This window comes from Parabacteroides sp. KHUB-03, assembly GCF_056640975.1.
Genome location: NZ_CM153257.1, coordinates 2,342,913 through 2,400,583, shown reverse-complemented (window position 1 = coordinate 2,400,583; position 57,671 = coordinate 2,342,913). Strand labels below are relative to the sequence as shown.

Genomic DNA, 57,671 nt, shown 5'->3' with positions numbered 1-57,671 from the left:
AATGTTCCCGAGGGATATCTGAATCGTGCTTCACATTATGCATATAACCGTGCTGTGCTGGCTTCCGGCCCGGCTGAAGAATCAAAACTCCTTGCTTTGGCTTTGGAAGATATTAACACTTCCGGAAAGTATAGTAAAAGCAAAGGTGATATGTGGTTTAACAAGGCCAAGCTAATTTACGGCGTGTCTGCCGATTCTACTTTAAATGATAAAAACTGGACTGTGGATGCTGCTTTGGAATCTCTTCAACAAGCTATAAAGGAAGACGATCAGCCTGTTTATCACCAATTGTTGGGTGATATTTATTTTGCACGCAAGAATTATGAAGATGCATATGCAAATTATATGATAACCAATAACAGTAACGTGGCTTCTTCTGCTTCTTATTATATGGCAGCAAAAGCAAGGGAGAACATGCCAGGTGCTAATTTGGGCGAATTAATTATGTTGTTGGATAGTGCTATTGCCAAAAATAGGCCTACGGCTTCTGCGGAAACAGCGGAGTATGTGCTCGAACGTGTGGAATTGCGAATGAAATTAATGCAATATAAAGAGGCTGTAGACGATTACGATTTATATTATCGTCTTATGGGAGGGCGTGTATCCGATGCTTTCTTCTATTATCGCGAACAAGCCAAATTCCGTTTAGGCGATCTGGCCGGTGCTTTGAAAGATATCCGGGAAGCTATAAAGATGAGTCCGCAAGATCCGAATTATTATGCAGAAGAAGCTTCTATATATATCCGTATGCAAACTTGCGATCAGGCATTAGCCAGCATAGAAAAGGCGTTAAGCATTGCACCTGACTTTGCTGCCTGTTATCGTCTGAAAGGAGTATGTTTCATTAGACAGGAAAAGAAAGCCGAGGCATGCGCTGCATTTCAAAAGGCGAAAGAGCTGGGCGACCCCGTTGCTGATAAATTAATTCAGGAACATTGTAAATAACAGAAGACTTACAGGTGGCAGAAATATGAAAGATGCTATGTCTTAATACTAACTGCCACCTGCCGGTTCTTAATTTATAAACGCTTTAAAGTAGTTTATTTTATCATTAAGGATGAGGCTTTCGGGAAAATCTGTTTCCATTAGCAATTCGTTAATATGATCGTAGCATGCAATGTCAAAACTGATGTGCGCATCACTTCCTAATATCACCGGTATATCATACTTCTTGCATAGTTTCAATATCTCAATATTGTTTTTGCGTGCCGATGGCTTATTTCTTATCGGATTCAATGAACTATTGTTAATCTCCAAAAGCGTACGACTTTCTTTAGCGGCTAATACAATTGGTTCGAAGTTCAACAACGCAGTGCCGTCTCCCGGATGACTGATTATATTGATGGCCGGATTGCGAATAGCTCCAATCATAGCTGAAGTGTTTTCGTCTATTGTTCCCGGGGTATAGCAAAGAGAGTGTATACCGGCAATCTTAATGTCAAGCATCGGAAAATAGCTTTCCGGTAAATCTACCGAACCTTTGTAATCAATAATATTTAGCTCCGCACCAAGTAATAATTCGACGCCGTACATTTGACGGGGAACAACATGCAAATTACGGAAATAAATCGGATCGCAAGTCCCTGGAATACCTGGCGAATGCTCTGTTATTCCGAGTACTTTTAATTTCTTTTCAGCAGCAGCCTGTGCCATTTCCTGTAAGGTGCTAAAAGCGTGCCCACTGGCTGTTGTATGTGTATGTACGTCTAACAAAATATCCATGTTCATTGTATTTACTCTATTGCAAAGATATGAATTAAACTAATTCCAAATATCTGGTGTTTGCTCGTATCTCTTTTGTGAATGTCAAGTCGTGCGATACAACCAATATAGTTCTTCTATACTCATTCATAACAGTGGTAATGCATAAACCGGAATACTGCTTTTTTATCCCTCTTAATTAAAAAGCAGACTACTCCGTTGCATAGATTGCAGATACCATCGAACAATATAATGTTGGGATACACAGCTATTATTGTTTATAATGCATTGGTTTTATATGAGTTGATATTTGGCGGGCTTTCTGTCTGCATATTTAGGATATCGGAAAGCTGGCATACCCAGCGCCATGATAGCGTGAATTTTTCCATCTATTCCCAGTCCTTTTGCCAAAGTATCTTTTTTTTCTTGCTTGATAGCTGTAAGAACAAAACCCATATATATTTGACTTACACCTAGAGCCTGTGCCATTAAAGATGCGTTTTGGTATGCCAGATTCGAATCCTCACTCCCAAACCGGTTAGATTTAGGCGTATGAATAAACAGCAGTGCTGTCGCTTTTCGGAGAATCGGATCATTGCCGGCTGCATGTTCCTGTTTTAGACGTTCAAATGTAGGTACATATTTATATACATCTTTCATAAATGGCTTCAGCAGGCACTTTATAACTGGATTTAGTAAAAATTTAGCCAAAGAGTTAAATACATTGATCGTGTAATCGCTTACCTGACGGAGCTTTGCCGGATCTGTAATTACCGTGAAAGATACTGTTTGTGCATTTGTGGCGGTAGGCGCACAATTGGCTGCTTCCACAATTTTGTCCAGCATCTCTTTGGGTACAGGCCGGGTAGTGATGGTACGGTTGGAACGGCGGGATTTTATCAGTTCCATCAACCGGTCCGGATCGGGCATATAACTGTAATCAATTGTGTGAACATTTTCCAACGGAAATTCACTGTGCAGAACAGAATTTGTGGGACAGACGTCCACACAATGACCACATACAATGCAACTGTCGATATATTGTAACTCAATCGCTTCTTTGTTTTTTTTCTGGATAAAGATGTTAGCAGGACATACCTGTACGCATTTCTTACACTTTATGCATGTATTCTGTTCAATACTTAGTGTCATGATTGTTTTTGATTTGATATGCAACAAATGTATCAATAAATTTCGGATAAGAAAATGCTGTATGAAAATGGAATTACGACTATTTTTATACTACTCCAAAAGATTATTAAAAAACGCTGCCTATTTATTAATGTCACGTATGTAAGCGGCAGGCACACCTGCTACCGATAGAATTCGGTTCTACATCCTTTGTTACCACTGCTCCTGCAGCTACAATAGCATATTACTACTCTACATACGAGATCACTCGTGCCCTAAAAACAAAAATCCCCATAACTCATCGAGTTACGGGGATATATTGTATATAGAAGTCTCTAATTACTTCTTCATTGCTTGCTCAATAGATACCGCGATAGCAACTGTAGCACCTACCATCGGGTTGTTACCCATACCCAGGAATCCCATCATTTCTACGTGAGCAGGAACAGATGAAGAACCAGCGAACTGAGCGTCACCGTGCATACGGCCCATTGTGTCGGTCATACCATAAGAAGCAGGACCAGCGGCCATGTTATCCGGGTGTAAAGTACGGCCTGTACCACCACCTGAAGCAACAGAGAAATACGGATGACCGTTTTCCATACATTCTTTCTTGTATGTGCCGGCTACCGGGTGCTGGAAGCGAGTTGGGTTAGTTGAGTTACCTGTGATAGATACGTCAACACCTTCTTTACGCATGATAGCAACACCTTCGCGAACATCGTCAGCACCGTAGCACTTTACTTTTGCACGCAGACCGGTTGAGTATGCTTTTTCTTCCACAACGTTTACCTCTCCAGTCATATAATCAAACTGAGTCTGAACGTAAGTGAAACCGTTTATACGAGAAATAATTTTAGCAGCATCTTTGCCCAGACCGTTCAGAATGACGCGCAACGGTTCTTTGCGAACTTTGTTTGCCATTTCAGCGATCTTGATAGCACCTTCGGCAGCAGCGAATGATTCGTGACCAGCCAGGAATGCGAAACATTTTGTTTCTTCGCGCAACAAGCGTGCAGCCAGGTTACCGTGTCCGATACCTACCTTACGGTCTTCGGCTACTGAACCGGCAATACAGAATGCCTGCAAACCGATACCGATAGCTTCGGCAGCATCAGCAGCATTTGTGCAACCTTTCTTGATAGCAATAGCAGCACCTACTACATATGCCCAACAAGCGTTTTCGAAACAGATTGGTTGAGTTTCCTTACACATTGTATAAGGATCGATACCTTTAGCGTCGCAGATAGCTTTTGCATCTTCGATACCGTTGATACCATATTCTTTTAAAACCGCGTTGATATTATCAATACGACGGTCATAACTTTCAAATAAAGCCATATTATTTTATTTTTTTAAATTCTTATTTACCAGGAATAAAGATACCAGAAAATTGAAAACAAGCACACCTCCGCAGCAGGCAACATAAAAAGCCAACCAGGGCTTTTCCGGCTTTATTACGAAATAAGCGATTGCCGTTCCCACAACTGTTATTGCAGTAAGTCCCAGCAGGACGCGTGTCAGTGTTTTCTTATTCATTACGAGGATCGATATATTTTACAGCTTCTTTGAAACGACCGTAAGAACCTTTCGCTTTTTCCAGTGCTTCGTTAGCATCGATACCCTTCTTAACCATATCCATGAATTTGCCCAGGTGGATAAATTCATAACCGATTACTTCATCGTCTGCATCTAATGCCATACGGGTGCAGTATCCTTCTGCCATTTCCAGGTAACGTACACCTTTTGCCAATGTGCCGAACATTGTTCCAACCTGACTACGAAGACCTTTTCCCAAATCTTCCAAACCTGCGCCGATTGGCAGACCACCTTCTGAGAATGCAGACTGAGTACGACCGTAAACGATCTGCAGGAATAATTCACGCATTGCTGTGTTGATAGCGTCACAAACAAGGTCTGTGTTCAATGCTTCCAGCAATGTTTTGCCCGGAAGAATTTCTGAAGCCATAGCAGCAGAGTGAGTCATACCTGAGCAGCCGATAGTTTCTACAAGGGCTTCCTGAATGATTCCGTCTTTAACGTTCAGAGTCAGCTTACATCCACCTTGTTTTGGTGCACACCAACCGATACCGTGAGTCAAACCAGAGATGTCTGTTATCTGAGTTGCTCTAACCCACTTTCCTTCTTCAGGAATCGGAGCACACTGGTGGTTAGCTCCCTTCTTTACAACACACATGTGTTGAACTTCATGTGAATAAATCATAATCGCTAATTTATTATATTAAAGTGATAATAAAAATTTATGCTAATTTAATACTAAGTACAGCTATTGGAAATCCGCGCAAAGATAAAATTTTTAATTTAGCCCTGCAACGGCAAGGTTCGTTATTTGTTCTGGTCGTTAAGATTAAGTAACGTATTATTCAGAATTATTAGCCAGCTTACGGGAGCTATCTTGAGCAGACATAGGCGTGTAAGATTATAGTTTGCTCAAAGTTAGGAGAAAAATAAGAAAGGTGCAAAATAAGGATTGTTTTTTATAATCATCCCGATCATTTTCAAAAATCATCTCGATGAATTATAAAAATGACCGGGATGATTTTGTAATAAGAAAACGGGCTATTCCATAAGCAAATTATTACTTGCAGAATAGCCCGTTGGCTGTTTATTTTAGAAAAAAGTTTTTCTTATTTGACTACTTCTTTAAGCTTGGCATTCAGTTCGTCGCCGTGCAGATTCTTAGCAATGATTGTACCGTCTTTGTCAACCAGTACTGTGTGTGGAATACTATTTACACCATAAAGAGCTGCACCAGCATTCTTCCAGCCCTGAAGGTCTGACAATTGAGGCCATGTGATATTCAGGTCTTTTACACCTTTTGCCCACGCATCAGCATTGCTGTCCAATGAAATACCAATAATTTCGAAACCTTTGTTTTTATATTGCTTGTAAGCATTAACCAGATTAGGCATTTCGCGACGGCATGGAGGGCACCAGGAAGCCCAGAAATCAATAAGAACTACATTCTTACCATTTCCTACGTATTCGGATAATTTATGCATTTGTCCTTTTGCATCAGCCATTTCAAAGTCGGTAAATTGTTTACCTACTGCCACATTCTTCAGAATGTTAAGATGATCTATCATTGCATTAATACCCGGAACAGTCTTGAATACGGAGTCTGCCTGCGCAATGATGTCATTCTGTTCATCTTCTGTTAAGTTGTAGCGGAAGTCATAGAACAATTTAGCAGCCGACTGTTTGTTGTTGTTGTCTGTGATATAAGATTTTACGAATGAAGTTACAGCAGCATCAATCTCATCCAATTTCTTTCCTGCAGCTTCGGCAACTTCTTTATCTTCCGATTTCATGTCTTTTATCAGCTTATCCCAGTCTTGACGGGTTGCCTTTATTTTATCCTGCAGTGTTGCCAATGCATCATTTTCGGGTGTCCCTTTTACAGAAGAAGAAGGGCCTAACGTTGCCTGAAGTTTACCGTTTTCCAAAATGAATGTGGCAGAGAAGGGGGCGTTTTCTCCTGTATTGGCACGAACAGGTTCTACTACATCTTCTGCAAAACGAAGCGTGCGAAGAGCCGGTGTTTCTTGTGTACCTTTTAAAGTGAAAGTACCGTTTTGTACCAAAGCACTGTCGAGTGGTGCTGCATCGTTAGAACCGTATGTATATAAATATACATATTTCCCATTCAGGTTGGAGTCTGAAACTGTACCGGTGATATCATATCCCGGTTTTTCACTACAAGCCATCAATAAAGCGGCGGAAGCAGCAAAGAAAAGATACTTTTTCATTTGTTTATCTGTTTAAGTGATATGTTATTAATATAACTTTCCAAAGATACAAAGAGTTTATAAATACTTATTGGCAATGCAGAATAATTAGATAAAAACGTATTCTCACTCTTTTAGTCGGATTCCGTTCTCTTCTATAGAGATAAGCCCTTGTTTGTATAAAGCTCCGATGGCTTGTTTGAATGCTTTTTTGCTACAACGGAACAAGGAATAGATAACATCAGGCTCGCTTTTGTCGTGTACCGGAATGTAACCGCCTTGTGCTTTCAATGATTCTAATATGGTACCGGTTATACCTTCTACCTTTTTATAACCTAGGGGAGTAAGGCTGACATCTATTTTTTCGTCCTCGCGAACATCTTTTATATATCCTTTTAAATGTTCTCCCTTTTCGAGCCGGCGAAATACTTCATTGTGATAAATTAACCCCCAATGCGAGTTGTTTATAATGACTTTGTATCCGATTTCGGTCTCTTCTGCAACCAACAAATCCACTTCTTGATTGTGTTCATACAAAGGAGGTGTATTGTTAAGGAATTTATCGATACGTGCGGAAGCCATGATACGTCCCGTAACATGGTCAAGACGTACATATACAAGATACCATTTACCTTCTCTCATTGGCATTTTTTGCTCTTTGAAAGGAACAAGCAAATCTTTCATAATACCCCAGTTGAGAAAAGCCCCGGTATTATTAACTGATTTTACTTCCATGTATTGAAATTCGCCAACCAAAGCTAAAGGTTTGGCTGTTGTTGCTATAATGCGCCCTTCGTTGTCATGATAGATAAACACTTCCACTTCGTCTCCCGGTTTTACATTCTTCGGAACATAACGTGCCGGAAGGAGAATTTCCAGATCGTTTCCGCCATCCAGATAGACTCCGAAATCCAAATCCTTAACTATTCTAAGGGTATTATATTTTCCAATTTCTACCATAAATCAATTTGTTTTGTGACAAACATACGCAATAATTCATGAAAAAGCCCTAAAACCGTTGATAATTTTAGCCCTGCATGCAGCAATATATCGGGTATTGCATCGTTATTAATGTAACTTTGAATTTAGGAACAATTATTGTTGTTTTCCGCTGGTTTAAAAGTCGTATATTTGCACCTTATTTGAATATTAGTAAAGTTTATGAGAGTGAAATTAGTATCAGTAGTAGGAGTCGTATTGCTAACTTTATTGTTAGGATCGTGTGGGACGCCAAAAGATGTCATTTATTTCCAAGGAGTAGATTCGTTGACACCGGAACAAAAAGAAGCTATGAACCAATCATATAATACAAGAATAGTTCCGGATGATTTATTAAATATCACTGTTACGGCATGGGATCCTTCTGTGGTAACACCGTTTAATCCTCCTACGTATGCTTATTCACAACAGGGAGATCAACCCGTTTTTGCATCTCAGTCTTTATATAATTATCTGGTAGATAAAGATGGTATGATTAATTTTCCTGTGTTGGGCATGTTGCATGTTGCCGGGATGACCAAGCAGGAGCTGAGCAAGATGTTGGAAGAAAAGATATCTAAATACGTAAAAGATCCATTGGTAAATATACAAATTTCAAACTTCAAAGTGACTTTGATGGGAGAAGTTAACCGACCGGGATCGTTAACTGCACGTAATGACCGTTTGTCTATATTGGATGCTATCGGCCAGTCTGGCGATTTAACGATTAATGCAAACAGAAAGAATATCTTGATAATAAGAGATGAAAACGGACAAAAGGAAATGGCGCGTTTGGATTTAACTGATCCTGCAATATTTGCTTCTCCTTATTATTACCTGCGTCAGAATGACGTTATATATGTTGAACCTAATAAGGCTAAAAAGAAAAACGCACGTTATAGTCAGGCTCAACAATATAATATAACTGTATTTTCTTCTGTGATCAGTGCTGTGTCAATCATAACATCAATGGTTATTACAATTATTAATACTTCAAAGAAATAAATCATGAGCAATAAAGTTATTGATAATGAAACCGTGGAATTGAAAAACATCATTGTTTACTATATACATCAGTGGAAATATTTTGTAGGGGCATTTATTGTGTCTATAATTCTGGCTATACTTTACTTATTATTATATCCAAGGACCTATGGAATGTATGCCAGTGTGCAGTTACAGGAAAATAAAGATTTAATAGGAGGAGGTATTTCTATGGGAGAAGCTTCCGGATTAATGAAATCTTTTGGATTAAGTTCTGGTAATAGCGGAGGGATAAATATAGATGATGAAATAATGACATTTTCATCAAACTCTCTCTTTAGTAAAATGATTTTGGAATTGGGTATTAATGTATCATATACCAAACCCTTTTCATGGCATAAATTGTATACAAATTCTCCATTGGTAGTTACAGCCGATTCTTTAACAATGATGTCGTTGAGTGATAGGGTGGCATTAAAGGTCTCTGTGGATGCCAAAGGAAATATAACGGTTAAATCTTCTAAAGGGAAAGAAATATTTTCTTCTTTGCCTGCAAAACTGGAGTTGCCTCAGGGAGAGTTTACCATAGATTTTAGAAATGGACCTAAGAATTCGTTTGATCTGGATATTCTGATACAACCTGTACGTTGGGTTGCCGAGGATATGATTAATGGCTTTTCAATAGAAGAGGTGTCTAAACTTTCAAATATGTTGGAATTTACCTGTGATGATCATGAAAAGCAAAGAGGAATAGATATTTTGAATACACTGGTTAGAATATATAATGAGCAATCTGATAGTTATAACAAGACAGAGTCAAAGAAAACAATTGCATTTTTAGACACTCGTATTGCCACTGTTGTTGAAGATCTGAATAAGACAGAAAGAGCTATTGAAGAATATAAGTTGAAGAATAAAATGACTGCGATAGAATATGATGTTCAAATGTATTCGGAGCAGATGAAAGAGCTTCAGTCTAAAATTATAGAGATGGAAGCACAGTCTCAGGTTGTTAATTTAATGGATGCTTATGTAAAGAATCCGGATAATAAATATAATCTGGTTCCTTTAATGCTATCTCAAGATGCAGAAGGGAGCCCGTTGGTTGCCTATAATGATGCTTTGCTGGAAAGGAATAAGATGTTACAGAACTCAAGCTCGGATAACCCGTTGATTTTGCAAATGAATGAGAAGTTGGACCGGTTGAGGGAGAATGTCTATTTAACTATAGCTAATGCCCGTAATGGAATGATTTCTACTTTGACGGATTTAAGAAATAAAGAACAGCAGTTGTTAGGTAGGATAGGCTCGGTACCTATGCAGGAACGTGTTTATGTTGATTTTAAAAGGCAGCAGGAAATAACACAGGCTGTATATCTTTTGCTATTGCAAAAAAGAGAAGAATTGGCTTTGTCAATAGGACTCGATCAAACGAAAGCGAAATTGATAGATACGGCGTTTGTTAAACAATATCCGGTTGGTCCGAGAAAATTGTATGCGGGATTGTTTATCATTGTATTTACATTGGCTATTCCTGTAGGAGTATTGTTCTTACGTGATCGTTTAAAAGAATTGATAGGTGCTTATAAACAATCGGTTTAATGTTTGTTACTCATTTAATTTGTTCATTTACAACGGGTGGGGCAGAAACAATGCTGGTGGATATTGTAAACCGGCAGGTTGCTGAAGGGCATCGTGTTACCTTAATTGTAATAAATGATTTGGTTGAAGAGCGTTTATTACGATCGTTGGATAAAAAGGTACAGGTTGTGCGAATAGGCAGAAAGCCAGGTAGCCGTAACCCATTCTTGTTTTTATATTTGAATATAATACTATTCAGGTTGCATGCAGATATCTTACATTGTCATGACTGTGTAATAGGAGGCATGTTACTTCCTGTTTTCAAAAAAAAATTGTGTTTGACAGTCCATACAGTTGGGGTCAGTGATAAGTATTTTTCTCGTTTCGAGAAAATTGTTGCAATTTCAGATTCTGTAAAACAAGATATAACGAAGCGTACTTTATTTTGTCCGGAAATAATATGGAATGGTATACATATTGACCGGATCAAAAAAAGAAAATCTTTGGAGGTATCTTCTCCTTTTCGATTAATAATGGTAAGTCGATTGGATCATTTAGTAAAAGGACAACATGTTTTATTGAAAGCTCTTGACTTATTGGTTAACAAGTATAAAAGACCGGTGTCTTTAGATTTTGTAGGTGAAGGTAAATCTGAAAAATATTTGCGATCTTTAGTTGAAAAATATAAATTGCAAGCTAATGTGAATTTTCTGGGTTTGAGAGACAGAAATTATATTTATACACATTTGCATGAATATGATTTGTTTGTTCAACCTTCTATTTACGAGGGGTTTGGCTTAACAGTTGTAGAAGCAATGATTGCAGGGATTCCTGTTTTAGTTTCCGGTGATGGGCCTACAGAAGTTGTTGGGCAGGGAAAATATGGATATTGTTTCGAAAAAGAAAATGCCGAAGAGTGTGCAAAAAAGATAGACTGTATTATACAGGATTATGCGGGTTTGGACAATTTCGTATATAAGGCTTCTGTATATGCCGGAAATCAGTATTCAATACAAGCAACAGTATGTGCTTATCAGAATTTGTATGAATCGATGACAAGTGATAAAGCAAAGTGAAACAGGTAATGAAACAAAATAAGAAAATAGGTTTAATATCTTATCATTCAGGTCATAATTATGGTACAATGCTACAAGCTTATGCTCTCCAGTTCTGTATTGAGAAAATGGGGTATGATGCGGTGGAATATATCAATTATGTGGATGGAAAACCTTTTAAAGAAGCTTCGTTTCGAGTTAAACTGAAAAAAATAAAAGATAAACTTAATTCGGGTATTAGACCGTTACTATATAATTTTCTTTATAAACAGCAATTTTCGACTATAAAAGACAAATTTGATTGCTTTTATTCAGGTTGCATAAAGACCTCTTCTGTTTTATATTCATCGTTGGCTGAATTGAAAGAAAATCCTCCTTTGTATGATATTTATATAGTAGGAAGCGATCAAACTTGGAATCCTACATTCCTAAAAGATAATGGTGCTTATTTTTTGACATTTGCAGCAGATGATGCTGATAAAAATTCGTATGCTTCAAGTCTGGGAGTTGCTTTGCTGACAGATGAAGTGAAAGGTATATATGCTAATTATTTGCAATCTTTTAATCATATTTCTTGTCGTGAAAGTTATGGCTGTGAAATACTTTCAGGAGTTTTAAACAGAAAGATTGAGCACGTGTTGGACCCTACTTTATTATTGACTCCGGATGATTGGCAAAATATAGAATCGCCAAGAATTATAGACGAACCTTATATTTTATGCTATTGTTTAGGATATAAGAAGAGTATTCGAAATTTTGCCCGGAAATTGGGCGAAACTCATAATATGAAAGTTTATTACATAGTTTCTAACTATTTGGATATACAAGAAGAAAATCATTTGTTTGGTATAGGCCCCTGTGATTTTATTTCTTTAATAAGACATGCTTCGTATATTTGCACAGATTCTTTTCACGGAACAATATTTTCGATTAATTATGGCCGTAATTTCTATAGTTTCTGTAAACGTGACGGAGATATAAATAAAGGAGACAATAGCCGGATCCCAACTTTATTAAAGGAGTTTTCTTTGGAAAGCAGGTTGAAGTTCGATGTGTTTGAAGAAGAACCTGATATAGATTATGAAAAAGTAAATGTTTATTTGAATAATGAAAGGCGTCAATCGATAGACTTTTTAAACCGGATTTTGAAATGAAAAGACTTCCGAATCAGACAGAATGTATAGGTTGTGGTATTTGTTTGGAGGTTTGTCCAACTAAGTGTTTGTCTTTTTTTGAAAACGCAGAAGGCTTTCGGCAAATAAAGTCTGAGGAAGATTTATGTATCAAATGTAATAAATGTGAACGTTATTGTCCGGTTTTACAAGATGGAAAATCAGACAATTATGATAAAGAAGAAATAAGCGTATATGCTTGCCAGCATATAGATAAAGAAATATTGAAAAACAGTTCTTCCGGAGGCTTTTTTTCTGCTTTGTGCGAGGCATTGTTCAATTTATACCAAGGAAAGGTTACTGTATATGGTGCTTCTTTGCAGAAAGATTTGACTGTGAAACATATAGGTGTTTCTTTTATGGAAGAATTATCTTTAATAAGAGGCTCTAAATATTTGCAAAGTGATATTACGTCAGTGCTGACTTCCATAAAAGAAAGACTACAAAACGGAGAATTTGTGTTGTTTTCCGGTACCCCTTGCCAGATAGCTGCTTTATATTCTTTCTTAAAAGATTCTTATCCGACATTATTTACATGCGAAGTGATATGCCATGGCATACCTTCAGATCTTCATTTTCGAAAGCAAAATGAAGATCTGGAAGCAAAAGTTGGAGCTAGTATATCCAGTATTAATTTCAGATCGAAATCTATTTGTTGGACAATTCCTACTACTCAATATTGCTTTTCAAATGGAAAAGTCCGCTATTACAGGGCATTGGAAAATAACTTTATGGGTTCTTTTTATAGTGGAATAAATTTACGGCCTTCTTGTTATGGGTGTAAATATGCGAAACTTCCTCGTTTAGCCGATATAACAATGGGTGATTTTTGGAAAATAGGGGAGTCGGCTTGTTTTTCTTTTATGGATAAAGAAAAAGGAATTTCATTGGCTTTATGTAATAATACCAAAGGAAAATTTTTATTTGAATCGGCAAAATATCTGTTAAAGTTTGAACCTCGTAAGATCGAAGAAGCGATTCGGGGTAATGTACATTTAATTCAGCCAGTAAAAAATAAGAGTATTCAACGCGAATGTCTTTTATCTGATATAAAATTATTGGAAATGGATAAAGTCGCAAAAAAATATAATAAAATTTCGTTTAGAAAACGTTTAAGTATGATTATGGGACGTCGTGGAATGAAAGCTTATTATTATTTGAAGAATATTAGACATATCAAATGAATGATAAAAAACTTTTGATAAGGAATTCTTTGAGTGGAGTTCTACAATTGTTTATAACAGCTGTATTGACTTTCCTCTGTGTGCCCGTTTTAATATCAAAATTGGGCTTGGAGGTATATGGCGTTTTTGCCGTTTTATCTGTTGTTTCTAATTTAGGGACATTGGCCGACCTGGGGATGGATAGAGCTTTGATCGTATATTTATCGAATCAGGGAAAAACACAAGAATCTAATTTTGATATTTTTGTTGCGTTGAGTATTAAGCTTACATTACTTTGCGTTTTAATAGCTGTTCTGTTAAGTATAGAGAGAACAGTTTTGCTAAGTGTTCTGAATATTCCGATTTATTATTATGATGAGGCGGTTGTTTTTTTCCGTTGCGTATTGTTTTCTAATGCGTTTATGATATTGGGAATGTCTTTTGCCTCTGTATTGGATTCTTTGCAAAAAGTATATATAAATAGTTTTACGCGGTTAATATATAGTATAATATATTGGTTGGGGTTGCTATTTGTAGCCATAAAAGGTTATGGCCTAACAGGAATCGGGGTAATATCAGTCATAGCTTCTTTATTGTGGTTTGTAATGACTGTAGGTGTCGCTTTTAAACTATGGGGAACTTACCGTATTAATGGTATAAGAAAACAATGGAAACGTATATTTTATAAACAGATAGTTTATAGTTCAAAGATATTTTCGGCAAGTGTGTTGAATTTGTTTTTTGAGCCTCTCTCTAAAATACTGATATCAAAATTTATAGGATTAAATGCTGTGGCTTTGTTTGATGTGGCGTTACGAATACGCGGGCAAATTGCCAGCTTATTTAGTAAGGCTATCTATCCTTTGGGTCCGTATATTGCAAATTCAAAAAACACCAGACACTTATACGAAGTGGTAGCAGATATGACTAAAAAAATACATTTGGTGGTTATTCCTTTTTCTTTGATTTTTATATTTATATCAAAAGTGTTGATATATCTGTGGATGGGTGATGACAACTTGGAGGATTTATCTTTGTTTGTAGCTGTTTTATGTGGCGGCTTTTTGTTGCTGGTACCTCCAACATATCCGATATATCAATATTTATATACAAAATCATTAGCAGGAAAAACCGTATGGATACAATGTACAAATGTGGTTGTGAATGTATTGGTCTTTTTCTGTTTATATAACACATGTGGTTTATATACAATACTTATATCAAATAGTATTGCTTATTTTTGCTCATATTTGTTATCTGATTTTTATTTGAGAAAATATATCTTATCAGAACTTCAAAGCGAATATTTTTTTTATATTAAAATGTTTCTGTTATTTGTTACTTTGTTGATTGCCGGAGGCTGTATCAGGATGCTACTTCCATTTTCTGTTGTAGATATAGTATTATATCCGGTCGTTTTATTGGTTATATATGTTGTTTTTGTGCGTATCTTCAAGTTGGTTGTACAGAAAGATATAGTCCGTTATTTTAGTACTTTCCCCTTGTTGGAAAAGTCATTGTTATTTATTTTTGGTATGAGGAAGGAAAGTCTATGAACAAAAAAAATGTTTTGATTATAACGCCGTCTCTGAATCCGGAAGATAATATTAGTGGAATATCTTCGGTTACACGTTTGTTGTTGGAGTACAATAAGGAAATTAATTATATACCTTTCCTGCAAGGAAAAAAAGATACGGAAAACAGGAATTTGGGATGGTTGCTGAAACAGATGATGACGCCGTTTCGTTTGTTGAAATGCTTGTCTGATAATTCAATTGATATTGTTCATTTTAACATTGGTTTTGAACCGTTTTCGTTATTCCGTGATATGATAATCTATTATTTGCTGATAGTAAAATCTTATCCTGTCATATTGCATATTCATGGAGGACGTTTTGTTAAAACAAAACCTGCTAATAAACTATTAAAATTGATTATTGATTATTTACTTAGACATGCTAACCAGATTCTTGTTCTGAGTGAATTAGAGAGAAAGTCTCTTTCTGATTTATATAATGTGCAGCAAGGTTGTATTGATATTTTGTCAAATGCGGTAATGCCTTCAACGATTTCTTTTTCAGATAAAGCATACGAGGCAAAATCTTCAATTTTATATCTTGGGCGAATCGATAAAAACAAAGGTTTACTTGAAATATTAGAATCTTTGACTGAACTAAATACTTTAGGTGAAGATTTTGAGTTTAATTTATGTGGAGTAGGCAGCGATCGGGATTGGTTTGTTGAAGAATGCCGGAAACGAATCGGAGATAAATTTATAGATAGAGGACTAGTTTATGGGAATGAAAAACTGGAAATCTTAAAACGTTCCCAAGTGTTTTTATTACCTTCTTATTTTGAAGGTTTGCCAATGGCTTTGTTAGAAAGTATGAATAACTTGGTAGTACCGGTTGTTACTCCTGTCGGCTCTATGCCAGATGTTGTAAAATCGGGAGAAAATGGATTTTTGGTTACTTCAACATCTGATATTACAGAGACTTTATTGAAGCTGATAAAAGACAGGACATTATTACGTAAACTGTCGGTTGCGGCAAAAGAAACAATAGATCAATCGTATTCATTAGATTCCTATTTAAAGAAGATGAACGATCTTTATATGAGATTAAAAAAATAATGCTAGGAGAGTATATCTGAATGAAAGAGCATGTTGATTTAAATATAATATCCAAAAGTCCGCATACAAGTGCTATTATAACAGGCTTGTTATTGTTGGAAAATGAAGGGGTAATCGATTTGTCTGTGAATTTATGCTACGACCGAGTATCTTTTTATCCTCATTCTCATATTGTAGAGATCAGAGTTTCTGATAAAGTGATAGCATTTGATTTACTGGATGGATATAATTGGGATATAAAAAAAGTGGAAGCTTATTTGGATAATGTGGATTTTTACTTTAAACGTAGTTTTTCTAAAGAAAAAAACCAGATGATTTCAGATAAAAATCGATATAAATTAAATCCGCTGGGATTTAATTATCATGTAACATATCGGAAGAATCCGATAGATTCTTCCGATAATTATTCCTTAAAAGATTGTTTAAAACGTTTATTGGGTGTAAAGCCTTCGACTTATTTTGTGCCTTCTGTCTTTGAGGCCTCTCCTGAATATAAAAAAGATAATCTGAAAGTTCTCTTTTTTACAAGGCTATGGGAAGTCAACGAAAAGCAAAGTGCTGAATTTAATAAGGAAATAGAGTATATTAATGATATGCGTATTCAAATAATCCGGGAGTTGAAGAAATTATATCCCCGTAATTTTACAGGAGGAATACAATTTTCCGATTTGGCGAAAAAATGCTGTAAAGATTTGATTATGCCCCGTAGGTATACTATTCGGAATAATTATTTGAAATTGATGAAATTGTCAGATATTTGCATTGGCTCTATGGGGCTTCATGAGTCTATCGGATGGAAAACCGGAGAATATGTAGCAGCCAGCAGGGCTATTGTAAATGAAAAGTTTCACTATGATGTTGTCGGTCCATTTGAAGACGGTAAAAATTATTTATCGTTTGATACGGTGGACGAATGCATTCAGCATGTTACTTATTTAATGGAACATCCGGAGGCTGTATATACAATGCAACAGGAAAATAAGAAGTACTATAATGAATATCTCAGGCCGGATAAGCTTGTGCTTAATGCACTAATTCAGGCTATCGGTAAATGTGAATAAATAATGGAGATTAAAGAATAAATATGATTCAGGATTTTGTAAATAAACATTTTTATAACTTCTTTGTCGCATCTCTTATTTTTTGCGTTTTATTATATAACGTAATTGGTTTTAAGAGTGCTGATGAACTGTTAGGCTTAGTACTTCTTGTTTTTTATATTTTCTTTGTTAGCCGGTGCAAGACTTGGCCGTTTAATAAAGCTTTCTTTATTACACTTGGATGTTTTGTCTTTTATACGGGATATTCTTTTTATATCAAAAGTAATACTGCTGCAGGTATTTTTACTGATTTAATTATTCAGATGAAGCCTTATCTGGCATTTTTTGCTGCTTATCAAATGATGCCGAAGTTTTCTGAGAAACAAAAGGAATTATTAAAACTATTTTGTCTGGCTGTCTGGATACTGTTAGTTCCGATAGGAATTTACAGTTTGGTAGATCCTCTTATTTTTAAAACAATAATGGAGCATCCAACAAACTATGCCGCATCTGCTGTTTGTCTGTCTTTGGTGTATCTGTTTTGTAGTAAATACACAATTAAAGATAAACTGGTGTTTGTATTAATGCTTTCTATCGGCTTATTTTCCGGACGTTCTAAGTTTTATGGCTTTTTTGTATTGGCTGCATGCTTCGTTTTTTATTTTAATGATGTAAGCAAAATAAAATTGAATTTTAAAACGATTACAATTTCTGTTTTGATTCTGGTTGGCGTATGCTGGGTTGCAAAGGAAAAGCTGGAACTTTATTTTATTCAGACATTAACAGGTGATGAAAAAGATTTGTTGGCCCGTTTTGTGTTATATTCTACATCAATCGATATTTTTACAGATTATTTCCCGTTTGGATCAGGACTGGCAAGCTTTGCTACCCATGCTTCGGGGTTGTATTATTCTGATATTTACACTAAGTATGGGATTGACGGGGTATGGGGATTGACCCAAGGCGGCTGGTACTTTGTTGCCGATACTTATTATCCCTCTCTGGCACAATTCGGAATAGTGGGTGTTTGTTTATTTATTCTGTTTTGGATTTATCTTTTTCGGAAAACATTTTCGTTTTTGTTCAAGACAACTAACATACAGTATTTTGTAATATTTATATTATCGGCTGGATTCTTATTTATAGAAAATGTTGCAGATGCTTCATTTACTAGTAACAGAGGTCTTTTTATTATGATGTTTCTGGGACTATTGTTGAGTGCTCAAAAAACTCAATGTCAAGAATTGCTAGCCGAACAAAAAGAAAAAGTTTAAAAGGTTATTGGCATGGAGAAGTTTTTTAATGTTTTGCTGGAGTTTGATAAAGATAAAGTACATCATATTATTAAGAATACGATAGAGGAGCATAAGAAAGGATATGTTTGTGCAATAGAAAGTAATAATCTTGCTGTAGCGAATAAAGATAAAGCTTTTAATAAAGTTGTAAATGGAGCGTTAGTAAACGTTTGCGACGGATCTAACATTGCGTGGTTATTGGGCAAAATACATAAGAGGGATTTTTGTTCGTACATTGGGAATGACCTATTTTGCTATTTTCTTAATCAGAGGCAATATAAACAATATTTTATAGGGAATACGGATGAAATACTCGCTAAATTGCGACAAGAACTTTCGTTGATAGATTCTGATATAGCAAATATGCCTTTTAAAAGCTTGCCGTTTCGGAGAGTTGAAGATTTTAACTATAGTGAAATAGCGGAAGACATAAATAAATATGCACCTGATATAATATGGGTATCCCTAGGAGCACCTAATCAAGAGTTTTTTATGGCTAACCTATCTCCCCGGATAAACAGAGGAGTGATGTTTGGCGTTGGTGCAGCATTTAATTTTATGGCAAAAACAGGGCCGGTAAAGCGTGCACCTCAGTGGATGAGGAATTTGCGGTTGGAATGGTTGTATAGAGCTTTTGAAGAACCTCAAAAGAATGTACCCCGTTATTGGAATTTTATCAAATTATTGCCACGGTTGGTTTATGGAGAATGTAAAGGTCGCTGACATATCTATTTTTTGCAGGTTCCGTTCATGCTTTTCTTCATTATTTCTTCCTTCAGACTACATCCTTTGCATCCGCAACAAGGGTTTTCCGGATTTCGTTTGGTGGTGAGAGATTTATAGAACTTCATACCAACGTATGCAATAGTTATTATCCCTATTAAAATAATTGCGATTTCTTGCCACATAATCTCCAGATTTCTTTTTATAATAACAAAAGAGAACATCTGCGGTTCTCATATTGAGTGTTAATTGAATAACCCCATGAAGAAATGCCCTGTTTGGTATACAGTAAATGATACGATCCAGGCCAGAACACATGTGTAGACAATTACAAATGCGCCCCATTTCCAGGAACGCGATTCGTTTACTATTGCAGATATTGTTGCTATACATGGAAAATATATCAGTACAAATAACATTAAGCTAATAGCCACTAAAGGTGTAAAAACTAATTTTCCTTCGGCATTGCGGTCTTGCTTTAGCCTTTCCGATAAGATTTGGCTGTCATCCGCTTCTCCGGTGTATAATACGCTTAATGTGCTAACGACAACTTCTTTTGCCGCCATACCGGTAAGCAGGCTGACACTTATCTTCCAATCAAATCCCAAGGGCTGAAGTGCCGGCTGAATAGCTTGGCCAATATGTCCTATATATGAATTCTGCTGGTGTTCTATCGCTTTTAGGCGTTCTAATTCAGCGATGGTCTTTTCTTTTTCTTGAGAATCCAGTTCTGCATTTTCAACTTCTGCTATCTGCCGGTTGATTGCATCCGTACTTTCCGTGTGACGCGGAAAATAACCTAAGAACCAAATAATAATAGATGCGAATAAAATGACTCCTCCCATCTTGTGCAGATATTGTTTTGCTTTTTCCCACATGTGGATCATGATCGATTTTCCTGTAGGCATGCGGTAGGGAGGAAGCTCCATAACAAAAGGCACATCTTCTTCATTAAAAAGGAAACGTTTGAATAAGCGTGCCATAACGACAGCCAACAGAATACCTGTTACATATAATGCCAATAATATGACACTTGCGTTATTAGGAAAAAATGCTCCTGTTAATAGTACATATACCGGCAGCCGTGCACTGCAACTCATCAGTGGGTTTACCAGCATGGTAATCATGCGGCTGTTGCGGCTTTCAATCGTACGCGATGCCATAATGGCCGGAACGTTACAGCCAAAACCCATGACAAGCGGTATGAACGACTTGCCGTGTAATCCCATCTTGTGCATGATTTTATCCATGATGAAGGCGGCACGTGCCATATAACCGGAATCTTCCATAAATGAAATAAACAGGTACAGAATAAGAATATTCGGGAGGAATACGATAACACCTCCCACACCACCAATGATACCATCTACCAAAAGGTCTTTCAGCGGTCCTTCTTCCATATAGTTGCGTACGAAGTTCCCGATAAGACCAACAAGCGATTCGATCCATTGCATCGGGTATTCGCCCAGGCGGAAAGTAGCTTCGAACATAATCCACATAAATAATATAAAGATGGGAAAGCCTAGCACCTTGTGGGTGACAAAGAGGTCTATAATCTGCGTACTGCTGGCTTCCTTTATCTTATTCTGCTCGAATGTTTCGCGCAAAGCTCCGGAGATAAAGCCGTAACGGGCATTTGTGAATGCCGTTTCGCAGTCTTCCTGTAATAGATTTTCTATTTGGGCTATGTTGCGGTCTCTGTCTTGTAATATGATTTCCGAACCGGGCAAGGCTTTTACAAATGCTTCTATCTCGTGATCGCCTTCAAGTAGTTTGATAGACAAATATCTTTTAGAAATACTTTTGGGCACATTCCCATTTGCTTTGAGTGCCTTTCTTACGTTTGTGATGCCTTTTTCCAGGACCTCGCCGTAGTTGATATGAATGTGTCGTAAGACAGGATCTTCTTCTTCATATACTTTGATAACCCGGTTGAAAAGATCTTCAATGCCAAAACCTGTCTTGCTGATGGTTGGTACAATAGGCGCTCCGATCATGCGCGATAGCGATTCATGGTCGAATTTGTTTCCTTTCCGCTCCAGGTCGTCATACATGTTGAGGGCGATTACCATACGCACATCCATGTCGATAAGCTGGCAGGTGAGGTATAAGTTGCGTTCCAGATTGGAGGCGTCTACGACATTAATCACCACATCGGGCTGCGCTTCATTCAGGTGGCTTCTTACATAAAGCTCTTCCGGTGTGTAGGCAGACAATGAATACGTACCCGGCAGGTCTACTATCCTGAACGTGTAACCGTTTTGCTGGAATGTCCCTTCTTTTGCATCGACGGTTACGCCGCTATAATTCCCCACATGTTCATGTGCTCCTGATGCGAAGTTGAATAAAGACGTTTTTCCGCAATTGGGGTTTCCAACCAGGGCTACGTTAATGGTTTTTCCTTTATGCAAAGCTATGGCACGCAAGTCTTCGCTCAAAGAAGTTATATAGGAGTTCGCCGGACGGGGGTCTGTTTCGTTGTTAATTTGCTTCGACTGGAATTCGGCCGTGCTTACTACTTCGATTAATGCCGCGTCATTTCTTCGTAGAGATACATCGTAGCCCATTACCCGATAATGGATAGGGTCTTTTAAAGGTGCGTTTTGAATAACATCTACCTCTTTCCCCCGGATGAATCCCATTTCGATGATGCGTTTGCGGAAGGCTCCGCGTCCCATCACCTTAACGATAATCCCTTTTTCGCCTGTACGAAGTTCTGATAGTCTCATAGTTTGCTATATCTTTTGCAAAGGTACGGCAAAACTCAATATGTTTTATACCTAGATGTAGGTATTTTTGGACACTGGCCCTTGCTCAGCTCCTTTGTTGACGGTGCATTCATTGAATACGTTTTTTTAAGCGTGATTAGATTAATTCCTGCAAAAAAAAAATCATTATTATGATTTTTTTAAGTCATAACTATGATCCAATAAAATTATAACTATGAAATTTTGAAGGTCTCATTTACTAAGACTGTTTTATAATCACGCATCATTTTTCGTAACTTTGCCGTATAATTATAGGAAATATATGTTGAACAGAGCTATCATAAGTCTTGGGTCAAATAAAGACAGGGAGATGAATATAAGGCGTGCAACAGAGTTGCTGTTGCAGTATTTTCCATCTATCTGTTTTTCTGAGGCGGTTTATACCGAACCGGTAGCCTGTCCGCTTTCGTCCTCTTTTCTGAACCGGATGGCATTGGTTGATACGCCGCTTTCTGCAGACGATCTAAAATTAGTGTTTAAGCAGATCGAAGTAACAATCGGACGCAAACCGGATGATAAAAAACAGGGAATTGTCCCGATCGATATCGATCTGCTCCAATGGAATGACAGGGTACTGAAACCGGAAGATATGCAGCGTGAGTATGTCATTTCACTTCTTGCTGCAATGTAGGATGATAAAGGGAGAGAGCAGAAAGCCCGGTTTGCCGCTGTTGCGTATGATGTGATTTATGTTTTTGAAAATGGCGGACAGGATAAAACTTTTTCGTTCCGTATTATAAAATCCTTTTTCAACTTTTAATTGATAATGGAACTGCGATAAAAGAGCCTGGTAGTTTACTATGGGCAGAATACGTTCTGTCCAGTTCCCGGTTTCCGGATCACAGGTATTATAGCGGTCGGTTAGGGTTGGTATCGTATTTCCGAGGATGGCTTTCTCTATATCCGGATAGACTAAGCCTCTGGTTCGGTTGCTCCATTGCGAAACTTCTTTTTCAGAAAATGCGGGGAACTTTTCTTTTATGTACTGGTATCGCTTGGTGTAATAGTTGGGCGATTCCAGGGTGCCTGTTTCACAACCCCTCATTGCCCGGTGCAGTTTCCACTTCACATAAGGGTTATAAGGGGTGGAGGCGGTGGTAAAAATCATCTGCATCGAACTGTTGATACTTATCAGGTCGGAGAAGAAGGTTTCGAGGTTGTAGATATGTTCTATCAAATCGGTTGCAATCAGCAAATGCGGTTTGGTGTGTTGTGTGGAACACCATTCGGACAGGGTATCGGAACTGCCACGTAATATAATATCGGGACCTGATCCGGTTATTTGTTTCAGCAGTTGTACGGTTACCACAGAATCAGGATTCAGATCAATGTAAATAACCTGCCCTATGCCAGCCTCTTTGGCCAGTATGCTCAGGAAGCCGCTACCTCCTCCATAGTCGATACAGGTAATATCCGAAGGATTCAGCCCTGTTGCAGTAATGCCTTTGAAAAGACACTCCGTATATATTTGCATGAAATATCCTATTGCCGGTTTCAGATTGCGGATATACCTCTTGTTGTAGTCGCTGATGGGCAATCTTTCGTAATCGATCTTTTGCAGGCGTGCTGCAAGAACAGAAGCAATATGTTTCAGGTTATTCTTCATAGATCATTTTATACAAACGTGCTCCCTGATATTTATTAGAAAACGAGGGGTCTAGTAATTCCTTTCTTTTTGTAATGGACTTTTCGTCTATAGGGACATTAATCAACTTAGTGCATTCGCGAATCATATCTTCCGGCGTGTCTGCTATATGGCAGAGTGAATCCAATCCGCTTCCGGCCAGCATTAAATGGTTCACTACCGTATGACGGCCGGCAAACAGGCTGTTGAGCAGTTTAAGTTTTAAGCCGGTATCCTGAAAAGTGATCAGCATATTGATCTGTGCTTCGCGGATCAGGAAGTTCATCCTTTCTTCAGTAGGATTGGCTTCTATCGTGACGTTGGAATAGAGCGAGGCGGCATCCCGTAACGAACGTGGCGGATTCATACCTGCCAGTATGCAGGGATAATCCAGTTTGCCGAATACATGGTGAATCAGGTACAAGGCCGCTTTTTCGTTTTCTACGACCGATAATTTACCATGATAAAGAATGAAACCGGACTTTCCCGGCTGGGTTGTTATCTGTTCGTTTGCGTGAAAACAAGGTATGAACTCAATGCGGTTTGCCGGGAATTCTTTTTTTAGATAATCTGTATCGGTTGTAGATACCGAGATAATTAAATCGGCATGTGATACCACTTTTTGATAATTTCTGAATCTCCACGCCTCGATCCGGAAAAAGCATTTCTTGATGAATTGGCGTTCCGACTTTGCCAGATGATAATAGTAGTCGTGTTCTATATTACACTCCCTGAATATTTTCTTTCTGTTTTTCAGTAGAGGGTTGTCCATATAGTAACAAGAATGCAGCCCTTCAAACAAGATCGGGTAGTTGTTTTTTAATAAGTTGGCGAGCAAAGACGGGTCTTTCCGGCTATATACGTTGTAAGGCAATAAAGTTATATTGGCTATGATACCGGTATGCCGTTTATAGTAGTACACTTTTTCGCAGACAGATTCCAGTTCTTTTGCTTGCGGCCGTTCATATTCGAAGCAATGCAGGATAATATTTACTCCGCATTCATGCAGAGCTTTCAACTTGTAATATACATCAATCACCCCACCGTAATTGGCCGGCCAGGGAATGTTGAAGGCAATTATGTTGAGATGCTTATCCATTTCATTTATCTTTTAATTTGCTTAAACAATTCCATAAACTGTTCAGCTTGTTTGCAACGGGAAAAAACCGATAGTGCTTCTCTGTTTATGAGAGAAGTCGTATAACCTTTCTTTTTCCATTCGTCATAATGGTATTGTAGAAATGCATATACTTCTTCAGATGTTTTTGCTGCAATACCGGCATGTACTTTGTTGATGGTTTCTTCCAGATAGCTTTCATCGCTACGGACGCATAAAACGGGTTTTTCTACGGCAAATGCTTCGAAAAGCTTTGTTGTCATAATGCCTTTTGGCCCTTTGGCCGATGCTTTGTTGGCTAATTGCAATAATACGGAGCTGTTGTTTAGTATGTCCGGAATTTCCGAAGCCGGAACGTAGCCATGATAATCCATGTATTGAATTACATCATGTTTTTTCGCTTCCTCTTCGATAATATTTTGAGAAGACTTATCAATATACCAGGAAACACGGAATGTTTCCGGACATATTGTATTTTCCCGGGATAATTTATTAATAGCTTCAAATAATAATTGGGGGTTGCGTATTGCTAAACTGAGTAAACGCCCGGTATAAGTGATACGAAACTGTGTTGTGTGTACTTGTTTGGGAAAGAATATCTCCGGATCATATCCATTATATATAAGCTTGACATTTTTGTTGAATTGCTTCATTCTCTCTACATGCCAGGGTGAAACTGTTGTGATATAATCCGCTGCATGGAGGGCTATGTTTCTTCTTTTTAACAGATGCCAGCGATAGAGACGGGTTATTTGTTTATCCAGCCAGTTAAATGTGTGAAAAGAGCGGGATATGTATTCGTTTGAGGCATACTGTTCTATGATGTCTCGCGTGTCTGCTATAAAAGGAATATTATACAGGCTTGCCACTTTTTGAGCAGCCGGCAGAGGAAATGTGCGGTATGCGCTGCATAATACTCCGTCATATTTATCTTTGCTGAGTAATTCGCGGGCTACTTTTATCATTTTGCATTCTTTATAATGGAAACAAACATCCATGATAAAAATAAATAACCATTCTAGTTGCTTAATTAATTTATTACTTGCATGATAATAACGGACATAAGTAACCTCCGTATTTCCTGCCAGAAATTCAAATGTATTATCCGGAATATATTCAGTTATTACAACCGGTTCCCAACCATTGCGTTTCATGTATTTGCATAAATAACCCATCCTGGGTGCAAAGGCCGGAGGAAACATATCACAGAATATTAATATTTTCATATTCTTTTTAATTCTTCTGTAAGCGTATGATAAAGTTCTTTTTGCCAGTTTACCGTCACTGGTTTTTTCTGATGGGTTGAAATGGTATCATTGTGCCAGAGCAATACCAGTTCTCCGTTAGCCTGCCGGACTTGTTCTATGATTTGCAGGCAATAGGCCAATGCCTCTTCATAGCTCATCCCCATATATTGCGGTTCACTCAAGCTGCAATCCATAATACTTAGCGGATGAAGCGTGAGCGAAGATATGCGCTTATTGATCGGATTGATCCATGATACCGGACGGCAGGTCCCTAAACGGAAACCGGCTACATCTGCATAGCCTATGGTAAAGTCGTCCGTTATTCCGGTTCTTTCCAACCAGTCCAGGTCTTCCGGTTCTCGTGCATTAAGAAAGTGATGCCTGTTGTAGAAAATAGCCTCACCTGTAGCTCTCTTTAATAGTTCTTGCTCCCGCCGGATAAGTGAAGGTTTTATGCCGGCTTCATAGCTGCTGTGTAAGCCTATTTGGGCTTCTTTGGCTTGACATAATTTAAATAATTCTTTTATATCCTTCGAGAAAAGACAATAGTTGGGCTTATCATATATTGTTTTTCCTCCGGCTTTGAAGAAGTAAACGGATTCACATTGTGTTTTTCCAACGCTGTCTTGTACGCTTGCATCCCTTTCCAGTAGCCAGGGGAAAGTATAATACGGATCGGATGTTAAAGGTGCATGTACGTATTTGCATGCTTTCAAAAATCCGTCACCTTTTATGGTTTCACGCATAAAGCTGTGTAATGTGCGGCAGAAAAATGGGACATCCACGTCATGCGTAAGCCATATTTTATTGATACAGGCTTCCGGTTCCGGCACTTTGATGTAGGTCTGGCGTAACCATTGACGGAGGAGCTTTCCGTATTCATCCACAATAGGACGATGAATAAAACCTGCTTTGCAGGGAATTGATTCCTTACCGGGAAAACGCCCGTGAGCATCCCGTATATTTCTTTTCCTTATTTCTTCATAACGCGTAAGAAGAAAATAGGCGCTGGCTACAATATCTGCATGAACAACCCATGTTTCGCCATACCATTCCGTTTTGGATGATCCGAAAAGTAAAGGAACTCCTTCTATTTCTTGTAACGGAAAGGATGGCATAGATGCCTGGGTTCCGTAAACGTCTTCATTGAAAAACGGCGAAGGAATAATTACAACCTTATAATGATGGAACTTATTGCGATCGGAGGTATAACCTACCAGGCTACCAAACGTTTCCGCTTGATTACCACCGATCATAAAGCTGATTATATATTCTATCTCCGGACTTTTAACCATGGCTTACCGTTTTATTATCCGTCCCAGCTTTAGCCAGGCTCTATATAATAAACTTAATTTTCCCTTGGTTATTGTGAAGAATGGCATTTGAATGGCACCAAATTCCCGGAAGAAACGTTCTACACCGGGTAGCATAGAACCTTCAAAGTCAAACCTTGTGCTGTATAATGATGTATAACGTATACATTCCCAGAGTATCAGACTGTGGGCGCCTGATTCCCGTAAGTCAGGATTACCTCCTCCGGCAATGTAGTAAGCCGAATTATTCTGCCATACAACAAAGGCTGCTGCATGCAGTTGACCGCTTTCATCGTATCCGCCCCAGATATCTCCTTGTTCTCTATCTCTGCAAACGGAAATTAAATCCATCAAGACTTCTTTATCTACCGGATTTGAGGTTTGCTGCCGTTGAAATGTCATATCCTGTACCTTCAGAAACTCTTCGGCCGGTATTCCTTTTTTGACGGTAATTTGGTGTTTATCCTTTGCTTTCTGGATATTCCTCCGGGTGTTTGCACTCATGTTATCCCATATCTTATCTAAATCGGCCAGATCAGATAGGAGATAGGTGTATCTTGTTGTTTGTTTATAACCATCCCAATAAAAAGGAAGCCAGTCAGTTATTTCATAATTAAAATTCTGAAGAAAATGAGGATAAGCCTTCAGTGCTTCTGTAAATGTTTTGCATAGAGTTTGGCGTCTCCCTAACTCGGTTGTGTATTTGGTATCTTCGGATGCCTTAGCAAACCAGGGCCCCATTGTTTGTGTATAGGGAGGCATGGAAATGATGCCACGATGAGGAATATAAAGGGGCAGTGCTGCCTGCATCCGCCCCTTTTGTTCTATTAATAAGACATCCCAGTTTGCTTCTCCACAGACAGCATCCAGCCACCAATCCCGTGAAAAGATGGGGATGTTTTTCTCTGTGGTACAGAGCAGACGGTATTTGTCTTTATTCGTCACCTGTTATTAGTTTTTATCCTTTAACGCATTAAATATCAAACCGGACAGTTCTTCCGCCAATTCTGGATTATCGGAAACGCATTGCTTGGCAGCATCGCGTCCTTGTCCCAACTTGGTGTCTCCGTAACTATACCATGCACCGCTTTTCTTAATGATGTTCAGTTCTGCGCCCAAATCAATGATTTCGCCAGAACGTGAGATTCCCTCACCGAACATGATGTCGAACTCTGCTTTGCGGAATGGAGGCGCAACTTTGTTTTTTACTACTTTTACACGAACCTGGTTACCTTTTACTTCATCACCGTCTTTTAATTTGCCAATGCTCCGGATATCCAGACGTACGGATGCGTAGAACTTTAATGCGTTACCACCTGTAGTTGTTTCCGGGTTACCAAACATAACGCCTATCTTATCACGCAACTGGTTAATGAAGATACATGTCGTATTTGTTTTGCTGATAGCTCCGGTTAGCTTACGCAAAGCCTGAGACATCAAACGTGCCTGCAATCCCATCTTGCTGTCACCCATATCGCCTTCCAGCTCTGCTTTAGGTGTAAGAGCGGCAACAGAGTCTATTACTACAATATCTACGGCAGACGAACGAATCAGTTGTTCGGCAATTTCCAATGCCTGCTCTCCATTGTCCGGTTGAGAAATCCAGAGATTTTCTACATCAACCCCTAATTTCTCAGCATAAAAACGATCGAAAGCATGTTCGGCATCAATAAACGCAGCAATACCGCCTGCTTTTTGTGCTTCGGCAATGGCGTGGATTGCTAAAGTGGTTTTACCAGAAGATTCCGGGCCATATATTTCAATAACACGTCCTTTCGGATAACCACCTACGCCCAGGGCTGCATCTAAAGCAATAGAACCGGTTGGTATTACTTCTACGTTTTCAATACTTTCTTCGCCTAACTTCATGATAGAACCTTTACCAAAGTTCTTTTCAATCTTATCCATTGCTGCACGAAGCGCTTTTAACTTGTCTGCATTAGGAGCCGCTTTTCCGGCAGCATTCTGTTTCTTCTCAAAATCAATCTGAGTTTCCTTTTCTTTGTCTTGTTCTTCTTTTGCCATCCCTTATTTAAGTTTAAGGATTTGATTTGCATGGTCTTTTGTTTGCACCTCCTTCGGTCCGATGATATTTGTCACCACTCCGTTTTCGTCGATAATGAAGGTAGTACGCAGTGTTCCCATGTATGAACGTCCGTACATTTTCTTTTCTGCCCATACACCGAACTGTTCTTGCAATGTGGTGTCGGTATCGGCTATCAGGCTGAAAGGCAAGTCCTGCTTTTCTATAAATCCCTGATGCGATTTTGCACTGTCTTTACTTACACCGATTACTTCGTATCCGGCAGCTTGTAAATCTTTATAACCGTCTCTCAGGCTGCATGCTTCGGCAGTGCAACCGGATGTGTTATCTTTCGGATAGAAATAGAGTGCCAGCTTCTTTCCTTTGAAATCGCTTAGTTTTAGTTCTTTTCCATTCTGATCTTTGCCCAGTATTTCGGGGGCTTTGTCTCCTATCTGTATAGCCATGTTTTATATTATTTTACGGTTAATATAATAACATCCTGAAAGTCCAGCGGGTTCGGTTCCACCCCCGACCAGTCTCCGTAATGGATTGCTTCGGCTTTCAGTCCGTTTTTGTCCAGCATTGCGGACAGATACGATTCGTCAAACGCTATATTCGCTTCTTTCACCTTTTTATCCATCAGGCTGTAACCTTTATGCCGGTGGCAGAAGTCAAATTTAGCCTTTCCTTCCTGCATCTGCTTTTCGATGGCCGGATTCAGCAGGAAGAAAGTTACCAGGCATTTTCCCTCCGGTTTCATTACCCTAGCTATCTGCCCTAAGTAATTGTCTACATCTTCCGGTATCATATGCGTGAATACAGAAGTCAGTACAATACAATCGAACAGCTTGTCCCTGTATGGAAAGACAAAGTGCTTCGCCTCATTGTCTGTTTGCAGGTTATATAAATCATTCTTCAGGTCGATATGCAGGAATCTGAAGTTAGGGAAACGGGATGAAATATGTTTATTACACCAATCTATTCCTTTTTTTACAATGTCAAATCCCTCGTATGACCCTTTTTTATTCAGATAGCCGGTAAGAGGTACGGCCAGGCGCCCTATGCCGCAACCAATATCGAGCACTTGTCCGTCCGGTTTCAATCCTGCGTATTTAATCAGCAGATCCATCAAATGGAGGCCTTGCTTTTTAAAGTCGCCCGATCCGATAAACACCATGCCTTTTGGGGGTATCATATCTTCCCGTTTACGCAAAATAGTATCGCATAAATCCACCGGATAGTAATAGATACGCCGTGCCGTCAGACGCATGGATGGTGTGAACGAATAATATAGTTTTCTTAGAACACTCATTCTTATAGTTCCAGATCAATATTGAATTGTTCGTGCCAAGGTAATCCTTGCTCATTCAGTTCCTTCATGAATGGATCCGGATTGAATTCTTCTACGTTCCATACGCCCGGCTTTTTCCACAGGCCTTGCATAAACAATTTGGCTCCGATCATAGCCGGTACGCCGGTAGTGTAGCTTACGCCTTGTGCGCCTGTTTCTTTGTAGGCGGCTTCGTGGCTGCAGTTATTATATACGTAGTAGGTAATCTCGTTGCCGTCTTTACCGATACCGCGAATACGGCAACCGATAGAAGTCTGTCCTGTATAATTTTCTCCCAAATCTCCAGGATTAGGCAATACGGCTTTCAGGAACTGAATAGGAACGATCTCCACACCGTTATACAAGATTGGTTTTATACTATCCATGCCGATATTCTGTATCACGCGCAGGTGGGTAAGATATTCCTGTCCGAAGGTCATCCAGAAGCGGGCGCGTTTGATAGTAGGGAAGTTCTTAACCAGACTTTCCAGTTCTTCGTGATACATCAGGTATGATTCCTTGGGTCCTACTTCCGGATAATTTAATGCCTTATGCACGGATAACGGATCTGTTTCTTTCCATTCTCCGTTTTCGTAGAACTTACCACGCTGGGTAATTTCGCGGATATTGATCTCCGGATTGAAGTTAGTGGCAAATGCCTTGTGATGATCTCCGGCATTGCAGTCTACTATATCCAGATATTGCATTTCTTTGAAATGATGCTTGGCTGCGTAAGCTGTATATACGCCTGTCACGCCCGGATCGAAACCGCATCCCAGAATAGCGGTCAGGCCAGCTTCTTCAAAGCGTTTCTTATAAGCCCATTGCCAGCTGTATTCATATTTAGCCTCATCCAGCGGTTCGTAGTTGGCCGTGTCGAGGTAGCTGACGCCGTAAGCCAGACAAGCATCCATGATGGAGAGGTCTTGGTAAGGCAGCGCCAGGTTTACAACCAAATCAGGTTTGAAGGAGTTGAACAGGGCAACGAGTTCTTCCACGTTGTCTGCATCCACTTGTGCTGTCTGTACCTTTACATTTTTAATATCTGCAGCAATCTTGTCGCATTTACTTTTCGTACGGCTTGCTACCATAATGTCGGTAAAGACATCTGCATTCATCGCTATTTTCTTAACAGCAACGGTACTTACGCCTCCAGCACCAATAACTAATACTCTTCCCATTTACTTAAATAGAATTAAACTTGATTGTTAATATATATACAGTTTACCGGTCGTAAACCAAAGGACAAATATACAATATTATATTTAGATATTTGCAGTAGAATTATCAGAAATGATTTGCCGTATCGTTCTTTGAAGTACGGGAATGTCTTGCTTAATGCTCTCGAAAATAACTTCGGCATCAATTTCAAAATAGTGGTGAGAAATGATGTCTCTCATTCTCATAATGCTTTTCCAGTTTATTTCAGGATATTGTATTAATAATTTCTGTTCGGTTATTTTATCGAGGTTCTTAACCATTTCACCTATAACCTGAAGGCGCATGCAAACGCTGTCCAGTAAATCTATACCTGAAGGTGTTTCCAGAAAGTCGTTAACAGAGCTGAGGGAAGATGTACGTCTTAGAACATGATTGATGGATATATCGATGTTATTCAATGTATCGATAACCCATTCTTTATTGTATTGCAATTCCTTCATCTTGTATTTCTTTTAGCAATAATTTATTCATCTTATCTCTGATGCGTACAAGATCTACAGGGCGTTCCAGCAGTCTTTCCAAGTCATTTTGGATTTGACCTATAATTGATAGAGTAGGAGTATTATCTGCCTGGTAATAAATATCTACATCGCTCCCTTCTTTTTGTTCTCCTCGTGCTACGGATCCAAATATTCCCATGTGCGAAATGCCGTACTTGCCTGCATTTTGCTGCATGTATTCTTTCAGGATGGATATATATTCGGCTGTCGTTTTCATCTTCAAAATAAGCTGATGTACAGATACAAATATCCAAACTATTTTTGGAATTACCAAATAGTTCAGGTTCTTATTCGATAGGTTCTATGGTTATATCAGAAATGATTTGCCGTATCGTTCTTTGAAGTACGGGAATGTCTTGCTTGGTCAGTCAACTCTCTTCCTGGTTTATTAAATGTCTTAAAAGTTTTATTAGGACGAAACAAAAGTTTCTCCCTGATGAAACAAAAGTTTTGTCCGGGGAAAACATATCTGGGGGAATGAAAAAGATATACGGCTTTACTAACTTGAAGGCAAATAAATAGCGTACAAAAGTAATAAAAAGATTACTTTTGTATTTACAACTGTTGTAATGACCAGGATAGGATGGCATGGAATAAGGTGAAAATAAGATTGGAGAATGGGGAAACGGCGGATGCGCTGGCTCCCGTAATCGTGTCTGCCAGCCGGGCGACAGATATTCCGGCTTTTTACACGGATTGGTTCTTCAGTCGTTTGCAAAAGGGATATTCCGCCTGGATGAATCCATTCAATGGCGTACGGTCGTACGTGTCTTACCGGGACGTGCGGGTAATTGTTTTCTGGTCGAAGAACCCGGCTCCGTTGTTGCCGTATCTGGAGGAATTAAGACGGAGAGGCATACATTGTTACATACAGTTCACCTTAAATAATTATGAAGGAAGCGGCTTGGAACCTCATTTGCCTTCACTGGAAGAACGTATTGCCACGTTTCGCAGTTTGACGGATGTGCTGGGAAAAGGAAAAGTGATCTGGCGTTTTGATCCATTGGTTTTATCCGACCGGATGGATGTAGATGATTTGTTGGAGCGTGTACGCGTGGTTGGCAACCAATTGCATGGATATACTGACAAGCTGGTGTTTAGTTATGCCGATATTTCGGTCTACCGGAAAGTCGCGGCCAATCTGGATCGTGAGGGCTTTCTCTACCGCGAATTTACCGAAGCGGATATGCTTTGTTTTGCCAAAGGCGTTCATCTTCTGAATGAAAAGTGGAACTATGATGTGGCTACCTGTGCAGAAGAAATATCTTTGGAAGAAGATTATGATATATATCAGAATAAGTGTGTAGACGATGATCTGATGATTCGCTACTTCTCGGAGGATAAAGTGTTGATGGAGCATTTGGGGGTGGAGTGTATTCCGGGCGATCTGTTTCATCCGGAGGATATAATACGAAAAACAAGAGACAATAAAGATAAAGGACAACGCCTGCATTGCGGGTGTATTACCAGTAAAGATATCGGAGAGTATAATACCTGTCCGCATCTTTGTGCCTACTGCTATGCTAACAGTTCGAAGGAGAAGGCGCTGGCAAACTGGCGTTGTCATCAGCAAAATCCGTATTCGGAAACGATTACCGGACGTTAAACGCAAATGAGAGGGACATGGATGCACAATTGCTATTGGAAGAGAATACGGTTTATGCCTATATGCTGCGAACGATAGGCAGACCTACTTTTGACAAGGTTCGCCAGTTGGTGGTGGATTTTGTAGGCAAACTGAGCGAAGAAGATAAGGCTGATCTTTACAGACGTCTGGGGAACGGACGAGATATGCTCGGCTCGGAAATACTTCTTGCCTATTATCTTTATTCGTATGGAAAGATGCATCTGGCAAAACTGAACTACGCCTTTGATCAGCTACCTCCCATATTCTGGAAAAATAAGGTGGATATTGTAGCTTGGGGATGCGGACAGGGACTGGAAGTAATGGCTTATGCCGATTACTTGCAATTGAATGGGCTTGCGGCAAACGTTACTTCAATAACTTTGATAGAACCATCGGAACTTTCTTTGAAGCGGGCAGCTTTGCATGCACGTCTCTTTTTTCCGGATGCAGAGGTTCGGACGGTTTGTAAATATATAGAAGATTTATGCAAAGAAGACTTCCCCGAAAGACAGACAAGCCTTCATCTGTTTTCAAATATTCTGGACATAGAAGAGATAGATTTGTCTCAGTTGACGTGTCTTATAAAGTCCATCCGGCAGGGAGGAGACTACTATGTTTGTGTAAGTCCTATATATAATAGTTGCGGCGGTGGAAGAGTGTGCGAAGATACATGTCGTTTGTCTTGCTTCGCAAAGGAACTGGATGTTGATCTTCTCGCAAGAAAATGCATTCGGGAGTTGGAATACGGCGGCACTAATCCATGTACTATGAATGTTCAGGTTCTTACCTGCGGTGCGATTTCTGCCGGGTTGCAGGAATTGATGTATAAGGCCAACACCGGAGACATGGATGCCCAATATGAATTAGGATTGACATACGATGCAGGGAAAGAAGTTGCTCAAAACTATATCCTGGCAGCTAAATGGTATAAAAAGGCAGCTATGCAGGGTGACAAGCGTGCTCAGTCTGTTCTGGGAGTTATGTATGAATATGGGCGGGGTGTTGCTGCGGATATGAACGAAGCTTTCCGTTTGTATAGTTTGTCTGCAGTTCAGGGTGATACGTGGGCTATGGGCAATCTGGCGGATATGTACGAATTTGGAAAAGGAGTGGAGAAAGATATGGACGAAGCCATACGTTTATATAAATTATCGGCGGCGGATGGATATGAATTTGCACAGAATGCACTGAAACGTCTGGAAGGAGAGGTTGCACAATGAAGTTGAATGAAAAACAGAAACAATTTATCCGGGAGCATGCGGCAGATGATCTGTCGCGCTTGTTGTTGTCTGCGTCTAAGTATTCCGCGCAGAATGTTCCCTTTTTGATAGAACAAATAGCAGCACGCAGACAGATACGTGAAAAGTTGCCTTCGTGGTATGAGAATGATGAATTGCTATTTCCTGCTCGGATAGCTGTCGAACAATGTTCGTCCGAGCTTACGGCTTCGTATAAACAAGAGCTGGTAGAAGCAAGTGAATGTTTGTGCGATTTAACAGGTGGATTAGGAATAGATAGTTATTTCTTCTCCCGGAAGGTGAAGAAACTTACCTATATAGAACGTTTTGCCGCCTACTGTGAGGTGGCAAAGCATAACTTTGAAGTATTGGGAGCCGATAATATAGAGGTTATTAATGCCGACATTGCCGAATATTTATTGCAATTGCCTCCGGCGGATGTCTTTTATATCGACCCTGCCCGGCGTGGAGAGAGTAATAAGCGGGTGTTTGCCTTGCCCGATTGCGAGCCTGATTTGCCAAAGTTGTTGCCGTCCTTGCTTGAACGTGCTCCGAAGGTGATTGCCAAACTGTCTCCTATGGCGGATATTCAGTTTACGTTGGATTTGCTTCCCGGAACTACAGAAGTGCATGTTATTTCAGTAAAGAATGAATGCAAAGAGTTGCTTTTTGTAGTGGAGAGAGAAAATAAAAAGGATAGTCCGCAGATCGTTTGTGTAAATTTTGCAGGTAGCGGACGGAAAGAATTGTTCTCATATGCGTGGCATGACGAGCGGGGTGTGAACCTGTATCAGGCGGATCGGGTAAAGCACTATTTATATGAACCGAATGCCTCGATACTGAAAGCTGGTGCGTTCCGGATGACAGCTTTCCGCTTTGGACTGGAGAAGCTGCATGCAAGTAGCCATTTATATACGTCGGATAACCTTAGGGACGATTTCCCCGGCCGCCGTTTTGTGGTGGATGAGGTGATACCGTTCAGTAATAAACAATGTAAGGCGCTGTCTAAAACGATCCCGCAAGCCAATATCACAGTGCGCAATTTCCCTCTATCCGTAGCCGAACTCCGTATGCGGACAAAAATAGCCGATGGCGGTGAGGTCTATCTTTTTGCCACTACGCTGGCGGACGGCGTAAAGGTGTTGGTAAAGTGCCGTAAATAAAGAAAGCCGGCTGAATCTCAACCGGCTTCCCTGATATTGTGTAATTAGCTATTGACTTACTTCAATAAGTTGGTACGCATAGCTTCGATGTCTTTTTGAGCGGCACGAGCAGCATTTACAGAAACTACCATTTCTTTCAGCGGAGCAATAGTTTCACCCAGTTGGCTCAAATCAGGATAATACTTAGATAAATCGCCTACAATCTGCTGTAGTGTATCCAGACGTTTGATCATATTGTCGCTTAAACCTGCAGAGATAGCGTCGCCCTTTACAACTAAGCCCGGATTAGCTAATAAATAAGCATATTCAACCGACATTCCGCCTAATAGTTCGATTTCGATGTCTGCTTTGTCGTTTTCCATCATAGCATCGATCAGTTTATCTTCCTGAGCCTTCATAAAAGCATTAACTTCTTCCTTGCTTGCATTGGCAGGAGCAGATTCTTTCATGATATCGATAACGAATGGAATATTCAGGTCTGTAGTCAGCTTTACTAAAACGTTTTCAACGTCAGTAGTCGGCTTTTTCATTGCTTTCAGAATATTCAGATCTGCAAAGTACATACCGCATGCGCGCGCTTTCTGAGCCTGTGTTGTCAGTTCTGAAGCTTTGCTTACGGGCAACATAAAATCTGTATTGGCAACAGATACCGTTACTTCTCCGGTTGCCAGTTTGTAAGCTAAATCAGATTCGGGCATGTCTTTAAGAAACTGGGAAACTTCTACTTTAAGTTCTTCGGTAAGCAGGTTTTTTGAGACTTCTCCGGCTATAACAGCCTCTTGTTCTGTCTGAGCTTCGGCTTCAGCTTTCTTTGCACTGCTATTACAAGAAGCCATTCCGAATAAAAATGCTGCCACGGTTAGCAGACTTACAAAACTCTTCTTCATAATGATATCAATTTAATAATTTTATATATGTCTTTAATAGTCGTTGTTCTTGTTTAAATACTTGCCTGGAAACTCTGCGAAGATAGATATAATTACCAATAAACCAAAGATTACTAACATTAATAAATTAAACGAAAAAGTAGAAAACAGGATTCCGGCTACTTTTTTCTCATAGCTGTAGAATGGTGCGCGTCCCCAATTATTGTCAGGTTCCATGTATATTTGTCCTATTTTCGGATAAATTCTATGATGGGCTTCTTTGTAAAGCCGGTTGCTTGTTGTATTCAGTACCAGCTCTTCCAATGCTTCATTGTGATGCTCCTTTTTAAGGTTGGCGAACCAGTCGGCTCCTTTCTCATTAATAATTTCTCTTTGAACTTTACCTAATAAAGCGGTGAAATTGTCTGATCTTGTTTTCAATGCTTTTTCTGCTTTATTTAAATAGGCATTGTAGCTGTCTTTTGATGAATATGGTTCTATTCTGGCTGCTCGCCCTAGAACTAACAATTCGTTTTCAATGGTTTTTATCTTGTCTTTTTTTCCACTATCGGATAACTCTGTTTGTTGTACTAAATTTCTTACTTCCGGTAAATGGATGTTCTGATAATACTGTGAGATAAATTTCTCTTTTTCAATATAGAATAAGGATTGATTATACGCATTGTCGCAGAATTGCTCGACAGCCAATGCTTCAAATGCCCAGCGGGAAGGTATGATTTCTCCGATAAGCGGCACGATGTTGCGGTTGGCAGCCTGTTTACTTAAATCATCGAACTTAACGACTAGCCCGCATAACAATATTTGCGGGATAAGCAGAAGCGGGATCGTAATGTATATGGCTACAATTGTGTTTAGTGTTTGTGATAAGATTAATCCTGTCAGGTTTGCAAGGAAAGAGGTTGCCCACAGGATGATCCACCAGATAAAAAACATTTCCCATCCGATCCCAATCAGTGTATTTCCTACCAAAATAAACAAGAGACTTTGTATGGCAGATATACAGAACAGGAAAAACATCTTGGAAATGAGATAGCTTGGACGGCTTAACCGTAAGAAGCGTTCCCTTTTCAACAATGTCTTGTCTTTTATTATTTCTTCCGCACTAATACTCATTCCGATAAATGTGGCAACAATAACAGACATGAACAGGTAAGTTACCAAGTTTTTATTGGTAAGCAAAGTGTAGCCTTCATCTGTCTCGTAGCGGGTGAGCAAAGCTACAATTACGGCAAGCAACGGAGCTTCCAGCAAAGCAATGCATAAGTATTGCTTGTTTGTCAGTTTGGTTTTAATATTTCTTTCCAGGAAAATGAGAAATTGCTTCCAGGCGGACGGCTTTTGCTGTCTGTTTGGAGGTAAAGGCAGAACCTGGGGACTGTTGAATTCCGGTCTGGATGCTAAATAGAGTTCGTGCCATTCTTTTGCTGTCAGTTTGCGGATATTTGTTTGATTACCCGTGTCGTCGATCTTTTTGGCATCTATAATGTTCAGAATCAATTCGGGATTTACGTTACCGCATGTACTGCAGACACTGATGTCCTGGTCTGTGTAATTGGCAACTCGTTTAAAGTATGTGATGGCTTCAATCGGGTTTCCATCGTAAATAGGATAACCTCCTGTGTCGAGCAACCATAGACGGTCAAACAATTTATATATCTCTGACGATGGCTGATGGATGTTCACAACAACTAATCTCCCCCGGTGTGTCTGTTCTTTTAAAAGCATCATCACTTTTTCCGAATCGGAAGACGAAAGCCCGGATGTGGGTTCATCTAAATATAAGATTGCCGGTTCACGTATTAACTCCAATGCGATGTTTAACCGTTTCCGTTGTCCTCCGCTGATTGTTTTCCGTATAGGAGAGCCTACTTCCAATGATTTGATTTTCAATAAATCCAAATCATTGAGAATAGAGTTTACTTTTTCTTCTATCTTTTTGTCATTCAGATTGGCAAAACATAGCTTTGCCGTGTACCAGAGATTTTGGAATACGGTTAATTCTTCAATCAATAAATCATCCTGAGGCACAAAACCTATCAGTCGCTTACAATTCTCATCACTCAAAGGATGTCCGTTCAAACAGATAGAACCTTGCTGAGGAATGATGTTCCCGTTAAGGATACTGAGCAGGGTGGATTTGCCAACCCCACTTCCTCCCATAATGGCCACTAATTGTCCGGATTCGAGGTTGAATGAGAAATTATGCAATCCGTTTTCGCTGTTTTTAAAATGGAAATCAATATCGCGTCCGGCCAGCACGATACGTTCGTTATGTTCGTTTCGGTTGAATGCTTCTTGTACGTCGCTATAATAAACCGGAAGAAATAACGGACTTTTGATGACACTGCTTCGTTGCCAACTGTAGAATATGCCGGCAGTGGCAGGTATGTCATTCATAAATACCTGGCTGTTTCCATAATAGGTGAAAATCAGTCTGTCGAAACCGGATAACTGCAATACGCGTATTTCACCTTCCAACCCTTTACGCTGTATGTGATTGTCATTGTTAGAAAGCGGGTCATTGCTAATTGTCAGTATATAGGGTGAGTAACTACCGGTTACGAATGCGAGTAGCGTATCATATTCTTCTGAACTGATGTTGAATATCGAGGAGACCTTTCTGAAAACGGATAGATTATCGGCGAATCCTTCGCTGTTACTATGGGCAAATTCCATAAACCTGAGTAACAGCAATATTTGTTCTTCTGCCATTAACTTAGGTTTTAGTTGCGTGCATACATTAATAATTACATTTTCCTTATCGATATCAAAATCAGGATCATTATATACACTTTGCAACTCGTCGTATAATTCGATATATTCTTTGTGTGAACGGATTCCGAAATGGCTGGAAAGATAAGTGTGTACAGCTTGGCGTGCTTGTTCCGTCCCAATTCTTGCCAACGATGCAAAAATGGCAAACAGATTTAGTAGTCCGTTCAGTATTGTCTCATTCATTTAGGTAAATACTGTCATTTTATTTCAAAAGCATGTGCAAATATAGATGATATGTAAGAAATATTGCCAATAATCCTGATATATTTTTAATAAAAGATGAATGTCAAAGATCCAGATTACTACCGCTACGTAAATAACATGATGATAAGTTGTGCTGATATAACCCGTATAAACATGGACAGCGGATATACGGTAGCGTACGAAACAGATGGTTCGTCTCCTTCCACTGTCGTATTAGCATAACTCAATGCCATAGGGTTAGCCATGCTTCCGCAAAGCATACCTATATTATTGGCGTAATCTACTTTAAAAAATTGGGATGCAATGAAACCTACTATTAAAACAGGTACAATTGTGAGCATAAAACCTATTCCTATCCAGAGCAATCCTTCTGCCCGGAACACTGTTTCAAAGAAATGTGCTCCGGCATCAATACCTAGCCCCGCCAGATAAATGACGATACCGAATTGCCGCATCATTAAGTTGGCACTCTGGGTTGTATAAGTGGTTAAATGGAATCTGGGACCGAAAGCGCCCATAAGTATACCTACTATAATTGGTCCTCCTGCAATGCCTAGCTTTACAGGTGTGCTTATTCCCGGTATGGAAATAGGAAGGGAACCAAGTAATACACCGAGGAAGATTCCAACAAATACGGCAATAAGGTTTGGATTATCCAAGCGCTTAACCTCATCACCTAATATTTTCCCTACTGTATTTACAGCGTTGGCTTCGCCCACGATGGTTAGTTTATCACCAATTTGAAGGCGCAAATTAGAAGAGGCTAGCAAATCTATACCTGCACGATTGACACGGGTTATATTAATTCCATATAAATTGCGCAACCGTAAAGAACCGAGCTTAACTCCGTTTACCCGGTTTCGGGTTACTAAAATACGGCGTGAAATAAGCTGACTGTCTATAGCATTCCAATCAATATCCTCTTTGTTCCAGTCTACATTTTCCTGTTCTCCAAATAACGTTTTGATTGTTTCTACGTCTGATTTTACAGAGATGATCAGTAAATGATCGTGTTCTTTTAATTGGAAATCGGAAGTGGGGATACTTACTTTTCCATTTCTCCATACGCGGGAAATAACAAAGTGTTTTCCTGTTAGCTTCATTACTTCCAGAATGCTTTTGTTGTATATGGAAGGATTGCAGACTTGAAATTCGGCTACATAAGTAGTGGTATCTTTTGTTTCTTTATGTATGTTGTCCGATTGGTTGGCAAACATTTTTCGTAATATGATAATTGCCAGTATAACGCCGATGACTCCTAACGGATAAGCTACAGCGCATGCTAATGCCATATCGGTAACGCTTTTTGAATTGGAGGGATCAATTTGCAATAGAGCTTGTTGGGCTGCACCCAATGCGGGGGTGTTGGTCACAGCACCGGATAGTAGACCAACCATATTTGATAAAGATATACCGGTTACCCAATGTAATGCAAGAGTCAATAATATTCCCAGGAAGATAACGGCTATTCCCATCATATTGAGTTCCACTCCTCCTTTTTTCAGGGAAGAAAAGAAACCGGGGCCAACCTGTAATCCAAGTGTGTATACGAAAATAATTAATCCGAAATTCTGGGCGAACATCAACATGTCCTTATTTACCACGATACCGAAGTGTCCGGCCATAATTCCTGCAAAGAATACGAAAGTTATCCCCAGAGATATTCCGAAAATCTTTTGTCTTCCCAAATACAGACCAACGGCAGCAACAAGGGAGATTATTATGATCGCCTGAATCATTGTCGGTGCTAAAAAATCTTCAATCAACCAATTCATTCCTGTTCTGTGTTATTGATGGCCGCAAAGATAGGCGAGTTTTCTGGATAATTGCCGATTTGTCATTAACTTTGTAAACTCAGAAAAGATTTTATACTGTAAAAACGGACAGGATATGGCATTGAAGTTGATACATACGGCCGACTGGCATTTAGGACAAACCTTCTTTGGTTATGATCGTGATAATGAACATGATGCTTTTCTTTCATGGCTCGTTGATACATTAGATGATCAGCAAACGGATGTTCTTCTGATTTCGGGAGATGTATTTGATGTTGCTAATCCTTCGGCAATGGCACAACGCCGTTTTTTCCGTTTTTTGAAAGAGGCAAATCATCGTAATCCGGAATTACAAATTGTTATTACTGCCGGAAATCATGATTCGGCAGCTCGTCTTGAAGCTCCGGTTCCTTTATTGGAAGAATTAAGGACTACTGTTATTGGAATTATTAAGCGGAAAGAAGATGGTGAAATTGACTTAGATTCATTGATTATACCATTATACAACCGGAAAGGAGAACGGCAAGCATTGTGCCTGGCTGTACCATTTCTCAGACAAGGCGATTATCCTTCGTCAGAAGAAGGACAAGATAATTATGTGGCCGGAATAGACAGGATGTATAACCGGCTTTATTTGTATGCGGAGTCTATACGGCTTCCGGGGGAAGCAATTATTGCTATGGGACATTTGCATGCAACCGGAGCCGAGTTGTCGGATGATGACAGAAGTGAACGTATTATTATGGGAGGGTTGGAATCTGTTTCGGTCAATACTTTTAATACAGGTTTAGCTTATACGGCTTTAGGACATATTCATAAAGCCCAAAAAATAGGTGGTCGCGATTCTGTACGTTATGCGGGAAGTCCGTTGCCTATGTCGTTTTCGGAAACGAACTATCGGCATCAGGTCGTTTCCGTTACTATTGAACGTGGAAAAACTCTGTTTATAGAACCTTTGGCTGTGCCTGTAGTGACCGAGTTGTTAAGAATACCGCCTTCTGCTGCTTCTCCCGATGTTGTGTTAGCGATGTTAACAGAATTGCCCGATGCGGAGAATAAGGACAATAATACAAATCCTTTTCTGGAAGTACGTGTTTTGCTTACTGAACCGGATCCGGGTTTTCGTCATCGGGTAGAAGAGGTGCTTGAAGGAAAAGCGGTTCGTTTAACCTCTATCGTTCCTTCTTATCCGGAAAGTGAAGGCGAAGACGATTTCCGTGCTCTTTCTTATAATGATTTGCAGAAAATTGATCCGACGGATATGTTGAAACATGCTTTTACTGCTAAGTATGGCGGCGACTTACCTGAAGATATGGAACAATTATTTAAGGAGGTAATGCGGGAGGTTGCTTTATGAAGATATTAGCGATACGCGGGCGTAATCTGGCTTCGCTTGAGGGTGAGTTTTCTATAGATTTTACGGTGGAACCTTTACTGTCAGCCGGTATATTTGCTATCTCCGGTCCGACTGGAGCAGGTAAATCTACATTGTTGGATGCTATGTGCCTGGCTCTTTTCTCCCGTACTCCCCGTACGGATCAGGCAAAAGAAAATAATGTGAGATTGAGAGATGTAAATGAAGATGTTCTGCCTCAGGGAGATCCTCGTTTTATACTACGGAGAGGAACAGCCTTTGGGTATGCGGAAGTAGATTTTGTTGCATTGAACGGCTTTCGCTATCGTGCACGCTGGTCGGTTGCCCGTGCCCGTGATAAAGAGAGCGGACGTTTACAAAATCCCAAAACGACACTTTTTAATCTGGATAAAGAGACGGAAGAACAAGGAACCCGTTCAGATCTTCAAATACGAATTGTCGAACTGATAGGTCTGACATTTGAGCAGTTTACCCGTTCCGTTTTATTGGCGCAGAATGATTTTTCCACATTTTTAAAAGCGGAACAGGGAGAAAAAGCTTCATTACTGGAAAAATTGACAGGTACAGAGCAATTTTCTGCTATTTCACGTTTGATTTTTACGAAGAATGCGGAAGCCAGGGAAACTTATGAAAAAATATGGGTTCAGATGCAAAGTGTAGAAATGCTGGCAGAGGAAGAGGTACAGGCTTTTGAAAAGCGTCTTTCTGAAGTTGAACCTTTGCTATTGCGCCTTGAAAGCGCTAAGGTGGAACGGCAACACTTACAAGATGCAGTAAAGTCGGCCGAACAGCAGATTGCAGGGAAACAGATACAGCAAAAAGATATTTCTGATAAATTGACTCGATCGATTGAACTATTGGAAAAATCCCGTAAAGACTATGAAATAGCCTTGGAAAAACAACAAAAAGCAGAGTTTCTTTATAAAAGTCTTCAACCGGAGTTGCAGCAGGCCCGTAAATTAGATGTACAGATAGAAACTGTTTTGCGTTCTTTTTCAGAAGCGGAGCAACGTTTGAAAGAAGCAGCCCAAAGTAAAAAAGAAGCGGAAAATAAACTTTTTGATTTGCAAAAGAAAGAGAGACAAGGACAAGAAGAAATAGAAAAACTGAAAGCTTGGCGGGAGAAATATAAGGGAAAAGCCGGAATTGCCGAACAGCTTCCCGCTTTACTTTTGCATTTGGATGCAGCTTTTAGTGCTCGTCAGTCTTTCGAGAAATCAGCGCAATCTATTTTAGTCTTTAAACAACAGATAGACCGGCTGGATATAGAATTAACAACATTGAATGTTTCTATAGGACAACATCGCTCGGATTTGCTGAAAGTGGAAACTGAATTGAATCAGATTGATATTTTACTGAAACAAATAGATACGACAAGCCTTGATAAATCAATAGATGAAGCTCGTTCCGAACGTGAACGTTTATTGGTAGAACAGGCTCAGTTTGTTACTACCGGTGATATTAAAGCATTACGGGATAAACTTTCTGATGGAACTCCGTGTCCGGTTTGTGGAAGCAAGGAGCATCCTTATGCATCCCACGAGACTGGAGAAAAATTACTGGCTTTAGCCAAGGGAATTTCGGATATTACAATACAAATTCAGCAGCTGGTTAAGCAATTGGAAACTTATACTGCCAACCAGAAGCGGCAAGCTTTATTACAACAGCGCCAACTTCAGTTACATAAACAGATAACGGAGAGCGAAAATGTACGAATTGGCATACTGAATCAGCAGAAATTAGTTAATACTCAAATATCTCATGAGGAAGCTCTATCCGTTGAACATCAGGAGGTGCAGAGTCGTTCATTACTTGCTGCTAATCAGGTTTTTGGTAGTGATTCATGGCAGCATGCCTGGCAACAGAATCCGGAAGCATTCCGTAAAACATTGACAGATTTTTCCCGTCAGTGGCGTAATAATGAAGAATGTTTGCAGCAGTTGGAACGGCAACAAGGAATATTAAAGGCCGAATGTGAGTCGCATAGCACTTTTCTACCCAAGCAAATAGCACAGTGGAAAGAGTTCGGGATGATTTTTCAAAAACATCGGGATGATTTAAAAAATCATCGGGATGATCGTAACCGTTTATTATCGGGACGATCTGCTGATGAAGTGGAGCAAGAATATGTGCGCAACATGGAGGAATTGAAAGAGAATTTGAAAAAACTACAATCTATGCAGGTTGAACAGTCAGGGATTGTTGAACAATATAAAGGTGTCACGGAACAGATTACAAAAGATTTAGCAGATACTTCTGTTATGCTATCGGAGAAAAAAGCGGCATTGGAGGTTTGGATTAATCAATATAATGAATTATCCGGAGGTATTTCTTTAGAGGATGCTTTGACTCAGGCATCAAAAGAAAAAGCAGAATGTTCATTCCGTTTACGTACACATGCTGAGAATTTACAGAAAGTAGCAGGTCTGAAAGATGAACTGGATAAGCGCTCTGTTATTAGTGAGCGCTGGGCTAAATTAAATGATCTGGCCGGTTCTTCGGATGGTGCTAAATTTCGCCGGATAGCTCAGGGCTATACTTTGGATGTTTTACTGAATTATGCAAATGTTCAATTAAGAGGGCTTACCAAACGCTACCGTTTAGAGAGGGTGCCTGGCACGTTGGCTTTGCAGGTGATAGATCAGGATATGTGCGATGAGGTTAGATCTGTCCATAGTTTGTCTGGTGGCGAGTCATTTTTAGTCTCCTTGGCTTTAGCTCTTGGTTTATCTTCTCTTTCTTCAAATAGAATGAATGTTGAAAGTTTGTTTATTGATGAAGGTTTTGGTTCTCTGGACTCCGAAACTTTGCGCGTTGCCATGGATGCCTTGGAGAGTCTTCATACGCAAGGCCGGAAGATTGGGGTTATTTCTCATGTGCAGGAAATGACGGAACGTATTCCTACCCAGATTCGGGTACAACGGAGTGGAAACGGACGAAGCTCTTTGAAAATAATGTAGTTCTATGGCGGATTATTTACTTAAAATTAATGTTGAAGGCATTTTTTGAAGCGCTTTTTTACGATGTTCGGATATATCATTCCATGTGGCATAGCTTACCAGCATGAAATTGTGCCCATTGAAAATCTCAGGGGTTAAATCTTTATTGGGTAATAATGTAGCCTGTTTAATAGTTTCTGTAAATTCATTAAGCTTCTGGTTGATAGTTTCTATACCTGGAGTTGTACTGCTTGCCTGGTTAACGATATTAACCGAACCATGAGTTGTTTTTAGTAATGTCCGGGCATAGTCAAGCAAGAACAGATCATCAGCCGAATTAATGATAATAATTATGTTTGTTGCTTTTACAAAGCCTCTGTTAATGAATACTCCTACAGGACAATCGCTTTGTTCGATAAACATTTTAGTTTTATCTTTTAATAAAGCTCCGGGATAAAACCATGATTCAGGCGCTTTGAATCGTTTGAAGAAACGATTGTAGAAAGAGGTACGATAACGATTGGCATCAATATCCGTGGGTAAATCACTCATTGAGATACCGGCACCTACCAATAAGAAATCGTAGCCTTCATTATTCACAATGTCGCAAATATCCTGGCTGGCGTTTGTAGATACTTCATACCGGGTCTGGATAGGAATACCCAATTTTTGTGCTCCGTATAGGATTGGCCCAAAACTAACTTCTTCGAAATTATCGGTATGTAAGGGGTTTATATCAGAACCAACAGTTAAATGAAGTGCTGTAATTTCTAATTTGTTTTTTCCGTGAGAAAACATTTGGTGGGCAACATCCAGCATAATCTGGCCATTGCTTGCACGCCCGAACGAAAGTAATACTTTAAAAATTCCTGCTACAGCTTCAACATGTTTATGTTCGATAATCTTGTCTCGCGTTTTATAGCAGAATTTGATAAATGAAATTAACGGAGTCGTCATGAACGTGGTCACCAGAGTCATGAGTACCAACATTACGAAAATAGGAGGCGGAAGTATCTTCATTTCATAACCGATCGTAAGTACTACCAGTTCCATTAACCCGCGGGTATTCATTAAAGCTCCTATATAAAGACTATCTTTCGTGCTTTCGCCTACGAAACGGGCTGAGAAGAAAGCGCCTCCGAATTTGCCGGCAATTGCTACTAATATAAATATACCGCACATGCGCCATAGGTCCGGGCTGTTTAATAAACCTATTTCCGTACGTAGCCCTGTTGAAACAAAAAATAACGGAAGGAATAAAGCAAGGGAAACATCTTCTACTTTCTCCGTCATAATTTTGCGGAATTTTATATTGCTTGGCATTACTACCCCTGCAATGAATGCGCCGAATAATGCATGCAACCCTAGTATTTCTGTCAGATAAGATGATATAATGAGCAATAAGAACATGAAGGCTACCAACCCCTTGTCTATGACTTCTTTATTATGATATATATGTCCTACCATACGTAAGAAGGGGCGTACGGCGAAAAACATGAATGCGATATAAATAATAGAAAAACCAATGTTGTAAATGGCACTTAACATTGTTCCTGCCTGGGCAATAGCTACAACAACCGCCAGAAGACACCAGGCTGTGATATCTCCGTTGGCAGCACTAGCCAGTGAAATGGTTCCCAAATGTGTTTTTGTAAGACCTTTTTCCTGGATAATACGGGCCAGTACAGGGAATGCTGTGATACTCATTGCAATTCCTATGAATAAAGCAAAGGACAGGAATGGGGTGTCTTTGTTTGCATAGGAGCCATATACATAATATGCAGTAAGCATTCCAAAGAAAAAAGGTGTTATTGTGCTTGTATGGCTGATAAGAATTGTTTCTTTCAGTTTTTTTCTTACTTCGGTTATATCCAATTCCATACCGATAGCAAACATAAATAGTATTAATCCGAATTGGCTTAATATGTTGATATTGGCAAGGGAATCCAGGGGGAACAGGAAATTGGAAACATCTGGCAATAAATGTCCTAATATAGACGGGCCAAGAACGATACCTGCAACAATCTCGCCGATAACCGTAGGTTGGCCTAATTTCAAAAATAGCCAACCGAATAGCCGGCATGTAAGCAAAATCGTGATAATTTGAAGAAGTAAGATTCCAATAGGAGTTTCTATATGATGAACTAATAATGTGGAAAATAGAGAAAAGCCTTCTTGTAGGTTTCTGGGGGCATCGTATGCTGAAGTGATTGCACTTTCCAGTTGCTGGCTTTCTCCTTCCTTTGCAACTAAGTACATTAACGAACCGAAAATAAGAATCATCAGTAAGTAGAATGCTATGCTCTTCGTCCCTTTACTCATCAGCCATACGGTTTGCTGCAAATATAAGAAATATCCTTATATTATCTCAAATAGTATGTTTTTTTCTTTTATCTTTGTCCAATAACCAATCAATTAAATCATGGAGTCACTAAATCTGATAAAAAATGATCCATGGCTGGCACCTTACAAGGCAGCCATAGAAGGACGATATCAATATGTTGTTGATAAAGAGAAGAGTCTAACAAATAACGGTAGACAAACTTTGTCCGAACTTGCTTCCGGTTACCTTTATTTTGGATTACATAAAGTTTCCAAAGGATGGATATTTCGTGAATGGGCTCCTAACGCAAAGGCTATTTATCTGATTGGAACTTTTAACGGATGGCAGAAAGATGACAGGTATAAAATGAACCGTCAGGATAATGGTGTTTGGGAAATTGTTTTGGAGGAAGGTTTGCTTCACCACGAAGATCTTTTCAAATTATTGGTAGAGTGGGATGGCGGCAGTGGAGAACGTATTCCTGCCTGGATTCGCCGGGTTGTACAAGATGAACAAACAAAGATTTTTAGTGCACAAGTATGGGCTCCTGAGAATCCGTATAATTTTAAGATTAAAAAATTTAAACCAAACACTGCTCCATTGCTGATTTATGAGTGCCATATAGGTATGGGGTCAAGTGAAGAAAAAGTTGGTACATATAGTGAATTTCGTAAAAATGTATTGCCCCGTGTACTGAAAGACGGATATAATGCTATCCAGATAATGGCTATTCAGGAACATCCGTATTATGGTTCGTTTGGCTATCATGTAAGTAGTTTCTTCGCTGCATCTTCTCGCTTTGGAACTCCGGAAGAACTTAAAGAATTGATTGACGAAGCCCATAGTATGGGAATTGCTGTTATTATGGATATTGTTCACAGTCATGCTGTAAAGAATGAAATAGAAGGATTGGGGCGTTTTGACGGCTCTTATAATCAATATTTTTTGAGTGGCGAGCGTCGTGAACACCCGGCTTGGGATTCTCTTTGCTTTGACTATGGTAAAAATGAAGTCCTTCATTTTTTATTATCAAACTGTAAATTCTGGTTGGAAGAATATAAATTTGATGGATTCCGTTTTGATGGTGTAACTTCAATGTTGTACTACAGTCATGGGTTAGGAGAGGCATTTTGCAATTATGGAGATTATTTTAACGGTCATCAGGATGGAGACGCTATTGCTTATCTTACGTTGGCAAATAAGTTGATTCATGAAGTAAATAAAAATGCTATTACCATAGCAGAAGAAGTAAGTGGCATGCCGGGGCTGGCCGTTAAATACGAAGATGGTGGCTATGGTTTCGATTATCGTATGGCAATGAATATTCCGGATTACTGGATCAAGACTATTAAAGAGAAGAAAGACGAAGATTGGCATCCGTCTTCAATCTGGTGGGAGACGACAAATCGTCGTGCGGATGAAAAGACAATTAGTTATGCCGAAAGCCATGATCAGGCCCTTGTAGGGGATAAGACTATTATTTTCCGTTTGATTGATGCCGAAATGTATTGGCACATGCAGAAAGACGACCATAACTTTATAGTAGAAAGAGGAATTGCTCTTCATAAAATGATTCGTTTATCTACAGCCTCAACTATTAATGGTGGCTATCTTAATTTTATGGGGAATGAATTTGGCCATCCGGAATGGATTGACTTTCCTCGTGAGGGAAACGGGTGGTCATATAAGTACGCTCGCCGTCAATGGGGTTTAGTTGATAATCCGGATTTAAAATATCATTTTTTGGGTAACTTCGATGAGGAGATGCTGGCTTTGATCAGTAGTGTGAAGAATTTTCAGGATACTCCGATACAAAAAGTTTGGGATAATGATGGCGATCAGATTTTAGCTTATATGCGTAAAGATCTTGTCTTTGTCTTTAACTATAACCCTACAAAATCATTTACAGATTACGGCTTTTTAGTTCCGAAAGGAGAATATGAGGTTGTATTGAATACTGATGCTACACGTTTTGGAGGTTTTGGTTTATCAGATGATAGCATACGCCATTTTACACAGTTTGATCCTTTGTATAAAGGAGAGAAAAAAGAGTGGCTTAAAATATATATTCCCGCTCGCTCGGCAGTGGTTTTAAGGAAAGTGAAGGCGAAGGCTACGACAGCTAAAGCTAAAACAATAAATAGTAAAACTAAAAAATAAAAACACGTATTTTATGTTGTATCCGCTTACGTTCGAACCAATCCTTAAAAAGATTATTTGGGGTGGTTCTGATATCTGCCCGTTTAAGGGTATTACACCGATACAGGATGGTATCGGGGAAAGTTGGGAACTTTCTCATGTTGAAGGTAATTATTCTATTGTTGCCAATGGTAAATTAAAAGGTTTTTCGCTGGACGAATTGATCCGTAGATATGGCAAACAATTGTTGGGAGAAAAAGTTCTGGAACGATTTGGTACTACTTTCCCTTTGTTGATTAAGTTTATAGATGCCCGCGATAACTTATCCATACAAGTTCATCCGGATGATGAGTTGGCCAAAAAACGTCATAACTCTTTCGGAAAAACAGAAATGTGGTATGTTATTAATGCGGCTAAAGATGCTGCTTTATATTCAGGTTTTTCTAAGCAAATAGATGCAGAGGAATATGTGAAACGGGTTGAAAATAACACTATAATGGATGTGTTACAGCGTTATGAGGTAAGCCCGGGTGATGTGTTTTTCTTGCCGGCGGGACGTGTCCATGCTATCGGAGCCGGTTGCTTTATTGCAGAGATACAACAGACCAGTAACATAACTTATCGTATATATGATTATAATCGTAAGGATGCAAATGGCAACGGTCGTGAGTTGCATACGGAATTAGCGAAGGATGCTATCGATTATACATTATCCCCTGATTATCGTACGCATTACAAAGCGCATACAAATGCAACGGTAGAGTTGGCAACTTGCAAATATTTTACAACAAATTTACTTGATTTGGATACGATCATGGTTCGTGACTTTTCCGAACTTGATTCTTTTGTTGTTTATATTTGTATGGGAGGTAAGGCCTCAATTAGAGATGGTAAAGGCAATGAAATTTATGTTCATCAGGGACAAACCGTATTGATCCCTGCTGATACGGAAGTTGTTACAATATCTCCGGCGCCGGGTGCTAAGTTAATGGAAACTTATATAGAGTAATATCATAGTAAAGAAAAGGGGAGTTGATATTAAATCAGCTCCCCTTTTTGACTTGTATTTTGCTTAAACCCATGGATATGGCATTTTTATAATTCCGTTATACATAAAGCGATAGGTTGGGACATCAATACCCAATTTATCTGCAGTATGGACTACATAACCTGTTAACGTTTCCAGTTCTGTAGGTTTACCGGCCAAAAAATCTGCATGCATGGATGTTGTAGCACCGGCGGGCATCATTTTTTGTGCTTCGATAGAAGCATATACGATATCGGCAGGTAAGTGAATGCCTTTTGCTTCCGCTACACTTTTCAATTCATTACCTAATGCGATGAACATATCATAATGTTGTTCGATAACATCTCTTATATTCTGGTTGAAAAAGGTTGTAATAGTTGCAGCAGTAGAAATCATCAGAAACTTTTTCCATAACCTTAAATCTATATCGTCGGGGTTGTAAGCATTAATCCGTGAGTAAGTTAAAAGTTGGAGCAATGCTTCTTGTTTTGCTTTGTCTCCGTCTTTTGATCCGAAGAAAATTTTTTCTTTACCACTGAATTTATCTATATATCCCGGTTTTATTAATCGTGCTCCTATATAGGTACAACCTTTCCATACGGATTGCCCCGGTAATAGTTCCTGTATCTGTTCTGTTATATTAACGCCGTTAAGTAATGGAATAATGACGGTTTCAGGCCCTAATAAAGGCTTTAGTTGCTCGATGTTTTCTTTCAGGTCATAACTTTTTGTGCAGCAGAATATGTAATCTACCGGTCCTATTTCAGCCGGATTATCGGTTGCAAGAGTAGGAACCGCTACAAGAGTGCGTATGCCGGTTTTTATATGTAGTCCGTGTTCTTTAATAGCACGCAAGTTTTCACCCCGGGATATAAAGAAAAAATCTGCAATTTCTTTGTCTTTATACCGGGTGGCCAGCATACCTCCGTAGTAACCGCCTACGGCTCCGATTCCGGAAAATGCAATTCTTAATTTACTCATAATTATCTAACTTGTATTATGCAAAGATGGAAAATAAAATTGGAACTATCTTATACTAGTTTTAGTTCTTTTAAAAATTCGGGAATGCTTTGTTCGAAATTGACCCCGAACCGGTAATCTGTTTTTGCCTTGTATGTTTTTAATATGCTACTTGCTGTAAAACGTACTGCGATGGCTGCAGATTCTACTAAACTAAAATTATTAAGTAAGGCAGATAGTAAAGCACTGGCAAAAACATCTCCGGTGCCATGATAGTAACCCGGTATTCTTTTTATGAAGAAGTATCCTGTTGTGTTGGAAACTTTTTCATAAGTAGCCGCTCCTAATTCGTCTTCTTTGAAATATACGCCGGTCAATACAACTTTTTGAGGGCCTAATTTGCTTAACTTCCTTAATATACTTTCAATATAGGCTTGCGAATAAGGTCCTGCTTTGTAAGGTTCATCCAGAAGCAACGCTGCTTCGGTAAGGTTTGGTACGATAATATCAGCTTTTTCACACAGAGATCTCATACCTTTGGCAAAATCAGGAGTGAATATTTTATATAATTCTCCATTGTCCGCCATTACCGGGTCAATAAGAACCAGGTTGTTGTTTGTCTTGAATTCCCGAATGAATTCTTTTACAATATCCAGTTGTTCGAACGAGCCTAGAAAGCCTGTGTATATAGCATCAAATTGAATATCTAATGACTTCCAATGTTTAATGATAGGGCGCATGTCATCAGTAAGATCTCTGTAAGTATATCCGTCAAAACCTCCTGTATGGGTAGATAAAACGGCTGTTGGCAGGACACTGGCCTCTATGCCTGCTGCGGATAGGATGGGAAGCGCTACTGTTAACGAACATTTGCCAAAACCTGATAAATCGTGGATAGCAGCTACTCGTTTTAAAGTAATTCTATTTTTCATCTTTCATTTGTTGTTTTATTATAAACAATGTATCAAGAAAAAAAGTTGGTAGAACCCGCTTATAAACAAGCCAAGAGGCCTAAGTAATTTTCTACTTAGGCCTTTGTTTTGTTTATCGGTTCTTTATAAACTTATGACTACTTTTACCTTTGGATGTGTATATATGAATAATGTAAATACCAGCAGGGTATTCTTTATACGAAATGGAAACAGTTTGATTGCTTCCTGTAAGTTGTTTATTTAATAAGTGGCCGTTTATATCATATAAAATTACTTCTTGGATATGATTAGGTGAACTTATGAATATATTGCCGTCCGCATCAGAGATGATGGATATGTTAAGGTCATTTCCCATTCCTTTTGATTACGCAAAAGTAGATGGTTTTATTATTCAAAAGCCGTCTTGCTGCAGTCAGTAAGGCGGCTTAAATTATGTTGTGTAATTATTTAACCATGCCTGAAATCTTTTAGAATTTTCTGCAGTTCCTGACGGGCAAAGAAAATACGGCTCTTCACTGTTCCCAGAGGTACATTCAGTTTATCTGCGATCTCATTATATTTATAACCACTCAGAAACATAGAAAATGGTATCTTCAATTCATTATTCAAACTATTAATAGCTTTCGTAATTTCCTGAATCTGGTAAGCGCCGTCCGGCGTATCGAATCCCGAATCATTCACAACATCCAAATTGTACAGATCCACTCCTTGGTCTACAACCGTTTGTGTTCTTACAATTTTATGATAATTGTTTATGAAAATATTACGCATAACGGTCAAAACCCAACCCTTGAAATTGATATTATCAACGAATTTTTCCTGATTATCCAATACCTTCAGCGTTGTGTCTTGCATCAAATCCTGAGCATCGTCTCTGTTTGCTGTGAGCATTAATGCAAAATTCATCATATTTTCTTGCATGCTCAATAATTTTTTCTGAAATAGTAAGGCGTTCATATGATATTATTTTTTAATTAATTATTTATTACCCTATCACTATTGATTGATGTTTCAAAAATATAAATAATAAACAGAAATAAACACATCTTTAATGATTGTTAGTATTAAAAATGCCACCTTAATAATTCAGCTATAAAACAGGCTGAAAATGAGCGAAAAATACAACTTATTGGAGATATGGGATTCAATATTTACAAGTCGTCAAATAGAAAATATAACTTAAAATAAAAAAGGGGATACATATATCAAGGATATCTCCCGATTTATGAATCGGACAGAAGTGTTTAAAAACAAAAACAGCACTTTACAATTGATCCTGTAAAAATGCTGTTTGTTGATGTGACCTGGGAGAGGCTCGAACTCTCGACCCAATGATTAAGAGTCATTTGCTCTACCAACTGAGCTACCAAGTCAGAATGTTGTTGTTGGCTTGTTTTATTGAGTGACCTGGGAGGGGCTCGAACCCTCGACCCAATGATTAAGAGTCATTTGCTCTACCAACTGAGCTACCAAGTCATTCTTGCTATCGTTTGTTTCTCGATTGCGGGTGCAAAGATATTGTTTTAATTTTTCCCTGCAAACTTTTCATTGTCTTTTTTAATGTATATCTATTCAAATTCGAATATATCAGAAGGAGTGGTGCGCTTTAAAGCAACAAGGGCGACATCTTTCCCAACCCGTATACCTTCTTCAAAAAGGCGTATGTCGATTGTTTTGTAAGCCAGCTCCGGATGGTTATTATCACGGCTGAGGTGGCATAACCAGATGTTTTTCAGTTTCGGATCATAGTGTGTCGCAATAAATTCGGCAGCTTCCCTGTTGCTCAGATGGCCGGTCGGACTTGCAACGCGTTCTTTTAGGAATGCCGGGTAAGTACCGAATTTCAACATTTCTTCGTCATAATTGGCCTCTATGATCAGATCTGTAGCCAGACACATATATTTGCTTACGGTATCGGTGATATGTCCGACATCGGTAGCAAAAGTGAATTTATGGTTTTCATATTCGATATGATAACCGACATTGTCTGTGCTGTCATGGGGAACCTCAAAAGCGGTAATCTTGAAATCCCGTATCATAAAAGGAACTTCTTTTTCTATAATCTTGCGTGAACCAATTAATGTTTCTTCAACGTAGCGGCTTTTCTCGATGCCTTCGTGTACCCCTTCCGTACTGTAAACGGGAATACAAAGCTTTTCGCCTAAATAGCCAACCGTTTTTATATGATCTGCATGGTCGTGGGTAATTAAGACCGCTACGATTTTTGAGAAGTTAATCGCTTTGTCTTTCAACACTTTTTTTATAGTGCGGATACCGATACCTGCATCAATCAGTACCCCGAATTCAGGGGTTCCCAGATAATAACAGTTTCCACTGCTTCCGCTTGCTAAACTAAGAAATGATAGTTTCATGATCTTTTATTCCGCATCACTGCTTTTGTGTTCTACATAGTGTTTTCCGTCCATTTGTTCAGGGACGGAATGATTCGGGGATTGTTACTTCCCCGATGAGTGAGCAATTCATGTGATCCTTTACTTCCTCGGGGCTTAACCCGTGGCCGAAAAGGAACATAAGTTTTGTTACTGCACTTTCTGTTGTACTGTCAAAGCCGCTTATTACACCGGCTTCCAATAATTTGTGCCCTGTTTCATAGCGGTGCATTTCAACGCTTCCCCCGCTACATTGAGTAACATTTACAATTACAATGCCACGGTCTACCGCCTCTTTCAACATCTTCAGGAACCATTCCTGCGACGGTGCATTTCCGCTACCGAATGTCTCCATTACTACACCTTTCAGTCCGGGGATATTTAGGATACTTTCTATCACTTGTGGAGAAATACCCGGAAACAGTTTTAATATGGCGATATTCCGGTCCAGCAGATAATGCGGTTTAAGCGGTTTACGCGATACCGGATGATATATTTGTCCGGTATCGTATTTGATATATATACCGGCATGCGCCAATGCCGGGTAGTTATATGAACGGAATGCATTAAAGTTATCTGCATTGATCTTACTTGTCCGGTTTCCGCGCAGCAAATCATTTTCAAAGAAAACACATACCTCTGGGACGATAGGCATTCCGTTTTCTTTTGCAGCAGCTATTTCGATGGCTGTGATCAGGTTTTCCTTTCCATCTGTCCTTAACATTCCGATAGGTAGTTGCGAACCTGTCAGGATAACCGGTTTACTAAGATTTTCGAGCATGAAGCTCAGGGCTGAGGCCGTAAAAGACATTGTGTCCGTACCGTGCAATACGACAAATCCGTCATATTGCTGGTAATTGTCGGCAATGATTTTTACAATCTTCATCCAGGATTCCGGCCCCATCTCCGAAGAATCCATAGGAGGATCGAATTGTATGGTAGAAACGGAATAACCGAGTTTTTTCAGTTCAGGCATATTGTCTTTAAGATGCTGGAAGTTGAAAGATTCCAGTACACCCGTTTCCGAGTTTTCCATCATTCCGATAGTTCCGCCTGTATATATCAGCAGGATAGAGGCTTTTCCCTGTTCGTTATTCATATTAGCTGTCATTGGGACACAAAGGTAATAAATTATTATTCTTCTCCTCTTAATACAGGTACACTTATATGATACTTTACAGCCAATATACGGGAGATAAATATACTGGCAGCTGCAATAAGCTGAGTGAGAGGGGGACTAAACGACAACAGCATACATATATAATATACAACTCCTCCCAGCACGCAGGCCAATGCATAAATATCTTTACGGAATATCAAAGGCACCTCGTTTATCAGTATGTCGCGTATCATACCTCCGAATGCCCCTGTTATTGTCCCCATTACGATAGCTACCCACATCGGGAAACCGAATGACAGAGCTTTTTCTATACCTACGACGCCGAATAATCCCAACCCGATAGCATCGAATATAAAGAACGTATTGTTCAGGCTGATTACATATTTCCTGAATATGATTACAAATAACAGCGCCACAGCCGATATTGTAAGATAGGAGGCCTGCTCC

At 39.3% G+C, this 57,671-nt stretch carries 51 protein-coding genes and 2 tRNA genes (2 of these 53 cut by a window edge); 19 read left to right on the top strand and 34 right to left on the bottom strand.

Annotation, left to right across the window (positions count from 1 at the left end; all coding sequences use genetic code 11):
- Positions 1-945: the 3' portion of a tetratricopeptide repeat-containing S1 family peptidase gene (locus ACYIB7_RS10270; RefSeq protein WP_103982252.1), read on the top strand. The gene continues 780 nt to the left of window position 1, outside the view; only the last 945 of its 1,725 coding nucleotides appear in the window; its start codon lies beyond the left edge, outside the window; it ends in the stop codon at positions 943-945.
- A gap of 69 nt (positions 946-1,014) precedes the next feature.
- On the opposite strand, the gene ACYIB7_RS10265 is transcribed toward ACYIB7_RS10270, so the two are convergent.
- The 8 genes from ACYIB7_RS10265 to ACYIB7_RS10230 all read right to left on the bottom strand — a co-directional run bounded on the left by ACYIB7_RS10265 (position 1,015) and on the right by ACYIB7_RS10230 (position 7,541).
- The gene (locus ACYIB7_RS10265) at positions 1,015-1,722 is read right to left on the bottom strand and encodes a phosphatase (protein WP_103982251.1); all 708 of its coding nucleotides are present in this window, start codon (positions 1,720-1,722) and stop codon (positions 1,015-1,017) included.
- A 122-nt stretch (positions 1,723-1,844) separates the two neighbouring features.
- Entirely contained in the window at positions 1,845-1,967 is a 123-nt protein-coding gene (locus ACYIB7_RS10260) for a DCC1-like thiol-disulfide oxidoreductase family protein (protein WP_200817928.1), read from the bottom strand.
- Between the two features lie 28 nt (positions 1,968-1,995).
- Positions 1,996-2,853 carry a nitroreductase family protein gene (locus tag ACYIB7_RS10255; protein ID WP_103982249.1) on the bottom strand — a complete coding sequence of 286 codons (858 nt, stop codon included), beginning with the start codon at positions 2,851-2,853 and terminating at the stop codon, positions 1,996-1,998.
- 318 nt (positions 2,854-3,171) lie between these two features.
- On the bottom strand, positions 3,172-4,173 hold the full coding sequence (locus ACYIB7_RS10250) for a GGGtGRT protein (protein ID WP_103982248.1): 1,002 nt from the start codon (positions 4,171-4,173) through the stop codon (positions 3,172-3,174).
- Positions 4,174-4,179: 6 nt separating this feature from the next.
- Entirely contained in the window at positions 4,180-4,371 is a 192-nt protein-coding gene (locus tag ACYIB7_RS10245; RefSeq protein ID WP_099465050.1) for a hypothetical protein, read from the bottom strand.
- Entirely contained in the window at positions 4,364-5,056 is a 693-nt protein-coding gene (locus ACYIB7_RS10240) for an iron-sulfur cluster assembly scaffold protein (RefSeq protein ID WP_099465051.1), read from the bottom strand. The genes ACYIB7_RS10245 and ACYIB7_RS10240 overlap by 8 nt, the downstream gene beginning before the upstream one ends.
- A gap of 424 nt (positions 5,057-5,480) precedes the next feature.
- Positions 5,481-6,602, bottom strand: a complete 1,122-nt coding sequence (locus tag ACYIB7_RS10235) for a redoxin domain-containing protein (protein ID WP_480336970.1) — start codon at positions 6,600-6,602, stop codon at positions 5,481-5,483.
- A 105-nt stretch (positions 6,603-6,707) separates the two neighbouring features.
- Positions 6,708-7,541, bottom strand: a complete 834-nt coding sequence (locus ACYIB7_RS10230; RefSeq protein WP_099465054.1) for a CvfB family protein — start codon at positions 7,539-7,541, stop codon at positions 6,708-6,710.
- 201 nt (positions 7,542-7,742) lie between these two features.
- Here ACYIB7_RS10230 and ACYIB7_RS10225 point away from each other — a divergent pair, with 201 nt between their 5' ends.
- Genes ACYIB7_RS10225 through ACYIB7_RS10180 form a run of 10 tightly spaced genes read left to right on the top strand, consistent with a single transcriptional unit; the run spans position 7,743 to position 19,204 of the window.
- Positions 7,743-8,564 carry a polysaccharide biosynthesis/export family protein gene (locus ACYIB7_RS10225; RefSeq protein ID WP_103982246.1) on the top strand — a complete coding sequence of 274 codons (822 nt, stop codon included), beginning with the start codon at positions 7,743-7,745 and terminating at the stop codon, positions 8,562-8,564.
- Between the two features lie 3 nt (positions 8,565-8,567).
- The gene (locus ACYIB7_RS10220) at positions 8,568-10,145 is read left to right on the top strand and encodes a GumC family protein (protein ID WP_480336969.1); all 1,578 of its coding nucleotides are present in this window, start codon (positions 8,568-8,570) and stop codon (positions 10,143-10,145) included.
- Positions 10,145-11,200, top strand: coding sequence for a glycosyltransferase (locus ACYIB7_RS10215; protein ID WP_480336968.1), 1,056 nt, complete (start codon positions 10,145-10,147; stop codon positions 11,198-11,200). Before ACYIB7_RS10220 ends, ACYIB7_RS10215 begins: the two co-directional genes overlap by 1 nt.
- An 8-nt stretch (positions 11,201-11,208) precedes the next feature.
- Positions 11,209-12,333 carry a polysaccharide pyruvyl transferase family protein gene (locus ACYIB7_RS10210; RefSeq protein ID WP_480336967.1) on the top strand — a complete coding sequence of 375 codons (1,125 nt, stop codon included), beginning with the start codon at positions 11,209-11,211 and terminating at the stop codon, positions 12,331-12,333.
- Positions 12,330-13,535, top strand: coding sequence for a Coenzyme F420 hydrogenase/dehydrogenase, beta subunit C-terminal domain (locus tag ACYIB7_RS10205; protein ID WP_099465059.1), 1,206 nt, complete (start codon positions 12,330-12,332; stop codon positions 13,533-13,535). Before ACYIB7_RS10210 ends, ACYIB7_RS10205 begins: the two co-directional genes overlap by 4 nt.
- Positions 13,532-15,070, top strand: a complete 1,539-nt coding sequence (locus ACYIB7_RS10200; protein ID WP_103982241.1) for an oligosaccharide flippase family protein — start codon at positions 13,532-13,534, stop codon at positions 15,068-15,070. Before ACYIB7_RS10205 ends, ACYIB7_RS10200 begins: the two co-directional genes overlap by 4 nt.
- Positions 15,067-16,146 carry a glycosyltransferase family 4 protein gene (locus tag ACYIB7_RS10195; RefSeq protein WP_103982240.1) on the top strand — a complete coding sequence of 360 codons (1,080 nt, stop codon included), beginning with the start codon at positions 15,067-15,069 and terminating at the stop codon, positions 16,144-16,146. The genes ACYIB7_RS10200 and ACYIB7_RS10195 overlap by 4 nt, the downstream gene beginning before the upstream one ends.
- A gap of 20 nt (positions 16,147-16,166) precedes the next feature.
- Complete coding sequence (locus ACYIB7_RS10190; RefSeq protein ID WP_103982239.1) at positions 16,167-17,207, top strand: hypothetical protein; 1,041 nt, start codon at positions 16,167-16,169, stop codon at positions 17,205-17,207.
- Positions 17,208-17,230: 23 nt separating this feature from the next.
- Positions 17,231-18,460: a hypothetical protein gene (locus ACYIB7_RS10185; protein ID WP_103982238.1), complete on the top strand. Its 1,230-nt coding sequence runs from the start codon at positions 17,231-17,233 to the stop codon at positions 18,458-18,460.
- A gap of 12 nt (positions 18,461-18,472) precedes the next feature.
- A complete protein-coding gene (locus ACYIB7_RS10180; RefSeq protein WP_480336964.1) occupies positions 18,473-19,204 on the top strand; it encodes a WecB/TagA/CpsF family glycosyltransferase in 732 nt (243 codons plus the stop codon).
- A gap of 5 nt (positions 19,205-19,209) precedes the next feature.
- On the opposite strand, the gene ACYIB7_RS10175 is transcribed toward ACYIB7_RS10180, so the two are convergent.
- Together ACYIB7_RS10175 and feoB are read right to left on the bottom strand one after the other, a co-directional pair.
- A complete protein-coding gene (locus ACYIB7_RS10175; RefSeq protein ID WP_099465065.1) occupies positions 19,210-19,389 on the bottom strand; it encodes a FeoB-associated Cys-rich membrane protein in 180 nt (59 codons plus the stop codon).
- Between the two features lie 60 nt (positions 19,390-19,449).
- The gene (feoB, locus tag ACYIB7_RS10170) at positions 19,450-21,933 is read right to left on the bottom strand and encodes a ferrous iron transport protein B (RefSeq protein WP_480336962.1); all 2,484 of its coding nucleotides are present in this window, start codon (positions 21,931-21,933) and stop codon (positions 19,450-19,452) included.
- 301 nt (positions 21,934-22,234) lie between these two features.
- On the opposite strand from feoB, the gene ACYIB7_RS10165 reads away from it, so the two are divergent.
- On the top strand, positions 22,235-22,603 hold the full coding sequence (locus tag ACYIB7_RS10165) for a 2-amino-4-hydroxy-6-hydroxymethyldihydropteridine diphosphokinase (RefSeq protein WP_103982235.1): 369 nt from the start codon (positions 22,235-22,237) through the stop codon (positions 22,601-22,603).
- Here the strand turns inward: ACYIB7_RS10165 and ACYIB7_RS10160 are convergent.
- The 11 genes from ACYIB7_RS10160 to ACYIB7_RS10110 form a co-directional block, all read right to left on the bottom strand.
- Complete coding sequence (locus tag ACYIB7_RS10160) at positions 22,583-23,578, bottom strand: class I SAM-dependent methyltransferase (RefSeq protein ID WP_103982234.1); 996 nt, start codon at positions 23,576-23,578, stop codon at positions 22,583-22,585. The two genes, ACYIB7_RS10165 and ACYIB7_RS10160, sit on opposite strands and share 21 nt — an antisense overlap.
- Positions 23,568-24,695 carry a glycosyltransferase family 1 protein gene (locus ACYIB7_RS10155; protein ID WP_480336960.1) on the bottom strand — a complete coding sequence of 376 codons (1,128 nt, stop codon included), beginning with the start codon at positions 24,693-24,695 and terminating at the stop codon, positions 23,568-23,570. The genes ACYIB7_RS10160 and ACYIB7_RS10155 overlap by 11 nt, the downstream gene beginning before the upstream one ends.
- Positions 24,696-24,700: 5 nt before the next feature.
- Complete coding sequence (locus ACYIB7_RS10150; protein WP_480336958.1) at positions 24,701-25,939, bottom strand: glycosyltransferase; 1,239 nt, start codon at positions 25,937-25,939, stop codon at positions 24,701-24,703.
- Positions 25,936-27,255, bottom strand: a complete 1,320-nt coding sequence (gene vimE, locus ACYIB7_RS10145; RefSeq protein WP_103982231.1) for a UDP-2,3-diacetamido-2,3-dideoxy-alpha-D-glucuronate deacetylase VimE — start codon at positions 27,253-27,255, stop codon at positions 25,936-25,938. The genes ACYIB7_RS10150 and vimE overlap by 4 nt, the downstream gene beginning before the upstream one ends.
- 3 nt (positions 27,256-27,258) lie before the next feature.
- The gene (locus tag ACYIB7_RS10140; RefSeq protein ID WP_480336956.1) at positions 27,259-28,218 is read right to left on the bottom strand and encodes a GNAT family N-acetyltransferase; all 960 of its coding nucleotides are present in this window, start codon (positions 28,216-28,218) and stop codon (positions 27,259-27,261) included.
- Between the two features lie 6 nt (positions 28,219-28,224).
- Positions 28,225-29,298, bottom strand: a complete 1,074-nt coding sequence (recA, locus tag ACYIB7_RS10135; protein WP_262497695.1) for a recombinase RecA — start codon at positions 29,296-29,298, stop codon at positions 28,225-28,227.
- A 3-nt stretch (positions 29,299-29,301) separates the two neighbouring features.
- A complete protein-coding gene (bcp, locus tag ACYIB7_RS10130; RefSeq protein ID WP_103982229.1) occupies positions 29,302-29,763 on the bottom strand; it encodes a thioredoxin-dependent thiol peroxidase in 462 nt (153 codons plus the stop codon).
- Between the two features lie 8 nt (positions 29,764-29,771).
- A complete protein-coding gene (locus tag ACYIB7_RS10125) occupies positions 29,772-30,611 on the bottom strand; it encodes a class I SAM-dependent methyltransferase (RefSeq protein WP_480336954.1) in 840 nt (279 codons plus the stop codon).
- Between the two features lie 2 nt (positions 30,612-30,613).
- Positions 30,614-31,810, bottom strand: a complete 1,197-nt coding sequence (locus ACYIB7_RS10120) for a saccharopine dehydrogenase family protein (protein WP_099465074.1) — start codon at positions 31,808-31,810, stop codon at positions 30,614-30,616.
- 84 nt (positions 31,811-31,894) lie between these two features.
- Entirely contained in the window at positions 31,895-32,290 is a 396-nt protein-coding gene (locus ACYIB7_RS10115; protein ID WP_103982227.1) for a HepT-like ribonuclease domain-containing protein, read from the bottom strand.
- Positions 32,268-32,567 carry a nucleotidyltransferase family protein gene (locus ACYIB7_RS10110; RefSeq protein WP_103982319.1) on the bottom strand — a complete coding sequence of 100 codons (300 nt, stop codon included), beginning with the start codon at positions 32,565-32,567 and terminating at the stop codon, positions 32,268-32,270. Before ACYIB7_RS10110 ends, ACYIB7_RS10115 begins: the two co-directional genes overlap by 23 nt.
- Before the next feature lie 366 nt (positions 32,568-32,933).
- Here ACYIB7_RS10110 and ACYIB7_RS10105 point away from each other — a divergent pair, with 366 nt between their 5' ends.
- Genes ACYIB7_RS10105 through ACYIB7_RS10095 form a run of 3 tightly spaced genes read left to right on the top strand, consistent with a single transcriptional unit; the run spans position 32,934 to position 36,378 of the window.
- A complete protein-coding gene (locus tag ACYIB7_RS10105; protein WP_103982226.1) occupies positions 32,934-33,956 on the top strand; it encodes a DUF1848 domain-containing protein in 1,023 nt (340 codons plus the stop codon).
- A 17-nt stretch (positions 33,957-33,973) separates the two neighbouring features.
- Positions 33,974-35,197: a tetratricopeptide repeat protein gene (locus ACYIB7_RS10100; RefSeq protein WP_480336951.1), complete on the top strand. Its 1,224-nt coding sequence runs from the start codon at positions 33,974-33,976 to the stop codon at positions 35,195-35,197.
- Positions 35,194-36,378 carry a THUMP-like domain-containing protein gene (locus tag ACYIB7_RS10095; protein WP_103982224.1) on the top strand — a complete coding sequence of 395 codons (1,185 nt, stop codon included), beginning with the start codon at positions 35,194-35,196 and terminating at the stop codon, positions 36,376-36,378. Before ACYIB7_RS10100 ends, ACYIB7_RS10095 begins: the two co-directional genes overlap by 4 nt.
- Before the next feature lie 56 nt (positions 36,379-36,434).
- On the opposite strand, the gene ACYIB7_RS10090 is transcribed toward ACYIB7_RS10095, so the two are convergent.
- From ACYIB7_RS10090 to ACYIB7_RS10080, 3 genes are all read right to left on the bottom strand, one after another.
- Positions 36,435-37,265, bottom strand: coding sequence for a hypothetical protein (locus tag ACYIB7_RS10090; protein WP_103982223.1), 831 nt, complete (start codon positions 37,263-37,265; stop codon positions 36,435-36,437).
- 33 nt (positions 37,266-37,298) lie between these two features.
- Positions 37,299-40,223, bottom strand: coding sequence for an ATP-binding cassette domain-containing protein (locus ACYIB7_RS10085; RefSeq protein WP_480336949.1), 2,925 nt, complete (start codon positions 40,221-40,223; stop codon positions 37,299-37,301).
- Positions 40,224-40,348: 125 nt separating this feature from the next.
- The gene (locus ACYIB7_RS10080) at positions 40,349-42,019 is read right to left on the bottom strand and encodes a putative transporter (protein WP_103982221.1); all 1,671 of its coding nucleotides are present in this window, start codon (positions 42,017-42,019) and stop codon (positions 40,349-40,351) included.
- Between the two features lie 115 nt (positions 42,020-42,134).
- Here ACYIB7_RS10080 and ACYIB7_RS10075 point away from each other — a divergent pair, with 115 nt between their 5' ends.
- Entirely contained in the window at positions 42,135-43,376 is a 1,242-nt protein-coding gene (locus ACYIB7_RS10075) for an exonuclease SbcCD subunit D (protein WP_480336947.1), read from the top strand.
- Positions 43,373-46,354, top strand: a complete 2,982-nt coding sequence (locus ACYIB7_RS10070) for an SbcC/MukB-like Walker B domain-containing protein (protein ID WP_480336945.1) — start codon at positions 43,373-43,375, stop codon at positions 46,352-46,354. The genes ACYIB7_RS10075 and ACYIB7_RS10070 overlap by 4 nt, the downstream gene beginning before the upstream one ends.
- A 12-nt stretch (positions 46,355-46,366) precedes the next feature.
- On the opposite strand, the gene ACYIB7_RS10065 is transcribed toward ACYIB7_RS10070, so the two are convergent.
- Entirely contained in the window at positions 46,367-48,655 is a 2,289-nt protein-coding gene (locus tag ACYIB7_RS10065; protein ID WP_103982218.1) for a cation:proton antiporter, read from the bottom strand.
- Positions 48,656-48,755: 100 nt separating this feature from the next.
- On the opposite strand from ACYIB7_RS10065, the gene ACYIB7_RS10060 reads away from it, so the two are divergent.
- Positions 48,756-50,816 carry an alpha amylase C-terminal domain-containing protein gene (locus ACYIB7_RS10060; RefSeq protein ID WP_103982217.1) on the top strand — a complete coding sequence of 687 codons (2,061 nt, stop codon included), beginning with the start codon at positions 48,756-48,758 and terminating at the stop codon, positions 50,814-50,816.
- A 13-nt stretch (positions 50,817-50,829) separates the two neighbouring features.
- Positions 50,830-51,804 carry a type I phosphomannose isomerase catalytic subunit gene (locus tag ACYIB7_RS10055; RefSeq protein WP_103982216.1) on the top strand — a complete coding sequence of 325 codons (975 nt, stop codon included), beginning with the start codon at positions 50,830-50,832 and terminating at the stop codon, positions 51,802-51,804.
- Between the two features lie 63 nt (positions 51,805-51,867).
- Here ACYIB7_RS10055 and ACYIB7_RS10050 read toward each other — a convergent pair whose 3' ends face one another.
- The 9 genes from ACYIB7_RS10050 to ACYIB7_RS10010 form a co-directional block, all read right to left on the bottom strand.
- A complete protein-coding gene (locus ACYIB7_RS10050) occupies positions 51,868-52,803 on the bottom strand; it encodes a ketopantoate reductase family protein (RefSeq protein ID WP_103982215.1) in 936 nt (311 codons plus the stop codon).
- A 50-nt stretch (positions 52,804-52,853) separates the two neighbouring features.
- On the bottom strand, positions 52,854-53,714 hold the full coding sequence (locus ACYIB7_RS10045) for a pyridoxamine kinase (RefSeq protein WP_103982214.1): 861 nt from the start codon (positions 53,712-53,714) through the stop codon (positions 52,854-52,856).
- 112 nt (positions 53,715-53,826) lie between these two features.
- A complete protein-coding gene (locus ACYIB7_RS10040) occupies positions 53,827-54,069 on the bottom strand; it encodes a T9SS type A sorting domain-containing protein (protein ID WP_103982213.1) in 243 nt (80 codons plus the stop codon).
- Between the two features lie 92 nt (positions 54,070-54,161).
- On the bottom strand, positions 54,162-54,671 hold the full coding sequence (locus ACYIB7_RS10035; protein WP_099465090.1) for an RNA polymerase sigma factor: 510 nt from the start codon (positions 54,669-54,671) through the stop codon (positions 54,162-54,164).
- Between the two features lie 343 nt (positions 54,672-55,014).
- Positions 55,015-55,087, bottom strand: a tRNA-Lys gene (locus ACYIB7_RS10030).
- Between the two features lie 30 nt (positions 55,088-55,117).
- Positions 55,118-55,190: transfer RNA gene (locus tag ACYIB7_RS10025), tRNA-Lys, on the bottom strand.
- Between the two features lie 92 nt (positions 55,191-55,282).
- Positions 55,283-56,086 (bottom strand): MBL fold metallo-hydrolase, encoded by an 804-nt coding sequence (locus ACYIB7_RS10020; RefSeq protein ID WP_099465091.1) that lies wholly within the window; start codon positions 56,084-56,086, stop codon positions 55,283-55,285.
- 58 nt (positions 56,087-56,144) lie between these two features.
- Positions 56,145-57,215 carry an asparaginase gene (locus tag ACYIB7_RS10015; RefSeq protein ID WP_103982212.1) on the bottom strand — a complete coding sequence of 357 codons (1,071 nt, stop codon included), beginning with the start codon at positions 57,213-57,215 and terminating at the stop codon, positions 56,145-56,147.
- Between the two features lie 23 nt (positions 57,216-57,238).
- Positions 57,239-57,671, bottom strand: partial view of a trimeric intracellular cation channel family protein gene (locus ACYIB7_RS10010; protein ID WP_103982211.1) — the 3' portion only. It continues 179 nt past the right edge of the window; the window shows 433 of its 612 coding nt (coding positions 180-612); its start codon lies off the right edge, out of view — the gene reads right to left on this strand; it ends in the stop codon at positions 57,239-57,241.

Bases quoted from the DNA above. Each gene is read 5' to 3' on its own strand.
- ACYIB7_RS10265 (WP_103982251.1), bottom strand. From the start codon at position 1,722: ATGGATATTTTGTTAGACGTACATACACATACAACAGCCAGTGGGCAC.
- ACYIB7_RS10255 (WP_103982249.1), bottom strand. From the start codon at position 2,853: ATGACACTAAGTATTGAACAGAATACATGCATAAAGTGTAAGAAATGC.
- ACYIB7_RS10250 (WP_103982248.1), bottom strand. From the start codon at position 4,173: ATGGCTTTATTTGAAAGTTATGACCGTCGTATTGATAATATCAACGCG.
- ACYIB7_RS10245 (WP_099465050.1), bottom strand. From the start codon at position 4,371: ATGAATAAGAAAACACTGACACGCGTCCTGCTGGGACTTACTGCAATA.
- ACYIB7_RS10240 (WP_099465051.1), bottom strand. From the start codon at position 5,056: ATGATTTATTCACATGAAGTTCAACACATGTGTGTTGTAAAGAAGGGA.
- ACYIB7_RS10235 (WP_480336970.1), bottom strand. From the start codon at position 6,602: ATGAAAAAGTATCTTTTCTTTGCTGCTTCCGCCGCTTTATTGATGGCT.
- ACYIB7_RS10230 (WP_099465054.1), bottom strand. From the start codon at position 7,541: ATGGTAGAAATTGGAAAATATAATACCCTTAGAATAGTTAAGGATTTG.
- ACYIB7_RS10225 (WP_103982246.1), top strand. From the start codon at position 7,743: ATGAGAGTGAAATTAGTATCAGTAGTAGGAGTCGTATTGCTAACTTTA.
- ACYIB7_RS10220 (WP_480336969.1), top strand. From the start codon at position 8,568: ATGAGCAATAAAGTTATTGATAATGAAACCGTGGAATTGAAAAACATC.
- ACYIB7_RS10215 (WP_480336968.1), top strand. From the start codon at position 10,145: ATGTTTGTTACTCATTTAATTTGTTCATTTACAACGGGTGGGGCAGAA.
- ACYIB7_RS10210 (WP_480336967.1), top strand. From the start codon at position 11,209: ATGAAACAAAATAAGAAAATAGGTTTAATATCTTATCATTCAGGTCAT.
- ACYIB7_RS10205 (WP_099465059.1), top strand. From the start codon at position 12,330: ATGAAAAGACTTCCGAATCAGACAGAATGTATAGGTTGTGGTATTTGT.
- ACYIB7_RS10200 (WP_103982241.1), top strand. From the start codon at position 13,532: ATGAATGATAAAAAACTTTTGATAAGGAATTCTTTGAGTGGAGTTCTA.
- ACYIB7_RS10195 (WP_103982240.1), top strand. From the start codon at position 15,067: ATGAACAAAAAAAATGTTTTGATTATAACGCCGTCTCTGAATCCGGAA.
- ACYIB7_RS10190 (WP_103982239.1), top strand. From the start codon at position 16,167: ATGAAAGAGCATGTTGATTTAAATATAATATCCAAAAGTCCGCATACA.
- ACYIB7_RS10185 (WP_103982238.1), top strand. From the start codon at position 17,231: ATGATTCAGGATTTTGTAAATAAACATTTTTATAACTTCTTTGTCGCA.
- ACYIB7_RS10180 (WP_480336964.1), top strand. From the start codon at position 18,473: ATGGAGAAGTTTTTTAATGTTTTGCTGGAGTTTGATAAAGATAAAGTA.
- ACYIB7_RS10175 (WP_099465065.1), bottom strand. From the start codon at position 19,389: ATGTGGCAAGAAATCGCAATTATTTTAATAGGGATAATAACTATTGCA.
- feoB (WP_480336962.1), bottom strand. From the start codon at position 21,933: ATGAGACTATCAGAACTTCGTACAGGCGAAAAAGGGATTATCGTTAAG.
- ACYIB7_RS10165 (WP_103982235.1), top strand. From the start codon at position 22,235: ATGTTGAACAGAGCTATCATAAGTCTTGGGTCAAATAAAGACAGGGAG.
- ACYIB7_RS10160 (WP_103982234.1), bottom strand. From the start codon at position 23,578: ATGAAGAATAACCTGAAACATATTGCTTCTGTTCTTGCAGCACGCCTG.
- ACYIB7_RS10155 (WP_480336960.1), bottom strand. From the start codon at position 24,695: ATGGATAAGCATCTCAACATAATTGCCTTCAACATTCCCTGGCCGGCC.
- ACYIB7_RS10150 (WP_480336958.1), bottom strand. From the start codon at position 25,939: ATGAAAATATTAATATTCTGTGATATGTTTCCTCCGGCCTTTGCACCC.
- vimE (WP_103982231.1), bottom strand. From the start codon at position 27,255: ATGGTTAAAAGTCCGGAGATAGAATATATAATCAGCTTTATGATCGGT.
- recA (WP_262497695.1), bottom strand. From the start codon at position 29,298: ATGGCAAAAGAAGAACAAGACAAAGAAAAGGAAACTCAGATTGATTTT.
- bcp (WP_103982229.1), bottom strand. From the start codon at position 29,763: ATGGCTATACAGATAGGAGACAAAGCCCCCGAAATACTGGGCAAAGAT.
- ACYIB7_RS10125 (WP_480336954.1), bottom strand. From the start codon at position 30,611: ATGAGTGTTCTAAGAAAACTATATTATTCGTTCACACCATCCATGCGT.
- ACYIB7_RS10120 (WP_099465074.1), bottom strand. From the start codon at position 31,810: ATGGGAAGAGTATTAGTTATTGGTGCTGGAGGCGTAAGTACCGTTGCT.
- ACYIB7_RS10115 (WP_103982227.1), bottom strand. From the start codon at position 32,290: ATGAAGGAATTGCAATACAATAAAGAATGGGTTATCGATACATTGAAT.
- ACYIB7_RS10110 (WP_103982319.1), bottom strand. From the start codon at position 32,567: ATGAAAACGACAGCCGAATATATATCCATCCTGAAAGAATACATGCAG.
- ACYIB7_RS10105 (WP_103982226.1), top strand. From the start codon at position 32,934: ATGGCATGGAATAAGGTGAAAATAAGATTGGAGAATGGGGAAACGGCG.
- ACYIB7_RS10100 (WP_480336951.1), top strand. From the start codon at position 33,974: ATGGATGCACAATTGCTATTGGAAGAGAATACGGTTTATGCCTATATG.
- ACYIB7_RS10095 (WP_103982224.1), top strand. From the start codon at position 35,194: ATGAAGTTGAATGAAAAACAGAAACAATTTATCCGGGAGCATGCGGCA.
- ACYIB7_RS10090 (WP_103982223.1), bottom strand. From the start codon at position 37,265: ATGAAGAAGAGTTTTGTAAGTCTGCTAACCGTGGCAGCATTTTTATTC.
- ACYIB7_RS10085 (WP_480336949.1), bottom strand. From the start codon at position 40,223: ATGAATGAGACAATACTGAACGGACTACTAAATCTGTTTGCCATTTTT.
- ACYIB7_RS10080 (WP_103982221.1), bottom strand. From the start codon at position 42,019: ATGAATTGGTTGATTGAAGATTTTTTAGCACCGACAATGATTCAGGCG.
- ACYIB7_RS10075 (WP_480336947.1), top strand. From the start codon at position 42,135: ATGGCATTGAAGTTGATACATACGGCCGACTGGCATTTAGGACAAACC.
- ACYIB7_RS10070 (WP_480336945.1), top strand. From the start codon at position 43,373: ATGAAGATATTAGCGATACGCGGGCGTAATCTGGCTTCGCTTGAGGGT.
- ACYIB7_RS10065 (WP_103982218.1), bottom strand. From the start codon at position 48,655: ATGAGTAAAGGGACGAAGAGCATAGCATTCTACTTACTGATGATTCTT.
- ACYIB7_RS10060 (WP_103982217.1), top strand. From the start codon at position 48,756: ATGGAGTCACTAAATCTGATAAAAAATGATCCATGGCTGGCACCTTAC.
- ACYIB7_RS10055 (WP_103982216.1), top strand. From the start codon at position 50,830: ATGTTGTATCCGCTTACGTTCGAACCAATCCTTAAAAAGATTATTTGG.
- ACYIB7_RS10050 (WP_103982215.1), bottom strand. From the start codon at position 52,803: ATGAGTAAATTAAGAATTGCATTTTCCGGAATCGGAGCCGTAGGCGGT.
- ACYIB7_RS10045 (WP_103982214.1), bottom strand. From the start codon at position 53,714: ATGAAAAATAGAATTACTTTAAAACGAGTAGCTGCTATCCACGATTTA.
- ACYIB7_RS10040 (WP_103982213.1), bottom strand. From the start codon at position 54,069: ATGGGAAATGACCTTAACATATCCATCATCTCTGATGCGGACGGCAAT.
- ACYIB7_RS10035 (WP_099465090.1), bottom strand. From the start codon at position 54,671: ATGAACGCCTTACTATTTCAGAAAAAATTATTGAGCATGCAAGAAAAT.
- ACYIB7_RS10020 (WP_099465091.1), bottom strand. From the start codon at position 56,086: ATGAAACTATCATTTCTTAGTTTAGCAAGCGGAAGCAGTGGAAACTGT.
- ACYIB7_RS10015 (WP_103982212.1), bottom strand. From the start codon at position 57,215: ATGACAGCTAATATGAATAACGAACAGGGAAAAGCCTCTATCCTGCTG.